The following is a 56,281-nucleotide window of genomic DNA, read 5'->3' as shown; positions in this document are numbered from 1 at the left end:
TCTCAAGGACACTCATCGTACCCATGCTCCGCGTGGGTATGCCGTTCCGGACGCTCTGCGTCCTATCCTGAACAGACGGTGCGACTCAGACCTGTGACGCTCTGCGTCACCCATCCATGCGTTATGCTCAAGACCTTACACAGCGTGTTCAGCACTGCATTCCAAGCTGGAGGATGAGGAGCGTGATGCGAATGGAGTGTTGATTTATGACACTTTTATTTCAATGAAATCCGCGCTGTGCGATGCTGGCGCCAAGGCCCATGGCCGACTAAAAGCTTAGTAGAGCGTTTCACCCATCCCCGCTCGCTACACGCTGCATCTTTCAATTCATCGCCTGTATGGGCAAACCTCAGGGGGCTTTTCGCATGCTGACCCTGCTCGATTTGCTGTCTGCCGTCGCCCTGCTGATCTGGGGCACGCATATCGTGCGCACTGGCATCCTTCGTGTTTACGGTACACAACTTCGTCGTGTGCTCAGCCAAAACATGTCCAAACGACCGCTTGCGTTCATCGCTGGAATTCTGGTGACGGCGCTGGTGCAGAGCAGCAATGCCACCGCCATGCTGGTGACGTCGTTTGTCGGCCAGGGGTTGATGACGCTGACGCCTGCGCTGGTGATCATGCTCGGCGCCGATGTCGGCACTGCCCTGATGTCCCGCGTACTGACCTTCGATCTGTCATGGCTATCGCCGTTGCTGATTTTCCTCGGCGTGGTGTTCTTCCTGTCGCGCAAGCAGACCCGTGCCGGTCAACTGGGGCGGGTCGGTATAGGCCTGGGCCTGATCGTGCTGGCCTTGCAGCTGATCGTCGAGGCCGCCGCACCGATCACCCAGGCTGCAGGGGTCAAGGTGCTGTTCGCGTCGCTGACCGGCGACCTGCTGCTGGATGCGCTGGTGGGCGCCATGTTCGCGCTGATCTCCTATTCCAGCCTCGCGGCAGTGCTGCTGACGGCGACATTGGCGGGTACTGAAGTCATTGGCTTGCCGGTGGCGATCGGCCTGGTGATCGGCGCCAACATCGGCAGCGGTCTGCTGGCCTTTCTCAGTACCAGCATGCAGAACGTTGCCGGGCGGCAGGTGGCGCTGGGCAGTCTGCTGTACAAACTGCTCGGCCTGCTGCTGATCTTTCCGGTGCTCGATCCGTTGGTTGCGTGGATCGACACGCTGGGCTTTCGCCCACAGGAACTGGTCATCGGCTTTCACCTGCTCTACAACACGGTGCGCTGCCTGATCATGCTGCCAACCGTGGCCCCGATGGCGCGGTTGTGCTCGTATCTGCTGCCGCAACAGAACGAAGTCGGCGGCCTGGCCAAACCGCGTCACCTGGACCTGACCGCCCTGTCCACGCCCAGCCTTGCGCTGGCCAATGCGGTGCGTGAAACCCTGCGCATGGGCGATCTGATCGAGAGCATGCTCGCCTCGATGCTGGCGGTGCTGCGCGGGACACAGACCGCGGTGACCCAGGAAGTGCGGCGTCTCAACGACGACGTCGAAGCGCTGTACAGCGCGATCAAGCTGTACCTGGCGCAGATGCCGCGTGAGGACCTCGGCGAGCACGATAACCGGCGCTGGGCCGAGATCATCGAGCTGACCATCAACCTGGAACTGGCCAGCGGCCTGATCGAGCGCATGCTGCGCAAGATCCAGCAGCAGAAGACGGCGCATCGCCGGTCGTTCTCTGAAGTCGGTCTTGAAGAGCTTGCCGATCTGCAGATCCAGTTGCAGTCGAACCTGCGTCTGGGCCTTTCGGTGTTCCTCAGCGGCGATCACGAAAGCGCGCGTCAGTTATTGCGCGAGAAGCGCCAGTTCAGGGCAGAGGAGCGACGCCTGGCGCACGCCCACGTCAGCCGTCTGCGCAACAAGGTGGTCCAGAGCATCGAAACCAGTTCGCTGCACCTGGAACTGATTGCCGACATGAAGCGTCTGAACTCGCTGTTTTGCAGCAGCGCCTACGTGGTACTGGAAACCGCCGACACCGGCGCCTTGTCGAGCGAGGCCGAGGGCGACAGATCACTATGAACGTAAGGGCGGAGGTGAAGTCTGTTAAACATACCGGCCCGCCAGGAAAGCTGTTTTATGCGTTGCCTGCTGTTCGCTTGTCTGCTCCTCGGTTCACTCCCCTCATTCGCCCTTGACCGCCTTCAGGTCGAGGGCTACCTGCTGCCCAATGGTTTGCAAGTCATCCTGAAACCCGGTTACGACAGGGGCCACGTCGCCATCCGCCTGGTGGTGGGTATCGGCTTCGATGATTTCCCGTGCCAGGACAAGGAACTGCCGCACCTGCTGGAACACCTGCTGTTCAGCGGCGTGGATGACAGCGGTGAAGGCGGTCTGGAAGAGCGCATGCAGGCACTTGGCGGCGAGTGGAACGCCTTCACCAGCAACGCCGACACCACCTTCGTGATCGAAGCACCTGCACGAAACCAGCGCAAAGTGCTCGACCTGCTGCTGGAAATCATGACCAAAACCGAGCTGAGCCAGGCGCGGCTGGACGGTGTCAAACGCGTGGTCGAGCGTGAAGATGGAGGGCACTTCTCACACTTGCAGCGCTTGCTTGACCGGCGTGATTCCGGGCGCAGCGCCAGCAGTCAACTGGCTGTGGAGCTGGGCCTCAAATGCGCCGAACGTCCCGAGGTGGACGGCATCAAGCTGGAGCACATCGAAGACATCTTCGCCAACTGGTACGCCCCCAACAACATGACGCTGATTGTGGTGGGTGATCTGGACAAGCTGTTGCCAGCCTATCTGGAGCGCACCTACGGCAAGCTCGCACCCACCGACCCGATCGACCACCCGCCACTGGCGCAGGGCACCGGCTCGGCCGAACCGCGACGCGAGCTTGAACGCGGCGGGCTGGGCGAGAGCGCCAAGCTGCACTTGATCTACCCCGAGCCGCAGCTCGACGACCAGCACGACGAAACCTGGGAGCTGGTCAAAGCCTATCTGGACTGGACGCTCTACACTGAGCTGCGCCTGAAACACAGTTTGTCCTACGGCCCCTCTGCAGAGCGCGAAGTGTTCGGCGATGTCGGGTTTCTGAGCCTGAATGCCGATGTCGAGCGTGACGATGCCGAAGAAGCCGAACGCGACATTCGCGGGCTGGTCGAGCGTCTGCAAAAAGAAGGCATGCAGCCCGCTACGTTTGCGCGCCTGCAACAGCTCGCCATTGACCGGCAATCATGGGCCACACAAGGCAATAGCGCGCTGGCCGACTACTATTGGAGCGCGCTCAACGATTATGAAAACGGGCGCTTCGAGGATCCGGCCAAACGCATCAAGGCGGTGAAGCTGGAAACGGCCAATCAGGCGATGCGCCAATTGCTTGCCCAGCCGGGTTACCTGCGCATTGAAAAGCCGCTGTTCAGTTATGACGGTCTGTATTGGCTGATTGGCGGGGTACTGGGTTTCATCGCACTGCTGGCCTTGTGGCGCTGGCGTGCACGCAGCAAATAGAATCCTGACGCCGAACTGCACCCAGGGTGCAGGCTCCGCGCCGCGTTTGTTACGCAGCGCGTTTTTTGTATGAACAGAACCGAGTGACCCCTCCGATGCTTGACGTGAATCGCTATGTGACACCCGTGCTCAACTTGATGCAGCGCTATCCGGGGCTCATTGCAGCGTTTGGTTTCGTTTCCGGTATCGCCAGTTTCATTCTGGTCGATCGCCAGGCGGGGCTGGCAACCTGGATCGCGGTGGTGATGCTGATCAGCTGGCTGTGGCTGATGGTCGAAAACACCATGGTCGGGTTGCTCAACAAGGCCCTGGGCCGCGAGATTCCGCAGGGTTTGCTGCGCTACGGCACGCAGATGATCCATCAGGAAAGCCTGTTCTTCGTGCTGCCGTTCTTTTTCATCACCACCACCTGGAACAGTGGTCAGGCAGTGTTCACTGCGGTGCTCGGGGCCGCCGGGTTGATCTCGATCATCGATCCCCTCTACTACAAATGGCTGGCGCCCAGGCGCTGGCTGTTCATGACGCTGCACACCCTGACGCTGTTCGCGGCACTGCTGACCGCGCTGCCGATCATCCTGCACCTGACCACCGCCGAGAGTTACAAACTGGCCCTGGGCGTGGCGATGCTGCTATCGGCGCCCAGCCTGATGTCGAATTTCCCGCTCAACACCTGGCGCAGTGCGCTGGCCGTGATCAGCATCATTCTGGCCATCGGCGCGGCGGGCTGGTTGCTGCGCTCCTGGGTGCCGCCTGCGACGCTGTGGTTGACCGAAGTGGCGGTCAGCCCGGACTTTGATAACAAGAACCGTACGCCGGGCGACAGTATTTCGCTGATCAGCGCCAAACAGCTGCGCAACGGCGGGCTGTATGCGTACACCGCCATCAATGCGCCGCGCGGGCTGGATGAGCGTATCTACCATGTGTGGTGGCATGAAGGCGAAGAGATGGACCGCATCGCGCTGGATATCCACGGCGGCCGCAAGGAAGGCTATCGCGCCTGGACGCGCAAACAGAACTTCCCGGAGGACGTGACGGGGCGCTGGCAGGTGAGGGTGCTGACCGAAGACGGCCAGATGATCGGCGTGCTGCGTTTTGTCGTCACTGACGACGACCAGCCGGCAGTCAAGCGACCTACCGGGCGGATAATCAAACTCAAGCCGGGCGGTGACTCGGCCGAAGAGGCCACGCCTGAATCCGCGCCCGCAGATGAGGCGAAGCAGGAAAAGCAGGAAGCTGCGCCTGCCGAGCCGGCACCTGCAGAGCCAGCACCCGCAGAGTCTGCGCCTCAGGCTCCGGCGCAGTAATGTTTCAGGAGGCGGTCGCGCCGAAGAACCAGTAGCAGACGAAGATCGCGGCCACGACACCGGAAAACTCGGCCAGCAGCGCGCAGCCCACAGCGTGGCGGGCGCGCTGAATGCCCACAGCGCCGAAGTAAACGGCAAGTACGTAGAACGTGGTCTCGGTGCTGCCCTGAATCGTGGCGGCGGCCAACGCAGCGAAGCTGTCCACACCCTGGGTCTGCATGGTTTCGATCAACAGGGCACGGGCGGCGCTGCCCGAGAAGGGTTTGACCATCGCGGTCGGCAACGCGTCGACGAAGCGCGTGTCCAGCCCCAGCCATTGCACCAGATGCCGAATCCCTTCCAGACCGAAGTCCAGCGCGCCGGATGCGCGCAGCACGCCCACCGCGCAGAGCATGGCGACCAGATAAGGCAGCAGGCTCTTGGCGACGTCGAAGCCTTCTTTCGCACCTTCGACGAAGGCCTCGTAGACCAGCACCTTGCGTAACGTGCCGATGAGCAGAAACATCATGATCAGGCCGAACAGCGTGAGGTTGCCCAGAATCGACGACAAACCCGCCAGCGCAGCCGCCGACAGCGTGCCGAGAAAGGCCATGAACGTGCCGAGCAGCAGGGCACCGGGGATGAGGTAGGCGAGCACCACCGGATCCCACAGACGCAGACGCTGCATGAACGCGACCGACAGCAGGCCGACGATGGTCGAGACACTGGTGGCCAGCAGAATCGGCAGAAATACCAGAGTCGGGTCAGGCGCACCCTGCTGGGCGCGGTACATGAAGATCGTCACCGGCAGCAGGGTCAGGGATGAGGCGTTGAGCACCAGAAACAGGATCTGCGCGTTACTGGCGGCGGTCTTGCTGGGGTTGAGTTCCTGCAGCGAGCGCATGGCCTTCAGGCCGATAGGTGTAGCAGCGTTGTCGAGCCCCAGCGCATTGGCGGCGAAGTTGAGGGTGATCAGCCCCAGCGCAGGGTGGCCGGGCGGTACCTCCGGCATCAGGCGCAGAAACAGCGGCCCGAGGACCTTGGCCAGCCAGTCGACGATGCCGGCCTTCTCCGCGATGCGCAAAAAACCCAGCCACAGGGTCAGGGTGCCGAACAGCAACACCATGACCTCGACCGACAGCTTGGCCATGGCAAAGATACTTTCGACCATCGCCGCAAAAATGCCGGCGTTGCCGCCCACCAGCCACTGCACGAGCGCGGAAATCGTCGCCACGACAAAAAAACCAAGCCACAGGCCATTGAGCATCGGATAAGTCCCCCACAAGAAGCGGGGATGATAGCGGCGGGGTGCGCCGGAGGGAAATCGGCAGGTGCTGAAAGAGTCGTAGGAACCATAGGCACTCGAGAGAATACCGTCGTTTCGTGACGCTCTGCGGCGCACCTTCAGGATAGGACGCAGAGCGTCCAGAACAGCATTCCCACGCGGAGCATGGGAACGATGAAACCTTGAGATCACTATCGTGCCAATGCTCCGCGTTGGCATGCAGGTCGTGACGCTCCGCGTCACATATCCGTGGCGCTACGCACGCTCAGGATAGGACGCAGAGCGTCCAGAAGCGCATTCCCACGCGGAGCATGGGAACGATGAAACCTTGAGATGCCTATCGTGCCAATGCTCTGCGTTGGCATGCAGGTCGTGACGCTCCGCGTCACATATCCGTGGCGCTACGCACGCTCAGGATAGGACGCAGAGCGTCCAGAAGCGCATTCCCACGCGGAGCATGGGAACATGAAAACCTTGAGATGACTATCGTGCCAACGCTCTGCGCTGGCATGCAGGTCGTGACGCTCCGCGTCACACATCTGTGCCGCGATGCACCTTCAGGAGCGGACGCAGAGCGTCCAGAACGGCATTCCCACGCGGAGCGTGGGAACGATGATCAGGGCCGGGCCGATCATCGTGCCAATGCTCCAGCGTGGGTGCAGACAGGCTCAACGCGTGGCCAGCAGTTCCTGGCCGCGAACCACAGCGGCGCGAACCTGTTCGGGGGCGGTGCCGCCGATGTGGTTACGGGCATTCACCGAGCCTTCCAGAGTCAGCACGGCGAAGACGTCCTGTTCGATCTGGTTGCTGAACTGACGCAGCTCTTCCAGGCTCATCTCTGCCAGGTCCTTGCCGGTTTCGACACCGTATTTCACCGCGTGACCGACGATTTCGTGACAGTCACGGAACGGCAGGCCACGGCGTACCAGATAGTCGGCCAGATCGGTGGCGGTCGAGAAGCCGCGCAGCGCCGCTTCACGCATCATCGCGTGTTTAGGCTTGATCGCAGGGATCATGTCGGCGAACGCACGCAACGAATCACGCAGGGTGTCGGCGGCGTCGAACAGCGGTTCCTTGTCTTCCTGGTTGTCCTTGTTGTAAGCCAGAGGCTGGCCTTTCATCAGGGTCAGCAGGCCCATCAGGGCACCGAACACACGGCCGCTCTTGCCGCGAACCAGCTCAGGGACATCAGGGTTTTTCTTTTGCGGCATGATCGAGCTGCCGGTGCAGAAGCGGTCCGGCAGGTCGATGAACTGGAACTGCGCGCTGGTCCAGAGCACCAGCTCTTCCGAAAAGCGCGACAGGTGCATCATCGCGATGGACGCAGCCGAGCAGAATTCGATGGCGAAGTCGCGATCCGATACGCCGTCCAGCGAGTTGCCGCCTACCACGTCGAAGCCCAGCAGTTTGCAGGTCAGCTCGCGGTCGATCGGGTAGGTGGTGCCCGCCAGCGCCGCGCTGCCCAGCGGCATGCGGTTGAGACGCTTGCGGCAGTCGACCAGACGCTCGTAGTCGCGGCTGAGCATTTCGAACCAGGCCAGCATATGGTGACCGAATGTTACCGGCTGGGCAGTCTGCAAATGGGTGAAACCGGGCATGATGGTTTCAGCTTCACGCTCGGCCTGGCCCAGCAGGCCTTGCTGCAGACGTGTGATTTCGCTGAGGATCAGATCGATTTCGTCGCGCAGCCACAGACGGATATCAGTAGCCACCTGATCGTTGCGGCTGCGACCGGTGTGCAGCTTCTTCCCGGTGATGCCGATGCGGTCGGTCAGGCGTGCTTCAATGTTCATGTGCACGTCTTCCAGATCGACGCGCCATTCGAATTGGCCCGCCTCGATCTCGGCCTGGATGTTATTCAGGCCGTCAACGATGGTATCGCGCTCGGCGTCGGTCAGTACGCCCACCTTGGCCAACATCGTAGCGTGAGCGATGGAGCCCATGATGTCGTGGCGATACAGGCGTTGATCGAAGGTGACGGAGGCAGTGAAACGCGCGACAAACGCGTCGACGGGTTCACTGAAGCGGCCGCCCCAGGACTGGTTGGTCTTGTCGGTGCTCATGGATTCGCTCGTTGCTGACTGAAAGTGACGTGCCCGATACCTGGCACAAGAACGAACGCGATGATAACAGGGTTAATGCATTTTTATCCCCGGACAGCTTGCCGCTGACGAGGCCAGGGCAGAGACTGGAGCCATGCGAATCGAACCTGTGAAACACGCTGCCCGGCCCGCGCCCGGCAAAGACTTTTTCCTCCCTGAACTGTGCCTGCCGCAGGCATTGCTGGTGCTCGTCGTGCTGGCAGAGCTGCTGGTGCTGGTTCTGGTGCTGGTAGAACCGATGCGCAGCGGCTTCGACTGGGTACACCTGGCGTTGATGTCGCTGTTCGTGCAATGGATCGTGCTACTGTCCGCAGCGCTGCTGTGCGGGCTGCGGCCCTGGCTGGCGCGATTGACGCCGGGGCTGGCGGGCCTGCTCAGTTGCCTGCTGGTGGTCGGCCTGACGCTGTTGTGCACAGCCGTCACCGATGTTTGTCAGCTCACCGGGCGAATTTCGGTCAGCGGCATGGTCGAGCGTTATCTGCGCTACTCGACGATTGCCCTGATCATGTCCGCCCTGATGCTGCGCTACTTCTATCTGCAGAGTCAGTGGCGCAAGCAGCAACAGGGCGAACTGCGCGCCAGGATCGAATCTCTGCAAGCGCGCATCCGCCCGCATTTCCTCTTCAATACACTCAACAGTATCGCCAGTCTGGTGGCCAGCAATCCGCTCAAGGCCGAGCAGGCGGTGCTGGATCTTTCGGATCTTTTTCGCGCCAGTCTGGCCAAGCCGGGCAGCCTGGTGACATGGGGTGAAGAGCTGGCATTGGCAAAACGATATTTATCGATTGAGCAATATCGTCTTGGCGAGCGTCTACAGTTGGACTGGAGGGTGAGTGCAATTCCCGATGACTTGCCGATCCCCCAGCTAACCTTGCAGCCATTACTTGAAAACGCTTTGATTTATGGCATTGCTCCGCGGGTCGAAGGGGGCGTTGTAACGGTCGAAGCGAACTATGAAGGGGGAGAGTTCATATTGAGCGTCAGCAATCCCTATGAAGAAGTTGCCAATCGGCAGACTTCCAACGGTACTCAGCAGGCTCTGACGAATATAGGCGCACGAATTGCGGCACTTTTTGGCCCGCACGCCAGTCTGAGCGTGGAGCGCCGTGACGGTCGTCACTACACCTGTCTACGCTATCCTTGTGCGAGACTCACGCAGGAAGCCAGAGCTATATGAATGTCCTGATCGTTGATGACGAACCCCTGGCCCGCGAGCGATTGAGCCGCATGGTCAATGAAATCGAGGGTTATCGAGTACTGGAACCCAGCGCGTCCAATGGCGAAGAAGCCTTGGCGCTGATCGAAGCCCACAAACCGGACGTAGTGCTGCTCGATATCCGCATGCCGGGTCTCGATGGCCTCCAGGTTGCAGCTCGCCTGTGCGAGCGGGAAGCACCGCCTGCTGTGGTCTTTTGCACCGCTCATGATGAATTTGCCCTGGAAGCTTTCCAGGTCAGTGCGGTGGGCTATCTGGTCAAGCCTGTGCGTTCCGAACACCTTGTCGAAGCGTTGCGAAAAGCCGAGCGGCCGAACCGCGTGCAACTGGCGGCGTTGACCCGCCCGGCTGCCGAAAGCGGATCAGGGCCACGCAGCCACATCAGCGCGCGTACCCGTAAAGGCATCGAGCTGATTCCCCTGGATCAGGTGATCTACTTTATTGCCGATCACAAGTACGTGACCTTGCGCCACGAGGGCGGCGAAGTGCTGCTCGACGAACCGCTGAAGGCACTGGAAGACGAGTTCGGTGACCGTTTCGTGCGCATTCACCGCAATGCACTGGTGGCCCGCGAGCGAATAGAACGGTTGCAGCGCACTCCGCTGGGGCATTTCCAGCTGTTCCTCAGAGGGCTTAACGGCGATGCGTTGATCGTCAGCCGCCGCCACGTCGCCGGTGTCCGCAAAATGATGCAGCAGCTCTAGCGCCTAGTCGCTCTGGAGCCCCTGCGCCCAGGCCGATGCATGGAACGGGGAAGACGTCCGGATCCATGTGTTTTTCGGCTTGCCCGCGCGCAGCCTTTCCCGTGCGCTGCTCAGGCACTGCCGATTGATCGATCGGCTCAGTGTCTGAAGCAAATTCCAATCAGCGCCGAAGCCGCCCCGACCGGTATTGAGCTGTTATTATCCGTCGCATTCACTCAGTACGGATTGTTCAATGTCCTCTCGCGAAATCCGCATCGCCACTCGCAAAAGCGCGCTGGCACTCTGGCAGGCAGAATACGTCAAGGCCCGCCTGGAACAGGCCCATCCCGGCCTGCTGGTGACGCTGGTGCCCATGGTCAGCCGTGGCGACAAACTGCTCGACTCCCCGCTGTCGAAAATCGGTGGCAAAGGCCTGTTCGTCAAGGAGCTGGAAACCGCGCTCCTGGAAAACAACGCCGACATCGCCGTGCATTCGATGAAAGACGTGCCGATGGATTTTCCACAAGGCCTGGGCCTGTTCTGCATCTGCGAGCGTGAAGACCCGCGCGATGCGTTCGTTTCCAACACCTTTGCCAGCCTCGACCAACTGCCGGCGGGCAGCATTGTCGGCACCTCCAGCCTGCGCCGTCAGGCGCAATTGCTGGCACGTCGACCCGATCTGCAGATCCGTTTCCTGCGCGGCAACGTCAATACCCGTCTGGCCAAGCTGGATGCCGGTGAATACGACGCCATCATCCTCGCTGCGGCTGGCCTGATCCGCCTGGGTTTCGAGGACCGCATCACTTCGGCGATCAGCGTCGACGACAGCCTGCCAGCGGGTGGCCAGGGCGCAGTGGGTATCGAATGCCGCAGCGTCGATGCCGAAATTCATGCGCTGCTTGCGCCTCTGCACCACGAAGACACTGCTGTGCGCGTAATTGCCGAGCGCTCCCTGAACAAGCACCTCAACGGTGGCTGTCAGGTACCGATCGCCTGCTATGCCGTACTGGAAGGCGATGACGTCTGGTTGCGCGGTCTGGTGGGCGATCCGTCCGGCAGCGTGTTGCTGCACGCGGATGCCCGGGCACCCCAGACATCCGCCCAGGCACTGGGCGTGCAGGTAGCCGAAGCACTGCTGGAGCAGGGCGCCGCCGACATTCTGAAAGCGGTCTACGGCGAGGCCAATAACGAATGAGTGGCTGGCGTCTGCTGCTGACCCGTCCGGCCGAAGAGTCGGCAGCACTGGCCAGGGTGCTGGCCGAGGACGGTATCTTCAGCAGCAGTCTGCCTCTGCTTGAAACCGAGCCTTTGCCCTTGACGCCTGCACAGCGTTCGATCATTTTCGAGCTGCTCAATTATTGTGCAGTGATCGTGGTCAGCAAACCTGCCGCGCGACTGGCCATCGAATTGATCGACGAAGTATGGCCGCAACCGCCTCTGCAACCCTGGTTCAGTGTGGGTTCAGCAACCGGGCAGATACTGATCGATTACGGGCTCGATGCGAGCTGGCCGGAGCAGGGCGACGACAGCGAAGCGTTGCTTGAACTGCCGCGCCTCAAACAGGCGATTGCCGTACCGGGAAGCCGTGTGCTGATCATGCGCGGTGACGAGGGACGCGAACTATTGGCCGAGCAGCTGCGCGGGCTGGGGGTGGGCGTTGATTACCTGCCGCTGTATCGTCGCTATCTGCCGCAGCATGCGCCCGGTGCCCTGCCGCAACGTGTCGCGGTGGAACGCTTGAACGGGCTGGTGGTCAGCAGTGGGCAGGGTTTTGAACATTTGCTTCAGTTGGCGGGGGACTCATGGCCGGACCTGGCCGGTCTGCCGCTGTTTGTACCGAGCCCCCGCGTTGCCAGCATTGCGCGAGCAGCCGGAGCAAGGACCGTTATTGATTGTCGTGGCGCCAGCGCCGCGGCATTGCTGGCAGCGTTGCGGGAACAACCTCAGCCTGCCGTCAAGGCGTAATGATCGACACCTGTCGTTTACGCTATTACGCCAAAATGCAAAGGATGGGATACGTGAGCGAAACAGCCTTGCCTAAAGACGAAGAATCGGTGTTGAAAACGCCTGCATCCAAGCCTGAGCCAGTACGCACCGAGCGCACCGGCAGCCGCAACAGTGGCCTGGTGTTCCTGGCCTTGCTGCTGGCAATTGCCGGTATTGCCGTCGCCGGCTGGGGAGTCTGGCAACTGCGCATGTTGCAGGCGGGGCACCAGCAGCAACGCGGACAGGTCGAAGACATCGCCGAACAGACCCTGGTGCTGGCGCAGAATGACCAGCAACTGAGCGCACGCATTGCGCAATTCCCGCCAGCCAATCAGTTGGAAGACAGTCGACGTCTGGTCGCGCAATTGCAAGGCGATCAGCAGCGTCTCAGCCAGCGACTCGAAACCGTGCTGGGGGCGAGCCGCAAGGACTGGCGTCTGGCCGAGGCCGAGCATCTGTTGCGTCTGGCCAGCCTGCGCCTTTCAGCGCTGCAGGACATCAACAGCGCGCAGGCGCTGGTTCAGGGTGCCGATGAAATTCTGCGTGAACAGGACGATCCGGGTTCTTTCGCTGCCCGCGAGCAACTGGCCAAGAGCCTTGCCGCCCTGCGCAGCGTCGAGCAGCCGGACCGCACCGGGCTGTTCCTGCAACTGGCCGCTCTGCGTGAGCAGGCTGTACAGCTCAACAAGCTGGCTCCGGAATACGAAGACAAGGGCGAGTCGCTTATGGGGCTGACCGCTGACAAGACCGAAACCAGCCGATGGTCGCAGTGGTGGGACGAGATCTCCCATTACTTCCGTATCGATTTCAACGCCGACAAGGACATCCGCCCGGTACTCGCCGGCCAAAGCCTTTCGCAGGTGCGCTTGGCCCTGAGTCTGGCGTTGGAGCAGGCGCAGTGGGCAGCGCTTAACGGCGAGCCAGAGGTTTATTCCAAGGCCATCACCGAAGCGCAAAGCGTTCTGAAAGCCAACTTCGATCAGGACGACCCACAGGGCAAGGTGCTTGGCCAGGGGCTTGATGCTGTCGCCAGCCAGCCGGTATCGGTGAAGACACCTGACCTGGCGCCGACCCTGAGCGCCGTGCAGGCCTACCTTGAACGCCGTCACGCTGCCGGCCAGCCAGCCGAGGCGCAACAGGGGACCAGCCGATGAAGCGCTTCTATGTGCTGTTATTCATCGCGATCGCCGCTGCAGCGCTGATTGGTGTCGCCATCGCCGAGCATTCCGGCTATGTCCTGATTGCCTATCAGAACTTCCGCTATGAATCGAGCCTCTGGGCGACCCTGGCGCTGCTGGTCGTTGTGTTGCTGGTGATCGCGCTGCTGAGGCTGCTGATCACCCTGCTGACGACCTCAGGCCGTGTGGTCAACCCATGGTCGCGCCGCAACCGCCGTCGTCGCGTGCAAATAGCTATCGAGCAGGGTCAGATGGACCTCGCCGAGGGCCGCTGGTCCAGCGCCCAACGTCACCTGCAACGCGCGGCCGAAGCGGATACTCATCCGCTGCTGTACTACATTGGCGCCGCACGTGCTGCCAACGAGCAGGGCCGTTACGAAGATTGCGACGCCTTGCTGGAGCGTGCGCTCGAACGTCAGCCACAAGCCGAGCTGGCGATTGCGCTTAATCACGCTCAATTGCAGCAGGACCGTGGTGATACCGACGGTGCGCTTACCACGCTGCTGGCCATGAAAGAGCGTCATCCGCACAACCCTCAGGTGCTTCGTCAACTGCAACGCCTTTATCAGCAGCGTGGTGACTGGTCCGACGTCGTCCGCCTGATGCCGGAGCTGCGCAAGGACAAGGTCCTGCCACCCAAGGAGCTGGCCGAGCTGGAACGCCGCGCCTGGGGCGAGAACCTGAGCCTGGCGGCCTACCGCGAAGGCATCGAGGGCGCACCGACCGGGCTGCCTTCACTGGAAAGCGCCTGGCAGGGACTGGGTTCTGCGCAACGCCAGGAGCCGCAACTGGTGCTGGCGTATGCCGATCAATTGCGCCGTCTGGGTGCCGAAGCTCAGGCTGAAGAGGTGCTTCGCAGCGCCCTCAAGCGCGAGTACAACAGCCATCTGGCGCGTCTGTATGGCCTGGTTCGCGGCAGCGACCCGTTAAAGCAGCTGCAAACGGCGGAGGGCTGGCTCAAGCAGCATCCTGCTGATCCAAGCCTGTTGCTGAGCCTGGGACGTATCTGCCTGCAAGGCCGACTGTGGGGCAAGGCGCGGGATTATCTGGAGAGCAGCCTGCGTCTGGAACGCAATCCCGAGACCTGTGCAGAGCTGGCGCGTCTGCTGGGCCAGCTGGGTGAGACGGATCGCAGCAATCAGCTGTTTCAGGAGGGCCTGGGCCTGCTCGACGAGCGCCTCCTGTCACGTCCCCTGCCGGTACTGACCAAGGCATGAATCCGCCGGAGGGCCCTGCGTAAGGGCTCTCCGTGTTGCCTCGCCAGCGTGCAAAGATCGGCGTGTGAGAATCCTCCTACATCTACGGGTAAAAGAACCACGCGGCGGTGTGTTCTTTTTCCTCGGTAAACAGCGACGCATCCGTACGCCGCCACCTTGAATGCGCCGCACCCCTCCTCTACCGTAATCGTCTCGTTCTTTGTTACGGATTTGCCATGTACCTGGCTCGCACACGCTTCCTGTTTTCCCTGGCATCGCTGGCCTGTGCATTAATCATTGGCGCCGCCTTTTACCTTCAGCAAACCGTCGATCTCGGCCCTTGCGCTCTTTGCCAGGTACAACGGACTGCGCTCATCGTCTGCGGTGTACTGGCACTGTTTGCTACCTGCCACGCGCCAGGCCCGCAAGGTATGCGTCGCTACAGCCTGGGATTTCTGCTGTTCGCCCTCGCAGGGCTCACAACGGCGGGCACTCAGGTGTGGCTGCAAACCGCTTCGGCAGAACAATTGATACCTTTTATTGCCAGGCTGGAGCATCTGTTTGGCCTGCTTTCCCTGGATAAATGTATCGACGGGCTGCGAAGCGATGCGATGTTTTGCGCCGAAATTACCTGGACGCTGTTCGGTATAAGCCTACCGGAGTGGAGTCTGCTGGCATTTACCGGTCTGGCGCTGTTGCCGCTGTATCCTCTTTTCAGTGAGTTCAGCCACTGGCTGACAACCAGAGATCGGGGCAGCTATTAAACGCTTGTATGAACTTTATCTCCTGCGTACCTTGATGGCCTTGTCGGGCGGGCATAATCTGGGCCGCACGCGTCACTGGAAATATGCTGTCCTGACGCATCTATCAGGCCAGGTCCCGGCCAATCATCGGGACCGGCACAGGACTGCATGCCCCTGAAGGGAAGAGAGAAGACCATGCTGGAAAGTTGTCAGAATGCTCAGGAACGCTGGGGCGGAGTGAACAAGCTGATCGATCGCTGGCTTCAAAGCCGTCTCGAACTGGTCGAAGCCTACGATGCGCTGGGCGACACGCCCGAAGCGCTGGCAGCCGACCGCGAAGGCTTGCAGAACTTCTGCGGCGTTCTTGTGGATTACGTCTCCGCCGGGCACTTCGAGGTCTACGAACAACTGGGCGATGAAGCCCGGGCGTTCAACGACGAACGTGGGCTCGAACTGGCAGACACGATCTATCCGCGTCTCGACGTCATCACCAAGTTTGCGCTGACGTTCAACGATCGCTGCGACAAGGGCGATTGCTCGGATGCGGCGGTGGTGGCCCGGGAATTCAACCAGCTGGGGCAATTGCTGCACGAGCGTTTCGAGCTGGAAGACTGCCTGATCGAAGTGCTGCACAACTCGCACAAGGAACAGGTCGCCGCTCAGGTGTGACCGTGTCGGTGCAAGCGCTACACGCCAAGGGTGCTCATTGCACCCTTTCGCATTTCTGAATTCCGGTTTTACGTTCGCTTACTGTGAAACCGCAACCAGCTCGATTTCAAATACCAGCGGTGTAAACGGATCGATCAGATCGCCAGCGCCCTCGGCGCCATAGGCTTGATCAGAGGGGATCACCAGCCGCCACTTCGCGCCGGTAGGCATGTTCTGCAGTGCACTGGTCCAGCCGCTGATCACACTGTCGAGCCTGAACCACTGGGGCTGGGTGCTCTGATCGAAGATCGTACCGTCCGGCAAACGACCCACGTAACGCACTTCAACCCGGCCATTGGCATCAGGCTTGGGGCCGGTGCCCGCGGTCAGTTCGGTCATGAGAATCCCGTCAGCCAGCACCTTCACCCCCGGTTTGGCCTTCTCGCTGTCCATGAACGTGCGCTCGGCCTTGAGGGCCGCCTCGGTCGGCGCATCCGTACCGGCGGTCTCGGCCTGAGCGATAGCGGCGTCATGCTCGCGCAGAATCTGGTCGATGCGGTCCTGCTTGAGCGCCAGAGGCTTGCCCTGATAAGCCTGCTGCAAGCCTTCTACCAGTGCCTTGAGGTCCAGGTCAGGAACTTCCTGATGCAACCGCTCGCCAAGGCTTGCACCCAGGCTGTAAGCGAGATCGTGGCCGTCATTGGACACAGACGGCGCCTCGGCGGCCTGAGCCAGGGGTAGCAAGAGGAACAACGACGTTAACAGGTAGCGCGACATTAATGCTCTCCGGCCTGGGAAGGCAGCGATTATGCCAGCGCCAGCGCGAGTAGTGACGAGTCTTGTGACGTGAATTTCACAATGCCTTTGCATCGTGCCGAGCAATCATTTCCGTCAGTATGCAACAGCGCCCCAAGGATGCTGTCAAGATGCCCTAGCGGCGATGCGCGCAGAAGCCTAGTATGAGCCGCAATTTCGTCACCCAGGAGGTAAGTCATGTCGGCCAAAAAGAAGCCAGTAAATACTCCGTTGCATTTGCTCCAACAATTATCGGGCAGCTTGCTTGAACATCTGGAAGACGCCTGCTCCCAAGCCTTGGCTGATGCCGAGAAACTGCTCGCCAAGCTTGAGAAACAACGCGGCAAGGCGCAGGAAAAACTGCATAACTCCCGCATCAAACTGCAGGATGCTGCCACCGCCGGAAAATCCAAGGCGCAGGCCAAGGCCAAAGGTGCTGTGTCCGAGCTGGAAGAGTTGCTGGACGCTCTCAAGGATCGCCAGACCGAAACTCGCACTTACATCCTGCACCTCAAGCGTGATGCCCAGGAAAGCCTGAAACTGGCCCAGGGTATCGGTCGCGTGAAAGAGGCAGTCGGCAAGATCCTGACCACTCGCGATGCCAAGCCTGCCGCGCCTAAAGCCGTCGCCAAGGCACCTGCTGGCAAGACACCTGCTGCCAAAGCTCCTGCAAAAACCGCAGCAAAAGCGCCGGTTAAAGCAGCCGCAGCCAAGCCTTCCGCGGTTGCCAAGCCAGCCGTCAAAACTGCTGTTGCCAAGGCCCCGGTGAAAGCCGCCGCCAAACCTGCCGCCCGTGCGACTGCAGCAGCCAAACCTGTCGCAGCCAAGACAACTGCTGCCAAACCGGCTTCGGCCAAGCCTGCCGCCACCAAGGCGCCGGCTGCCAAGACCACCGCCAGCAGTGCTGCCAAACCTGCAGCAGCAAAAGCAGCGGCCGCCAAACCTGCGGCGAAAGCGCCTGTGAAAGCGCCCGTCAAGGCACCGGCCAAAGCGCCTGCCAAGGCACCTGTGAAAGCAGCGGCCAAGCCAGTCGCCAAACCTGCAGCGAAGCCAGTCGCGAAGCCGGCCGCCGCAAAACCGGCCACGCCAGCGCCTGCTGCCGCAGCCAAGCCGACGACGCCTGCACCTGCTGCACCAGCCGCCGCACCGGCAACACCTGCCAACGGCGCAACGCCAACCAGCGCTTCCTAAGTCTGGTCGACGGCAAGTCCAACCGCGATGCGCAGCACATCCAGCGCATCGCGGTTTTTTTCTGCGTCTCCTTCGGCAAGCTCGAGCAGCCACTCCTCTGCATTCCGCGCCTCACCCGCCGGCCAGTCCCCGGTGAGTGCCTCGAGTTTCAGCACCAGGCCTTGTTCGGCCTCCAGTTCCAGCGCCTTGACCTTCATCCGTAATGGGGTCAGCAACGCATCTTCAAGCGCCGCATTGCGCCACTGGTTACGCAAATCCCGCAGCGGACGCACCACATCGTCATGCCAGGGTGTCGCCAACTGCTTTATTTGCGCCACTCGCTGAGCGTCGCACGCCACGTCGCGCGTGCCCAGCCACACCCCGCAAAGCACCATGCACACGTTGGCCCCGTTGGCTTGCAGCGTCAGACAAGCCTGTTCCACACCCGGACGGGCGTAGAAATCGAGGGTGAAACTCCAGAGCGCTGAAGGCATAGTGATCCACCTGTTCAGGACGAAGCTGGTAGACTCCGCCGCCATTATGATTCGACTTCAAAGCCTTACCTTACAGCGTGGTCCGCAACGTCTGCTAGAAGACGCCGAGCTGACTCTGCACGCCGGCCATAAAGCCGGTCTGATCGGTGCCAATGGCGCCGGTAAATCCAGCCTGTTTGCCCTGCTGCGTGGAGAGCTGACGCCGGATGCCGGCGACTGCCTGCTGCCCGCCGACTGGCGTATCGCGCACATGCGCCAGGAGGTCGACACGCTCGAACGCCTGGCCGTGGATTACGTGCTCGATGGCGACGAGCGCCTGCGGGAAGTACAGCACTCGCTGGCCGAGGCCGAAGCGGCGCAGGACGGTGCCGCCCAGGCACGTCTGCATTCGGAGCTCGACAGCGCCGACGGTTATACCGCCGACGCACGCGCTCGCAAGCTGCTGGCCGGGCTTGGCTTCACCAACGAGCAGATGGAGCGTCAGGTCGGCAGTTTCTCCGGTGGCTGGCGTATGCGCCTGAACCTGGCGCAGGCATTGATGTGCCCCTCGGACCTGCTGCTGCTCGACGAACCGACCAACCACTTGGACCTCGACGCCATTCTGTGGCTTGAAGACTGGCTCAAGAGTTACCCCGGCACCTTGCTGCTGATTTCCCACGACCGGGATTTTCTGGATGCCGTGGTCGATCACATCGCCCACGTCGAGCAACGCAAGATCACCCTCTATCGCGGCGGCTACAGCGCCTTCGAGCGGGCCCGTGCCGAACGTCTGGCCCAGCAGCAACAGGCCTACGAGAAGCAGCAGGCGCAACGTGCGCACATGGAAAAGTACATCGCGCGCTTCAAGGCCCAGGCCACCAAGGCCCGTCAGGCACAGAGCCGGATCAAGGCGCTGGAGCGCATGGAAGAGCTGTCGGCCGCGCACGTCGACTCTCCGTTCAATTTCGTTTTCCGTGAATCCGACAAGATCTCCAGCCCATTGCTGGACCTGTCCGACGCGCGCCTGGGTTACGGCGACAAGACCATCCTCGAGAAGGTCAAGCTGCAACTCACGCCGGGCGCACGCATCGGCCTGCTGGGTCCGAACGGCGCAGGCAAGTCGACGCTGATCAAAAACCTCGCCGGCGAGCTTGAGCCGCAAAGCGGTCGGCTGGTGCGTGGCGAAAACCTCACCGTGGGCTACTTTGCCCAGCATCAGCTCGACTCACTGGACGCCAAGGCGACACCGTTGCTGCACTTGCAGCGCCTGGCACCGACCGAGCGTGAACAGACACTGCGCGATTTCCTTGGTGGCTTCGACTTCCGTGGCGCGCGTCTGGATGAACCGGTACTGAATTTTTCCGGTGGCGAGAAAGCCCGTCTGGCGCTGGCACTGATCGCCTGGGAAAAGCCCAACCTGTTGCTGCTCGATGAACCGACCAACCACCTGGATCTGGAAATGCGCCTGGCGCTGACCATGGCCTTGCAGGAGTTCGGTGGCGCGGTTCTGGTGGTGTCTCACGATCGGCACTTGCTCAAAAGCACGACCGATGACTTCCTGCTGGTGGCCGACGGCCGCGTACAGGAGTTCGATGGCGATCTGGATGACTACACGCGCTGGCTGGCTGACTACCGGCTGCGCAACGCGCCGGTCAGCAACACGCCCGTCAACGCCGACAAGACCGACAAGAAAGCCCAGCGCCAGCAGGCGGCGGCCTTGCGTCAGCAACTGGCGCCGCACAAGCGTGAAGCCGACAAGCTGGAGCGTGATCTCGGGCTGGTGAATGAAAAACTCGCCAAGGTCGAAGAAGCGCTGGCCGACAGCACCAACTACGAGGCTGCCAACAAGGACAAGCTGCGCGATCTGCTGGCCGACCAGGCGAAGCTGAAAGTGCGTGAGTCCGAGCTGGAAGACGCCTGGATGCAAGCTTTGGAACTGCTGGAGTCAATGCAGGCCGAACTGGAAGCATTGTCGTGATCGAGGCAGGCAAGTGATGGACATGTTGGGCTTGCCGGTATCCGCGTACTGGCTTGAACCGCTGCTGGTAGGGGCGCAGATTCTGCTGATCCTGCTGGCCGGTTACGTACTGCAACGCATCGTGGGTGGTTTTCTGACCGGTCTGGGCGAGCGTTATCCGTTGCCGCCAGAATTGCTGGTGCCGGTTCGCGGCGGCTTGCGCTGGTTCATCATGGGCAGCGCCTTTGTCCTCGTGCTGGGCCGACTCGGGGTTTCGGCCACAGTGCTGTGGACCGCTCTGTCCGGCTTCGTCGCCGTCGCGGCGGTGGCGTTCTTCGCAATGTGGAGCGTGCTGTCGAACCTGCTCTGCGCCATTCTGATCTTCACCATCGGCCCGTTCCGCATCGGTGACATGGTCGAGCTGGTCGATACGCTGGACAAGCCGGGCGTGAAGGGGCGGGTGGTCGCCATCAACCTGATGTTCACCACCCTGATCGAGACCCCGGAAGCCGGTGGCGCGCTGGTCCAGGTGCCCAACAGCCAGTTTTTCCAGAAGTCAGTACGCCGCTGGCGTGGCAGCGATCTGTTTCCGCAGATGGTGGTCGCAAAGCAGCCGGATGAGCAGGATTAGGGTCTGTACGAAAAGTGGCTGCGCCGGTGATGCTGCGTTAAAAACAGGCTCGGATGCGAGTCCAATCGGAATGCTCATTTACAACACGTAGAGTCGAACGCGACCCCGGCCGTTCCTCGCCTGTTTTTGCCTTGCCTGACCTTCGCTCGCCGACGTTTCGTAAAGACCCTAGAAATCGTTAGCTTTGCAAAGCATTAAGCCCTAATTTATTGCGCATTCGACTTTCCATGAGGTGCACGATGGCGCTTGAAACGTGGCTGGGCTTTTTTGCGGCCTGCTGGATCATCAGTCTTTCCCCCGGCGCAGGCGCCATCGCCTCGATGTCCTGCGGCCTGCAATACGGCTTCTTGCGTGGCTACTGGAATGCGCTGGGCTTGCAGATTGCGTTGGTGGCACAGATCGCGATTGTCGCGGCAGGTCTTGGTGCCGTGCTCGCAGCCTCCGATATGGCGTTCACGCTGATCAAGTGGTTCGGCGTGGCGTATCTGGTCTATCTGGGCATCAAGCAATGGCGCGCCTTGCCAGCCGACCTGGCCGACGAATCTGCCGTGCGCCCTGTGGGCAAACCGATGACGCTGGTATTGCGTGGTTTTCTGGTGAATATCAGCAACCCCAAGGCGCTGATCTTCATTCTGGCGATCCTGCCACAGTTCATCGACCCGACCGCTCCGCTGCTCATCCAGTACGCGATCATCGCGGCGACCATGGTGGTGGTCGATCTGATCGTGATGGCAGGCTACACCGGGCTGGCATCCAAGGTGCTGCGCCTGCTCAAGACGCCTCGCCAGCAGCGTCGCATGAACCGCACCTTCGCCAGCCTGTTTGTGGGCGCAGCAGGTTTCCTCGCGACGTTGCATCGCGGTACGGCCTGAATCGTCCAGGTCTAGAGCCCTGAGCAGATATCCCTTTTGCTCAGGGCGACTGATGGTTGAATGTAAGATTCTGTAACAAAAATGGACCTCGACTATTGAGTAGTGCCGTTGCGGCGTTAACAATGCAACGCTTCGCATTCCCGTCGAGATTCTGTAATGCCCGTCCATTCTCGTTTTCTTGCCTGGTTACTGTTGCCGCTCATGGCGCTGGGCAGCTGCATTGCACTGGCTGACCCTGTCGAGGGTGCAGCACAGGCGGTGCATCTGCTGGATTACCTGGGGGCCGATTACCCGGCGACCGTGGCGGATGGCAAGGTTGTGGACACCGCCAAGTATCAGCAGCAGGTCGATAACCTGGCTGCGTTGCAGGGCCTCGTTGTCGCCTTGCCGCAGCGCGCCGAGCGTGATGCTCTGGAGCAGGCGGTAACCCAGCTGAAAAGCGCTGTGGCGGGTCGACAGGACGCTGCGCAAGTCACTCGTCAGGCGCGGCAGTTGAGTGCGAAGCTCGCGCTTGCCTACGAGGTCAGTCAGGCACCGGCCATTACGCCGGACCCCGCCCGTGGCGCGCCCTTGTACGCCCAGCATTGCTCGGTGTGCCATGGCGACAGCGGTGCAGGGGATGGACCGGCAGGTATCGGCCTGGAACCGCCACCCTCGAACCTGCGGGATACCGCGCGGCTGGATCGCCTGAGTCTCTACGACCTCTACAACGCGACCGGGCTCGGTATTGCCGGCACCGATATGCCCGCGTTCGCCGACCAGCTGGACGATCGCCAGCGCTGGGACATCGCGACCTATATCGCCAGCTTCAGCGCGCAACCTGTCGCCCAGCCAGCCAAGACCTTCAACCTCGCCGATCTGGCTCGCCAGACACCGGCCGAAATCCAGGCTGCCGAAGGTCCGGACGCTACCGCCACCTTCCGGGCCCAGCGTGCGCAGCCACCTCAGGTGCAGCGCGGCCCGGCGCAACTGCTGGATTACACCAGTGTAACGCTGGACAAGAGCCTGGCGGCCTACAAGGCCGGTGACCGTGAGCAGGCCTATGATTTGTCGGTCGCGGCGTATCTGGAGGGTTTCGAACTGGTCGAAAGCTCGCTGGATAACGTCGACGCCAATGTGCGCAAGGACACGGAAAAGAGCCTGATGGCTTACCGGCAGTCCTTGCAGGACAGCATGCCGTTACCTCAGGTTGCGCAGAAGCTGGAAGCAGCCAAAGGCAAGCTCAAAGAGTCGGCGGAGCTGTTGGGCAGCGACGGCCTGAGCCTGTCGCTGAGCTATATTTCGGGCCTGCTGATCCTGCTGCGTGAAGGGCTGGAAGCGATTCTGGTACTGGCGGCGATTCTGGCGTTTCTGCGCAACACCGGCCAGCAGTCTGCCGTGCGTAGCGTCAATATTGGCTGGGGTCTGGCGCTGCTGGCCGGGTTGGCCACCTGGGCGCTCGCTGCGTATGTCATCGACGTCAGCGGCGCACAGCGTGAACTGCTGGAAGGCGCCACCGCGTTGTTCGCCAGTGTGATGGTACTCTGGCTCGGGGTGTGGATGCACGACCGTCGTCACGCCGCTGCCTGGCAGGACTATGTGAAAAGCAGTCTGGTCGGCGGCGGCGGTCGTTTCGGCTTCGCAGTGCTGGCGTTCTTCTCGGTCTATCGCGAGCTGTTCGAAGTCATTCTGTTCTACGAAACCCTATGGCTGCAGGCAGGACCTGCCGGACACGATGCCGTGCTGGCGGGTGGCGCCACGGCGCTGGTGCTGCTCGTGGGCCTGGCGTGGGTCATCCTGCGCGGTTCGGCGAAGCTGCCGCTGTCGCTGTTCTTCGGCATCAACGCTGCACTGCTCTGCGCACTGTCAGTGGTGTTTGCCGGTCACGGCGTCAAGGCGCTGCAGGAGGCGGGCATATTCGGCACAAGGCCGGTGCCGTTCTTCGAGTTCGACTGGCTGGGCATTCATGCCGACCTGTACTCGCTCAGCGCACAGGCCATCGCCCTGATCGCCATTGCTGTGCTGTACGGCAGAAGTCGTCTGGCCGAGAAGCGCAGGCTGCAAACGGCAGACTGACGTTTTGCCAGCCAGGGACAAGTGCTGTTCACCACTTGTCCCTGCTTCCCTCACAGCGTTGCTACGACTCGCCGTCTTATGTCTCCGCCCTGTACAAAAAACCACCTGTTACTTCTGCCAGTAGACGCCCTTTTTCTTCAGGCCTAGTGTAGCGAAACGCCAACTCGGCTATCGGGTACTGGCGCATTTACCTGACAACGGGGTGGGTGATGGCCAAATATGAGATTCGGTTGTGGGCTGAAGACATTGAGGAACATGACCACCCTGAGATAGCCATTGAATTTTATGAAAACGATGACCTGCAAGAACACGCCTGGGTCAGGCTGCACCCGCAGGGGAACCACAAGATTCGCGGCGAACTGGGCAGGGATGAGGAAGTGCTGACGGTGCTGGCGCTGGCCTTCAGGAAGAAAGTGTCTGAGCTGGCCGACTGGTAATTCTGCCGTTGATGGCCTGAGGCACGGCGGACAATAAAAAAGGTTCGCTCAAACGAGCGAACCTTTCATGTTCAGCACCGGCCGATCACGTCACTCCAGATCAACCGGCTTCTTCAACTTCGGGTTCGGAAAGAACTGCACACCCTGTACTTTCGGGTCTGCCGGCTTGACCGCCACCTTGTTGACCCGCGTACCCAGCTCCTTCGGTATCGAAATACCCTGCTCGTTGAGCGTGTCGCTGTAGCCGCAACTCACGCACTCGCGATGCGGCACGTCGTTTTCGTTCCACATCATCAGTTTGTCAGGCTCGCTGCACGCCGGGCAAACCGCCCCGGCGATGAAGCGTTTCTTGGTAATGATTACCGGTGTATCGGTCATGCTGCCGCGTCCTCACTCAAGCCACTGTGGCGCAAGAGTGCGTCAATCGAAGGCTCGCGTCCGCGGAAGTCGACGAACAGCACCATCGGTGCCTGCGAACCGCCACGCGCCAGAATGGCTTCGCGGAAGGCGCGTCCGGTTTCAGCGTTGAGCACACCGTCTTCCTCGAATTTCGAGAACGCATCGGCAGACAGCACCTCGGCCCACTTGTAGCTGTAATAACCGGCTGCGTAACCGCCTGCGAAGATGTGCGCGAAGCTGTTCGGGAAGCGGTTATAGGCGGGTGGACGCATCACTGACACTTCGTCGCGAATACCTTCCAGCACGTCCAGCACGCTGCGGCCGTCGCCATGCGTGGCATGCAGTTCGAAATCGAACAGCGAGAACTCCAGCTGACGCACCATCATCAGGCCGGACTGGAAGTTCTTGGCAGCAAGCATCTTCTCCAGCAGGTCCTGCGGCAGTGGCTCGCCGGTTTCGTAATGACCGGAGATCAGCGCCAGGCCTTCAGGCTCCCAGCACCAGTTTTCCATGAACTGGCTTGGCAACTCGACGGCGTCCCAGGCCACGCCATTGATACCGGATACACCGGCATGCTCGACGCGGGTCAGCAGGTGATGCAGGCCATGGCCGAATTCGTGGAACAGCGTGGTGACTTCGTCGTGGGTCAGCAGCGCAGGCTTGCCCGCGACAGCGGGTGTGAAGTTGCACACCAGATTGGCCACCGGGCTTTGCAAGGTGCCTTGCGCCGTACGGCGACGATCGCGCGCGCCGTCCATCCAGGCACCACCACGCTTGTTGGCGCGGGCATACAGGTCGAAGAAGAAACGCCCGACGTGCTGGCCGTTTTCCTTGATCTCGAACAGACGAACGTCGGGGTGCCAGGTGTCGAAGCCTTTCTGCTCGGCAATCTCGATGCCGTACAGGCGCTGAACGATGGTGAACAGGCCGCCGAGCACCTTATCGACAGGGAAGTAGGCACGCAGGATTTCCTGGGAAACGCTGTAGCGCTGCTCGCGCAACTTCTCGCCGTAGAAACCGCTGTCCCAGCTTTGCAGATCCGGGCAGCCCTGTTCAGCGGCATAAGCCTTGAGCTGCTCCAGGTCCTGGGCAGCAAAAGGCTTGCTGCGTTTGGCCAGGTCACGCAGGAAGCTCAGCACCTGATCGCTGGACTCGGCCATCTTGGTCGCCAGGCTCAACTCAGCGTAGTTTGCATAGCCGAGCAGTTGCGCGAGTTCCTGACGCAGGTCGAGGATCTGCTCCATGACCGGCGTGTTGTCGTTCTTGCCCGCGTTCGGGCCTTGATTCGACGCGCGGGTGGCGTATGCCGCATAGACTTCCTCGCGCAGTGCACGGTCTTCGGCGTAAGTCATCACCGCGTAGTAGCTAGGGAATTCCAGCGTGATCAGATAGCCTTCCAGATCCTTGGCCTTGGCGGCGGCGGCCATCTGCTGTTTGGCAGAATCGGTCAGGCCGGCGAGGGCGGACTCATCGGCGACCAGCTTGGTCCAGGCCTGAGTGGCATCGAGCAACTGATTGGAAAACTGGCTGCCCAGCTCCGACAGTTTGCTCTGCACTTCGGCGTAACGCTTCTGCTGCTCTGGCGGCAGATCGATACCTGACAGACGGAAGTCGCGCAGCGACTGCTCCAGAATGGTCTTCTGGCCAACGTCGAAGCTGGCAGCTTCCGGGCCATTGGCCAAGGCTTCATAGGCCTGGAACAGCGCACGGTTCTGGCCCATCTCGGTGGAGTAGGCGCTCAAGGCCGGCAGGCATGATTCATACGCTTCGCGCAGCTCGGCGCTGTTGCACACGGCATTGAGGTGGCTGACGGGGCTCCAGGCAGCGCCCAGGCGGTCGTTCAGCTCGTCCATGGTCAGTACCAGCCCGGCCCAGGTCGGTGTCGAACCCTGTTTGGCGAGGATGTCGGCAATCGCGGCACGGTTATCCGCCAGGATCTGTTCGATAGCAGGTTTGACATGCTCGGCACGAATCGCCGAAAAGGGTGGCAGGTCGTACGATTGCAGAAGAGGGTTGTTCGCGCTCACGGTTTTGCACCTTGCCTTGAAGAAACACTCGGCCATCTTAATTACAATCGACGCCGACCGCAGCAACCAAACCCGCTCTACACGCCTATCACTGCCAAAGAAGGAGCCTATCGTGGCCATTCGCAAGTTTCAGGAGCACACCCCGGCCCTCGGCGAACGGGCCTTTGTCGATCATTCAGCGGTGGTTATCGGTGACGTCGAAATCGGCGCCGACAGCTCCGTCTGGCCGCTGACCGTGGTACGCGGCGACATGCACCGCATCCGCATCGGCGCCCGCACCAGCGTGCAGGACGGCAGCGTGCTGCACATCACCCACGCCGGTCCCTTCAACCCGGACGGTTTTCCACTGCTGATCGGCGATGAAGTGACCATCGGACACAAGGCCATGCTGCACGGCTGCACAATCGGCAACCGCATCCTGATCGGCATGGGCACGACCATCATGGATGGCGCGGTTGTCGAAGACGAAGTCATCATCGGCGCAGGCAGTCTGGTGCCGCCAGGCAAAGTGCTGGAAAGCGGCTTTCTGTACGTCGGTCGCCCGGTTAAACAGGTGCGCGCCCTCACCGAAAAGGAAATCGCCTTCTTCCCGTACAGCGCGACCAATTACGTGAAGCTCAAGGATCAGCACCTGGCGGAGGGGTTTGATAAGGCCTGAGGCCCGCTCTCATTCCTGCGCTCTACACTCAATCGGCCTTCGATTCTGATTGAAGGCCGGAGGAGCGAACCGGGCGACGCTTCGCTTGTTCGCGAAGACCGCGGTTCAAACGCCCTTTATGTGGGCGCTGTACCGACCTCTTCGCGAGCAAGCTCGCTCCCACAGGGCTTCACGGCATCAACGCCCGCAGCGCCGCCTTGCGCGACTCGGCGGGCATGGCGCCCAACTTTTCCACAGCTCGATAAAAAGCCTGCCAGTCGCCATTTACCTGCCTGAATAAAGCCTCGAACGCTGGCACCCACTGATCGTAAAGACCAAAAGGCAGCAGTTTGGCGTTGTTCATCGGGCTGTTGATCCAGGCATCGAAACGCTTGTCGCCGGCCCACTGTTCATCCCGCAACGCGCGGTAGTCACGGCGCATCCGCTCGAACGCTTCAGCCTTGCGTGTGCGCATCTCCTCGGCCGACAGCGGCTGACGATAAAGCGCCTTGAGTCGCTCCCGGGTATCGAGTACCAACCGGGTAAACTGATCACGCCGCGCAGACTGCGAAACACTCTCCGGCGGTAATCCCCGCGCTGCACGCCATTGCCGCGTACCTTCCTGCTCGACGAAACTGGCGTAGGACTCGTTGAACTCCGTGTCGTCCTTCACATAAAAACGCTGATGCGCCAACTCATGGAAAATCAGCGTCGCCAGACGCTCGTCACCCCAACCCATCATCGAACTGAGAATCGGATCATTGAACCAACCCAGCGTCGAATAGGCTTCCACGCCACTCACATACACATCCTTGCCCGCCTGGCGCTGCAACGCCGCCTCGCCACGCGCCCCGCCAGGGCTGTAATAACCGCGATACGCCACACACCCGGCAATCGGAAAACAATGCGTGACCGGCTCCAGCGAGAACTCATCCGTCGCGAACACATTCCACACCACATAAGGGCGGCCCAGGTCCGCATACAGGCGGTAACTCTTGTTGTCCGGCAGATGCAAATGCTCGCTGGCAAACGCCCGCGCCAACTGCGACCGGGCTAGATGCTCGCGCAAACCTGCATCCCGGGTCGGGTCAGCCACGATCTTCTCCACCGGCTCGCGCGCCTGCAGCAACTGCCACTGGCCCTGCGCGAGCTGGCCGTAGTAGGAAACGCTGGAGCAGCCGGCGAGCAGCATGACGGCCGTCAGCGCCAGCAGATGCAGGTAGCGAAGGCGTGGCAGGTAGAATGTGGCCATGAAGGGAAGGGCTTTGTTGGCTTGGGTACGGTGATGTTATGCAGGAGGGGAGTGGGGATGTGCAACTGTTATGAGGATTGAAGGGTATAGAGACTCAACCACGGACGAGCTGGAACGTATCAAGCTGTGCGCCCGTGTAAAAAGCTATTTCCATTAGACACAAACAGAAAACCCACCGTGCAGGTGGGCTTTAGGTATTGCTATATCATCTGTCCGTGGGGGGAGGCATAAGCCAGCTAGGCCCTCGGCAAGTGGGCAGACTATAGGGAGATTTGCAGTTGTCGTCAATGTCAGCTTTAGAGGTCGCAAAGGCAATCAGATTATCCATTTCCTCTGCCCGGATTTCGACGTATGAAAACGCAGCGCGCGCTGTGGGCCGGGGTCTTGATGAGGCCATCACTTTGTATGCCTGGAACGCCCTCGTCTCTGCAGCGTTCCTTACACCGCTACACCTGTGCGAGGTGATTGTTCGTAACGGTGTTGCAGAAGCAATCGCTTCGGTTTACGGTCCCGAGTGGCCTTGGAGTCCCGGCTTCGAGCAGAGCTTGCCCAATGTTACAGGCCCGGTTTTCAAGCCAAAACAAGAGCTTGCAAGAGCCAGACAGAAATGTGGCACAACCGGCGCCGTTATCGCGGAGTTGAAATTCGTCTTTTGGGAAAAGATGTTCACAAAACGGTTTGAAGGCCGTATCTGGGCTCCTTATCTATACCGCTTTTTTCCAAACCTTGAAAAGTGCTTCACTGTATCTGCCCACCGAGCAAAGATCGCGGCTGATCTCGAACAAATCCGATTGCTTCGAAATCGAATTGCTCATCATGAGCCAATCTTTTCACGAAACCTGAGAAGCGATTTTGCCGTTATCCAACGCTTGACCGAAACACGCTGCGCAGTTTCTGCAGACTGGATGAATGGCCAACAGCAGGTCATGTCAACGGTTGCCACTAAACCTTTTTAAACAGAGGTACACCTCGGTGCCAAACCGTCTTCTGATACTGATAACGACATTCACTCTAGCCACCCTCACCGGATGCGCCGGCCCCTTGCCCGCCGTCAACCCGGACATGGCGTGGGTCGACATGCGTACCATCACCGGTCAGTTAATCATGGGCGACAAGCTCGATGGCAAGAACACTTACGACGGGCGCTACTTTCAGGTCACGCCGGGCAGCCATGAGTTGCAGGTGCGTTACGACTACGAGTACCGATCGGGCGGTATGGGGATGATCGGCGACGAGTACACCGAGATCACTTGTTACGTCAGTGTTCGTTACGACCACTTCGCCGCAGGGCAGCGTTATGTGCTGGAGGTACGCTCACTGGCGAACAGTGTCGACGCCTGGCTTTACGATGCACAGCGCAAGGTAGTGGCCGAGGAGGAAGAAGAGGGCGGGGTGCACTGCATCTGATCAGCGGCCGTTGAGCTGATAGATGATCTTTTTCGTACCGTTGTCGCAACTGCCGACGATCATGCTCGGATCGGTGGCTTCTTCGTTGCTCACGATTTCCAGCGTGTAGGACGTGACGTTATTGGCCTGGATCTTGGCTTCGATTTCAGCCTTGAGTTCTTCGCAGGATTTAGGTGCCGCCAGGGCGCTGGTGGCCAGCAGGGTGCAGGTCGCTGCCAGAATAAAACGTTTCATGCTCGACTCCTGATCATAATCAAACCATGCGTCAACCAACGCATGACCGATGAAGCAAGCCAGCTTTATACAGCAGATACAGGAGCGCACAAGGCGCCCCCGCAAGGCTGGCTGTGAATCAGCTCAGCAATGTAGCGTCCAGGGTGATCTTGGCGTTCAGTACCTTGGAAACCGGGCAGCCTTCTTTGGCCTGCTTGGTCAACTCGTCGAACTTCTCTTGGGTCGCGCCTGGCACTTTGGCCTTGAGGGTCAAATGCACAGCGCTGATCGCGAAACCGCCTTCTACCTGATCCAGAGACACCTCAGCCTGAGTATCGATGCTTTCAGCAGTCAGGCCTGCACCGCCCAGAATCATGGACAGTGCCATCGAGAAACAGCCTGCATGGGCTGCGCCGATCAATTCTTCAGGGTTGGTGCCCTTGCCGCCCTCAAAACGGGCCTTGAAGCCGTAAGGTGCTTCGCGCAACACGCCGGTTTCCGTGGAGATGCTGCCGATACCGCTTTTCAGATCACCTTCCCAGTGGGCGGATGCTTTCTTGACGATGCTCATGGTGGCTCCTTTTGGAATGAATTTGGATCGTTGCTGTTACAGCATTCTGAGGATAGACGGCTCTGGAAAGTTCAACCGTCGGAAAGACCTACCATTTCAGTAGGTTTTTCTACACTGCCCCATTGAAAAGCCGGACTTGCGCCCGCACTGCTGTTTCATCGTGGGCAGCTCCAGCAGCCGGCCCATCACAATTCGAGGAGCTACCCCGGCCTATGAAACGTCTGGCAGATGTAAAAATTTCCACCCTTGATCTGGTGCCGGTGCGCCACGACAAAGGGCCCGCCGAATCCCTGCGCAACTCGCTGAACCTTGCCCAGCATGTCGAAAAGCTGGGTTACAACCGCTTCTGGGTGGCCGAACACCACAACATGGACGGCATCGCCAGTTCAGCGACCTCGGTGCTGCTCGCGTACCTGGCAGGCGGTACGTCGACCATTCGTATCGGGTCGGGCGGGATCATGCTGCCCAACCACGCGCCGCTGGTGATTGCCGAGCAGTTCGGCACGCTGGCCAGCCTGTATCCCGGTCGCATCGACCTGGGGCTGGGCCGCGCACCGGGTTCCGACCAGATGACTGCGCGAGCCTTGCGCCGCGAGCGCTCCGGCAGCGCCGATGACTTTCCGGATGATGTCACCGAACTGATGGAATACCTGGGCCCGCGCACGCCTGATCAAAAAGTGATCGCCGTACCCGGTTCAAACACCAACGTGCCGATCTGGCTGCTGGGTTCGAGCCTGTTCAGCGCCCAGCTGGCAGGCATGCGCGGCTTGCCGTATGCCTTCGCATCGCACTTTGCACCGCGTTACATGCACGAGGCGATTCGCGTGTATCGCAATCACTTCCAGCCTTCCGAGGTGCTCGACAAGCCTTACGTGATGCTTGGCGTGCCCCTGTCGGCGGCAGACACGGACGAACATGCCGAATACCTGGCGACCTCGGTCTACCAGCGCATTCTGGCGCTGATGCGTGGGCACAGCCTGATGCAGCGCCCGCCTGTCGAATCAATGGACGGCCTGTGGCTGCCACACGAGCGTGAGGCGGTAGCAAGCTTCCTGGGGCTGGCGATGGTGGGTGGCCCGGACAAGATCCGCGCCAAACTGGATGTGCTGCTTGAGCAGACCGACGCTGATGAGTTGATCTTCACCTGTGACATGTACGAGCACGAGGATCGACTGCGCTCATACGAGATCCTCGCGCAGGTCGCACACGGCTAAGCGATTTTCCGAATCGGAAAAAACCAGCCACAAACAAAATCGCCCCGGACTGGATGACAGTCCGGGGCGATTCTGTTCGTGAACCTGCAAACGGGATTAACCGGGCAAACCGGCCTGAGCCGGGCCCGGTTGGCAATCAACCGCGCTTGTAAACGATTTCCTTGGTACCACCTTCGCAGGTGCCGACGACTTGCTTGTCGGCCGCGCTGCCTTTCTCGACCACTTCCAGCGTGTAGGAATTTACGCCCTTCGCCTGGAGTCTGGCATCGAGTTCACTTTTCAACTCTTCACACGGCTTGCCTGCCGCGAGGGCAGTGCCTGCAATGCTCAGCAAGCCTACAGCCAACAAAAACTTCTTCATGGGTAATCCCTCTCGTCCGGCCAAATGAAGACGCCATTGGAACAGGCGCCCATTGAAATCCCCACGCTCACAAAGCGAACGCGTGGCCACATCTGCGTGTAGCGCAAGTTATGGCAATCGGCCAGCCGAAAGGTTCAGATCACCCTCAGCTGTTGGTGATGCGGAAGCCCACTTTCAACGTTACCTGGAAGTGCGCGACTTTGCCGTTTTCGATATGGCCGCGGGTTTCGGTCACTTCAAACCATTCCATCAGGTCGAGGCTTTTGCTGGCTTCGGCCAGGGCATTGTTGATGGCGTCTTCGATGGTGGTCGTGGAAGAGCCGACGATTTCAACTTTCTTGTACGTGTGATGATCCGACATGACAGTTCTCCTGAGGTCTGAAAAAGACGCGATATAGAGCGCGCTCCCTGCTTCTGTCAGGAGAAGGCGCGCAAAAGTTCAGACCTTTGCAAAAATCCCATCGCACTTTCCAAAAAGCCCGGAGTCCGAAACAACACGCTCACTCATCATTGCAGGAGAAACACCATGGCTACTACGTCACTTCGCAAAGCCTCGTTGCAGAGTATGGAAGCTGAAATCGAGAGCCTCCTGAAGTCCCTCGAGGGCCTGAAAGCCGACGCTACCGACGAGTCGCGCAAGACACTGAAGAATCTGAAAGCCAACGCTGAAAGCGCGCTGAGCCACTCGCGCAGCCTGCTCAGCGATGTCTACGAAGACGTCAAAGAGAAAACCCGCGAAAACGCACTGGCAACCCGTGACTACGCTCAGGAACACCCTTGGACCACCGCCGGCGTTGCGGTAGGTGCCATTGGCCTGATCGCTGCCTACATGCTGTTCAAGCGCGGTAACTGATCAGTTTCTGATCGGTTCCCCGGACCGCTTCAGCTCATTTTTCAACCACTGAGCAAGCTGCTGCGCCCGTCCATCGGCCGCACGTCCGGGTACCCAAAGCGCCAGCTGCGCCGGGGTTTCACTGAATCCCCAAGGCGCAGCCAGGCGACCGGCTTTCAGGTCATCGATGACCAGAGGTTCCGGCGCAATCGCGATGCCAAGGCCCGCCACGGCCGCCTCCAGCAAATAATACAAATGCTCGAAACCCTGCCCGTAACGCAATGACTGCGGGTCGATGCCGTTCTGTTGCGCCCAGCTTGGCCACGCCTGCGGACGCGATGTGGTTTGCAGCAATGATTCTTCCAGCAACGCCTCGACAGGCGCATCGAACAAACGCTCGAATCGCGCGAAGCGTGGGCTCAATACCGGTCCGATTCGCTCGCTTGCCAGTTCGAATACCTGCATGTCTGCCGGCCATGGCGGCTCGGCAAATATCAGCAGGGCATCAAGGCCCGGCCGACGCGGGTCAAGATCACCTTCGCCTGCCGACAAGTGCAGACGCAGGTCCGGCAGCTCGGCATTCAGGCGGCTCAAGCGCGGGATGAACCAGCGCGCCAGCAGGCTGCCCGAGCAACCCAATACGAACGGCGCGTCTGCGCTGCCCTTGCTCAGCTCTGCACACACGACGCGCAGCCGGTCGAACGCGTCGCCACTGACATCGCGTAGACGAATACCTGCATCTGTGAGTTTCAAGCCTCGTCCATCCTTGCTGAACAGGCTTACGCCCAAGTGTTCTTCAAGCACTTTCAATTGGCGACTGACCGCGCCATGCGTCACGTTCAGCTGTTCGGCCGCCTGACTGACACTACCAAACCGGGCAGTGCTTTCGAAGGCGCGCAACGCATTGAGGGGAGGAAGGTCGCGGCTCATGATCTGTGAGTTTTCCTGACAGGTTGCAGCGATCTTATCGGTTTTCATCCGGCCTTGCGCTGGTTAAAGTGGACCCATTGCCAATACGGCTCAACTCATTCGCCCAATACTGCAACTGGAGCACTTCATGACCCAGACCAATTTCCGCAGCGGCCCCGACGCCAACGGCCTGTTCGGCTCATTCGGCGGCCGCTACGTGGCTGAAACTCTGATGCCGCTGGTGCTCGACCTCAACCGCGAGTACGAAGCCGCCAAGATCGATCCGGAATTCATCAAAGAGATGGCCTATTTCCAGCGCGATTACGTGGGCCGTCCAAACCCGCTGTACTTCGCCGAGCGCCTGACCGAGTTCTGCGGCGGCGCGAAGATCTACTTCAAGCGTGAAGAGCTCAATCACACCGGCGCACACAAGATCAACAACTGCATCGGCCAGGTGCTGCTGGCCAAACGCATGGGCAAAAAACGCCTGATCGCGGAAACCGGTGCCGGTATGCACGGCGTTGCGACTGCCACCGTTGCTGCACGTTTCGGCCTGCCTTGCGTGATCTACATGGGCGCCACCGACATCGAGCGCCAACAGGCGAACGTGTTCCGCATGAGGCTGCTGGGCGCTGAAATCGTCCCGGTCACTTCCGGCACCGGCACCCTGAAAGATGCGATGAACGAAGCGCTGCGTGACTGGGTAACCAACGTCGACGACACTTTCTACCTGATCGGTACCGTTGCAGGTCCGCACCCTTACCCGGCGATGGTCCGTGATTTCCAGGCCATCATCGGCAAGGAAACCAAAGAGCAGATGCTGGAGAAGGAAGGTCGTCTGCCAGACAGCCTGGTCGCCTGTGTCGGCGGCGGTTCCAACGCCATGGGCCTGTTCCATCCGTTCCTGGATGACGCCAGCGTGGAAATCATCGGCGTTGAAGCGGGCGGTCATGGCGTCAGCACCGACAAGCACGCGGCCAGCCTGAACGGCGGCGTACCGGGCGTGCTGCACGGCAACCGTACCTACCTGCTGCAGGACGGCGACGGACAGATCACCGATGCACACTCGATCTCTGCCGGCCTGGACTACCCGGGCATCGGCCCGGAGCACGCATTCCTGCACGAAGTGAAGCGCGTCGAGTACGTCAGCATCACCGATGACGAAGCGCTGGACGCTTTCCATCAGTGCTGCCTGCTCGAAGGCATCATCCCGGCGCTGGAAACCGCTCACGCCCTGGCCGAAGCCATGAAGCGCGCGAGCAACCTGCGCGACGATCACCTGATGGTCGTGTGCCTGTCCGGGCGCGGTGACAAAGACATGCAAACCGTCATGAACCACATGGCCGCCGCCGAACACACTCAGGAGCAGCTGGTATGAGCCGTCTAGAACATCGTTTCGCCCAGCTTAAAACCGAAGGTCGTGCGGCGCTGGTCACCTTCATCACCGCCGGTGACCCTGGCTACGACACTTCGCTGAAAGTCCTGAAGGGCCTGCCTGCTGCGGGTGCCGATGTAATCGAGCTGGGCATGCCGTTCACCGATCCGATGGCTGACGGCGTGGCGATTCAGCTGGCGACCCTGCGTGCTCTGGACGCTGGCCAGACCTTGCAGAAAACCCTGCAGATGGTCAGCGAATTCCGTGTCGACGATCAGACCACGCCGATCGTGCTGATGGGTTACTACAACCCGATCCACCGCTTTGGTGTCGAAGCCTTCGTGGCGCAGGCAAAAGAAGCAGGCGTTGATGGTTTGATCATCGTTGACTTGCCACCCGAGCACGACGCCGAGCTGGCAACCCCTGCGCAGGCGTCCGGCATCGACTTCATCCGTCTGACCACGCCGACCACCGACGATGCGCGTCTGCCGCGTGTGCTGGAGCGCAGTTCCGGGTTCGTCTACTACGTGTCGGTTGCCGGTGTGACCGGTGCTGGCTCGGCCACCACCGAGCACGTCACTGAAGCCATCGCTCGCTTGCGCCGCCACACCGATCTGCCGATCAGCGTCGGTTTCGGTATCCGCACACCCGAGCAGGCCGCAGCGATTGCGCGTCTGGCTGACGGCGTGGTTGTGGGCTCGGCGTTCGTCGACAAGATCGCCAGCGCCGAGTCGCCGGAGCAGGCCGTCGACGGCGTGCTAACGCTGTGCGCGGCACTGGCCGAGGGCGTACGTAGCGCTCGCCGCTGAGGGTAAAGTTTCTGATACAGAGGAATCAAAGCCTGAACGGCGGTTCTATGTAGCAAGACACAAGGGGTTCATGACCAACGTCATGAGCCCCTTTTTGCTGCATCGCGTGAAGCCGAGGAAGCACCATGAAACTGCCAAACCGTTTTATCACCGGACTGGGTATCTTGATGATCAGCGCCAGTCCGCTGCTGCAAGCTGCACCACCTGATCAACGCGGTGGTGGCCCGGACGACAACCGTGGTGCCCAGCAGCCGGGTCCGCAGAACGACGGCGGGAATAACCAACGCGGCAATGACCGTGGGCCGGGCAACGACAATGGCAGGGGTCCGGACAAAGGTCCGGCCAACCCGCCCGGCAGACAGGCCCATCAGGACAACCGCCCACCGCAGGATTTCGGCCCGGTACGCGAGACCTTCCAGCAACACCGCGACGTCATCGGCCGGGGCCAGCCACTGCCACCGGGCGTACACATCGCCAAGGGCCGTCCGTTGCCACCTGGTTACGGCAAACGCCTGGACAGCCGCTCGCTGCAATACCTGCCACATTATGACGGCTACGAATGGCGCCGCCTGGGCACCGACGTCGTGCTGATCGCCGTGGGTTCAGGGATTGTGTATGCGATTCTGGACGGTGTGTTGAATTGATGGGTGCTGCGATGCGGAGCGTCACGCAAGGCATCCAACGCTGGAGCGTGAGGAACGATAATCTCGACTATCGTGCGACGCTCCGCGTCGCATGCCGTTCTGGACGCTCCGCGTCCGATCTTGAGGGCCCAGCTCAGATCAACCCTGCTTCTGATTGACCCGCGCCAGAAACGCCATCAGCGCACCCGAAACAAACGCCGGGTTTTCCAGATTGGCGATATGCCCGGCCTCAGGCACCAGCACGTAAGGGCAGCCGATCAGGTTCGCCATCTCACGGGTTTCCTCGGGAGGTCTGGGGATATCCGCGTCGCCACACATCACCAGCGTGGTGTCGGCATTCAGTTGCTCGATCAACCCGAGGCGGTCATCACGACCAAAAATCATCCTTCCCAGTGATACGACGGACTGACGCAACTGCTCGGCATTCATGCCGGCAAGCGCTGCACGAAACGACGTGTACACAGGCGACTGCGGATCAATCCCGGGACGGAAGAAGATTGGTACAACGATATCCAGCAGCGGCTCAGGAAAGCTCCCGGCTTCTTCCAGCTTGTCGAGCAACGAGAAATAGTAGGCTTTCTTGGCCTCGCTCTCTTTGCCCAGATACGTGTCCATCAGCACCAGCCCGGTGATGCGCTCTGGCGCGAGCAGCGCAGCGATTGCGCCCCACATACCGCCGACCGACAGCCCGACGATGCTGCAACGCTCGATATTCAAATGATCCAGCAGCGCCAGCGCATGCCGCGCCAGGTCATCGAGATTGCGCGTGCCCTCAGGAAACCCGCTGGAATCGCCATGGCCCCACAGATCCGGCACGAGCACCCGATACTGGCTGGCCAGAGTATCAACCTGTGCACTCCACATCGCCTTGTCCCAGAGATAGCTGTGACCGAGCAATACCACCGGGCCCGTGCCCTGATCGGAATAGTGAAGTGTCTTACCGTCGATGAGCAGATCCGGCATTTCTGATGATCCTCTGTTCTGGTCTTTCAGCATTCGATTCAAGCAGCCTGGGGCAGGCCACTGATGATGTTCAAGCCTGCGCATGACCATTTTGTTGATGTGTGCGCTGCGATGGACCGAGCGGTCACTTTTCAGCGCGGCGATGTTACACCGCAATCGATGGCAATGGCCTGCCCGCCAGCGAAACCCCGCTCAATGCCTGCTCGCTGGCCAGCCAGTCCACGAACTGCTGAACGATCTGCACGCGGCGTTTGCGCTGGGGCAGGACCACGTAATAACCCTGGCCGGAAATCGCAGCGCCGGCGATGGGGCGGCAGAGCAGGCCCTGATCGAGCAGGTCGTCGACCAGGTGACGCCAGCCGATGGCGATGCCTTGTCCGCCGATGGCAGCCTGGATCAGCAGGGTGTAGTTGTCGAAGCGCAACTGACCAGGCGCGGGGGCTTGCGGGATGTCGAGCGCGCGAAATACGCCCGCCCAGTCAAACCAGTGGTTGATGCTTTCGCCACGCAGATGCAGGAGCGGAAAGTCGCGCAGTGCGTCGTTGGGCAGCGGTGTCTGGCGACCGGCGAGCAATTGCGGACTGCACACCGGAAAGACCTCTTCGCTGAACAGCCAGTGGCTTTCGCCCTGTTTGAAGCGCCCGTCACCGAACAGCACGGCCACGTCGATATCGGCGCGTAACATGCTGTGGGTACGCTCGCTGGTGACCAGGCTGACATCCACGTCCGGGTTGACCTTGTGGAAGCGGTGCAGACGCGGCATCAGCCAGTAGGCGGCGAAGGCGAAGTCGGTCGCCACTTGCAGAACTTCATGCTGGTGTTGTTCGGTGATCGCTATCAATCCGCTGTCGATGGATTGCAGCCCGGCCTGCACATGGCTGAATAACACTTCACCGGCGTCGGTCAATTCGATGCCACGGTAGATGCGGTCAAACAGTCGGGTAGCGAGTTGCTCTTCGAGACGCTTGATCTGCTGGCTGACCGCAGGCTGAGTCGTGCCGAGTTCGAGAGCTGCCGCAGTGAAGCTGCGCAAGCGCGCCGCGACTTCAAATGCACGCAGCAGGTCGAGTGACACATCGCCGAAAGATTCAAACATTAGCTGGGCTTATCCTAGGCATTGCTGTGTATGGGCTTTACCCTGAAACGTATGGACTCCATCCTCATACCCGGCACTTTCGCATAACTTTTCACAATGGGATGCAGCGATTACATGAAGCGCAAAAATATTCTGTTCATCATGGCCGATCAAATGGCCGCGCCAATGTTGCCGTTTTACGCCCGGTCCCCGATTCTGATGCCGAACCTGAGCCGTCTCGCAACCGGCGGCGTAGTGTTCGATTCGGCGTATTGCAACAGCCCCCTGTGCGCGCCGTCGCGCTTCACCCTGGTCAGCGGCCAACTGCCAAGCAGGATCGGTGCGTACGACAATGCAGCCGACTTCCCGGCTGATATTCCGACCTATGCCCACTACCTGCGTACGCTGGGCTACAAGACCGCCCTGGCAGGCAAGATGCATTTCTGCGGACCGGACCAGTTGCATGGCTACGAAGAACGCCTGACCAGTGACATTTACCCTGCCGACTACGGCTGGTCGGTCAACTGGGACGAGCCGGACGTGCGGCCGAGCTGGTATCACAACATGTCATCGGTGTTGCAGGCCGGTCCGTGCATCCGCACCAACCAGCTGGACTTCGATGAAGAGGTGGTATTCAAGTCCCAGCAATACCTCTACGACCATGTGCGCCAGGACGGTGATGCGCCGTTCTGCCTGACTGTTTCCATGACTCACCCTCATGATCCGTACACCATTCCCAAGCCGTTCTGGGACCTGTACGCCGACGAAGATATTCCGATGCCCCCGCCGCACGCCAATCAGGCCGAGCTGGATCCGCATTCGCAACGGCTGCTCAAGGTCTACGACCTGTGGGACAAGCCCATGCCGACCGACAAGATTCGTGATGCACGCCGCGCCTATTTCGGCGCATGCAGCTACATTGACTTCAACGTCGGCAAACTGATGCAGACGCTCGATGAAGTCGGGCTGGCGGAAGACACCATCGTGGTGTTCTCCGGCGATCACGGCGACATGCTCGGCGAGAAGGGCCTCTGGTACAAAATGCACTGGTTCGAAATGGCCGCCCGTGTGCCGCTGGTGGTGTACGCGCCGGGGCAATTCAAGCCGGGACGGGTCAGTGCTTCGGTATCGACTGCCGACCTGCTGCCGACCTTTGTCGAAATGGCCAATGGCACGCTGGACAGCGGAATGCCGCTGGACGGACGTTCGCTGATGCCGCATCTGGAATGCAAAGGCGGGCACGATGAGGTCTTCGGTGAGTACATGGCTGAAGGCACGACCAGCCCGCTGATGATGATCCGTCGTGGCGCGTACAAATTCATCTATTCGGAACAGGACCCGTGCCTGCTGTTCGATGTGCAGAAGGACCCGAAAGAGCAGAAGGACCTCAGCCAGTCACCCACCCATGAAAAGCTGTTCAATGATTTCCTGGCCGAAGCTCGGGCCAAGTGGGACATCCCGGCGATACACCAACAGGTGCTCGCCAGCCAGCGCAGAAGGCGCTTCGTCGCCAAATCGCTGGCAACCGGCAAGCTGAAGAGTTGGGATCACCAGCCACTGGTCGACGCCAGTCAGCAGTACATGCGCAACCACATTGATCTGGACGATCTGGAGCGTAAGGCACGTTATCCGCAACCTTGACCCTGCCCACACCAAAAAATCAAAAGGGGTACATCAATGAAAAAGTTATCCACAACCGTTGCGGTCGCGGTCATGGCCCTCGGCAGCCTTGCAGCGCAGGCAGAGGATGCCAGTTGCAGCACCGTGAAGATGGCGGATCCCGGCTGGAGCGACATTGCGGCCACCAACGCCATGACCAGCGTGGTACTCGAAGGTCTGGGCTACAAACCCAAGGTCGATACCCTGGCGGTGCCGATTGCCTATGGCGGCTTGAAAGACGGCAAGCTGGATGTGTTTCTGGGTAACTGGATGCCGGCGCAGCAGGGCTTCTACGACAAGTTCGTGGCCACCGGCGATGTGACACAACTGACGAAAAACCTTGAGGGCACCGAATTCACCCTGGCCGTGCCGGATTACGTCTGGGATGCCGGTGTGCATGACTTTGCCGATCTGAACAAATTCGCTGACAAGTTCGGCAAGAAGATCTACGGCATCGGTTCCGGCGCACCTGCCAATCTGTCGCTGCAGGAGATCATCAAGAAGAACGAATTCGACCTGGGCAAATGGAAGCTGGTGGAATCCAGCGAGACCTCGATGCTCGCCGAGGTCAATCGCAACGTGAAGAAAAAAGCCTTTGTGGTGTTCCTCGGCTGGACGCCGCACCCGATGAATGTGCAGATCAAGGGCATGCACTACCTCAAGGGCGGCGAGAAATATTTCGGCGACACCGGCTCGGTCTTCACCCTGACCCGCAAGGGTTATGCGCAAGCCTGCCCGAACGTCGGCAAGCTGCTGACCAATCTGAGCTTCACCCTGGACATGGAAAACAGCATCATGGCCGAGGTGGTCAACAAGAAGGTCAGCAACAGCGAAGCGGCAACGGCCTGGATCAAGGCCAACCCGGCGGTGCTGGACAAGTGGCTGGAGGGCGTACAGACCGTTGATGGCAAGGACGGGCTGGCGGCGGTGAAGGCCAATTTGTAGGCGTAAAGCCTTGGGTGCGCTGTGTGGCGAAGGTCTGTGACGCGCAGCGTCACACAAGGCATGCCCACGCTGGAGCGTGAGGAACGATAGGCGTCCGACTATCGTGCCCATGCTCCGCGTGGGCATGCCGTTCTGGACGCGCTGCGTCCTCTACGTTCAATTCACCCGAGGGACCGATGCGCTGGCTCAATCGCCATAAATTTCTACCCTTTCTCGCCTGGCTGCCGCAGCAGAATCGCGTCAGCGTCGGGCGTGATGCACTGGTGGGCCTGAGTGGCGCCATTCTGGCTCTGCCGCAATCCATCGCTTACGCACTGATCGCCGGGCTGCCGCCTGAATACGGTCTGTACGCTGCGATTGTTCCAGTCCTCGTGGCCTGCCTGTGGGGATCGTCGTGGCACCTGATCTGTGGGCCGACTGCGGCTATTTCCATCGTGCTTTACGCCAGTGTCAGCCCGCTCGCCGCCCCGGCCAGTCAGGACTACATCATGTTGATCCTGCTGCTGACCTTCATCGCCGGCGTATTTCAGTTGTTGCTGGGGATGATGCGCTTCGGTGCATTGGTGAATTTCGTTTCGCATTCGGTGGTGCTGGGTTTCACCCTGGGCGCTGCGGTGGTGATTGCACTGGGGCAGATGCCCAATCTGCTGGGCATCGATCTGCCGAGTCAGACCACCGCGCTCAAAAGCCTGACTGCCGTGCTCGAGCATTGGCGTGAAGTCGATCTGTCTTCGCTGATGCTCGGTCTGTTGACCCTGGCGCTGGGTATCGGACTCAAGCTCCTGGTGCCTCGCTGGCCGACGCTGTTGATCGCACTGGTGTCGAGCAGCCTGCTGGTGTGGCTGTGGCCGGCGATGTTCGGCCATGTCCGTGTGGTCAGCGCCTTCGTCGGCCATCTGCCACCCTTCAGCCCGTTGCCGCTGGACCTCGAACTGATCCTCAAGCTGCTGCCGACCGCCGTGGCAGTGGGCATGCTCGGGCTGGTCAACAGCCTGTCGATTGCCCGCTCGCTGTCGGCTCGTTCGCAACAGATGCTCAATGCCAATCAGGAAGTGCGTGCCCAGGGGCTGTCGAATATGGTCGGCTCGCTGTTCTCCGGCTACCTGTCAGCCGGATCTTTCACCCGTGCGGCATTGAGTTACGAAGCGGGTGCGCGCTCACCGTTGGCGGGGGTATTTTCCGCGCTATGGGTGGCATTGTTCGCAGTCGCCGGTGCCTCGTTGATATCGCACATTCCGATCCCGGCCATGGCCGCCTCAATTCTGCTGATCTGTTGGGGGCTGGTGGATCGCCGAGGCATTCGTGCGTTGTTCCGCGTCAGCCGCGCCGAATTTTTCGTGATGGCGCTGACCTGTCTGGCCACTCTGCTTCTGGAGCTGCAAACCGCGATCTACGCCGGTGTACTGGCCTCGCTGTTCTTCTACCTCAAGCGCACCTCGCAACCCCGCGTCCAGCAATGGCGCGAGGGCGACGAGGAGGTCCTGCGGGTCGGCGGATCGATCTTCTTCGGCGCCAGCCACTACCTGCAAACCCGCCTGCAACGTACAGAAGGGCTGCGTGTGGTGATCGATGCGCAACAGATCAACTTCATTGATTACTCAGGCGTGGAGATGCTCCATCAGGAAGCCAGACGTCTGGGCCGCCAGGGCAGAGTGCTGGTCCTGCGCAATGCCAGGCCGCAAGTGATCGAGGAACTGCACAAGCTGGAAGGGGCGGAGAAATGCCCGATTCTGTTTGAGGATTGAGTTGTAACTCATCGCCGCGACGCTCTGCGTTCTACAAAGGTCCCGATAAGCCCGTAGATTTGGCTTCTGCCCGGAGGGCGTGGGAGCGAACTTGTTCGCGAAAGGGCAGGTATAATCGCCGAAAATACATCATCTGAAATACCGCCTTCGCGAACAAGTTCGCTCCCACGGCCTTCGGCCAGAATCAAAAGCGGACTTGTGTATAACTCGGAGCATTGGCACGATAGTCCGCAGATAGCCGATCAACCCGCAGCCAGCAATCTGCGCAACTCCGCCAATACAGGCGCTGAATCCGGACGCACACCGCGCCACAGCAGAAAGGCTTCTGCGGCCTGCTCGACCAGCATGCCCAGACCATCCACCGCCTGCGCCGCGCCGTGCTCGGTGGCCCAACGGCAAAAAGCAGTGGGCTCGTTGCTGTACATCATGTCGTAGCAGAAGGTCGCTCCCGGCTGAATGAGGCTGGGCGCAATCGGTGGCAGCTCTCCGGCCAGGCTGGCAGAGGTAGCATTGATGATCACGTCCACCGACTCTTCAAGCCAGTCGAAGCTGCTGGCGAATACCGGCCCGAGGTCGGCAAACTCCTGCGCCAGTCGCTCGGCTTTCTCGACCGTACGATTGGCTATCACCAACGCAGCGGGCTGTTGCGCAAGCAAGGGCTCCAGCGCGCCACGCACCGCACCGCCTGCGCCCAGCAACAGAATGCGCTGACCACGCAGGCTGCGCCCGCAATTGACCGTCAGATCGCGTACCAGCCCCGCACCGTCAGTGTTATCGCCCAGCAGAGTACCGTCGTCGAGCTTGCTCAGGGTGTTGACCGCCCCGGCGCGCTGCGCTCGTTGGGTCAGGCTGTCGGCGAGGCGCCAGGCTTGTTCCTTGAACGGCACAGTGACATTGGCACCACGCCCGGCCTGGAAAAACGCTTGGGCAAACGCGGTGAAATCGTCCAGCGGTGCCAGCGAGGTCTGGTAATCCAGCGTTTGCCCGGTTTGCTCGGCAAACAGGCGATGAATCAACGGCGACTTGCTGTGGCCGATGGGATTACCGAAGACGACGTACTGGTCCATGTGTGTTCCTGATCTGTTTGCGTGTGCAGCGCCTTGCGGCGGTGAATCGGCTCAGTTTTCGGCCAGCCAGTCCCGGTCTGTGAGGAAGTATTCAGTCAGACGCGCTTCTTCGCTGCCCGGCGCGGCTTTCCAGTCATAACCCCAGCGCACTTGCGGCGGCAGCGACATGAGGATCGATTCGGTACGCCCCCCCGATTGCAGACCGAACAACGTGCCGCGGTCATACACCAGGTTGAACTCGACGTAGCGACCACGTCGGAATTCCTGAAACTCACGTTGCTGCACGGTATAGGCCGCAGCCTTGCGACGCCGCACGATCGGCAGATAGGCATTGATGAACGCATCACCGATGGCACGAATGAAGGCGAAGCTGGTGTCGAAATCCCACTGGTTCACGTCATCGAAAAACAGACCACCGATGCCGCGCGGTTCATCGCGGTGCTTGAGGTGGAAGTAACTGTCGCACCAGGCCTTGTAGCGCGGGTAGACATCCTCACCGAAGGGCGCACAGGCGCGCTCAGCGACCCGGTGCCAGTGCACACAGTCTTCCTCGACGCCGTAATAGGGCGTCAGATCGAAACCGCCACCGAACCACCACACGGCCTCTTCACCCTCTTTCTCGGCTATGAAGAAGCGCACGTTGGCGTGGGACGTCGGCACATGCGGGTTGTGCGGATGAATCACCAGCGACACACCCAGCGCCTCGAAACCACGACCGGCCAGTTCAGGCCGGTGGGCGCTGGCAGACGGCGGCAGATTGCTGCCGAAAACATGGGAAAAATTGACCCCGCCTTTCTCGATGACCGTGCCATTCTCGATCACCCGCGTGCGACCACCGCCGCCCGCCGGACGCGTCCAGGCATCTTCCATGAAGTGTGCGCTGCCATCTTCCTGTTCAAGCGCAGTGCAGATACGGTCTTGCAGGTCGAGCAGGTAGGCTTTTACGGCCTCGGTACGGGTACTCATGAGGATCCCTTACGGCTGACGTCAAACGGCTGAGCCCCCGCAGCAAAAGAGGCGCAGGCAAATTGGCGCGTAGCATACCATCGGCGACGCGGGCTGGCAGTTGACGAAGGTTCGGGGAAGGAGTCCGATGGGGGCTTTCGCAGCTTGTTTTAACCATCAAGGAGAGAGCACATGGCAAAGCGTATCCAGTTCAGCGCTGTCGGAGGACCCGAGGTTCTTGAATATGTCGATTTCGAGCCGGAGGCTCCGGGGCCGCAGGCGGTGGTTGTGCGTAACAAGGCCATTGGCCTGAATTTCATCGATACCTATTACCGCAGCGGGCTGTATCCGGCGCCGCTGCCTTCCGGCCTCGGTGCCGAAGGGGCGGGGGTGGTCGAGGCGGTGGGTGCCGAGGTGACGCGCTTCAAGGTCGGGGATCGTGTCGCTTACGGCACCGGGCCGCTGGGGGCTTACAGTGAAGTGCACGTACTGCCTGAAGCGAATCTGGTGAAGCTGGCTGACTCGATCAGTTTCGAGCAGGCCGCAGCCCTGATGCTCAAGGGCCTGACGGTGCAGTATCTGCTGCGTCAGACGTATCAGGTGAAGCCGGGCGAGATCATTCTGTTTCATGCCGCTGCGGGGGGTGTGGGCTCGCTGGCCTGCCAATGGGTCAAGGCGCTGGGCGCCAAAATGATCGGCACGGTCAGTTCGCCGGAGAAGGCCGCGCACGCCAAGGCGCTCGGTGCCTGGGAAACCATCGATTACAGCCATGAAGACGTAGCCAGGCGCGTGCTGGAACTGACCGAAGGCAAGAAATGCCCGGTGGTCTACGACGGGGTGGGTCAGGACACCTGGCTGACGTCGCTCGACTGCGTGGCACCACGTGGGCTGGTGGTGAGCTTCGGCAATGCGTCCGGGCCGGTCTCGGGCGTGAATCTCGGGATTCTGGCGCAAAAGGGGTCGGTGTACGTCACCCGTCCGACCCTGGGCTCTTACGCCAACAATGCGCAGAACCTGCAAACCATGGCTGACGAGCTGTTCGACATGCTCGCCAGTGGCAAACTCAAGGTCGACGGCATTCAGCAGTATGCCCTGAAGGACGCCGCCAAGGCGCAGGCCGAGCTGTCGGCACGGCGCACCACTGGCTCGACCATTTTGATCCCTTGATTGCCTGCCCCTGAATGCGCTCTGTGTGCGCCAGCGTCAGCCGGCGCGCACGATCTGAGCGGTCGCGATGTCACGTATCACGCTGGGGTTTCGACGCCCGCCCAGGCTGCCGCCGAGAACGCCGTCGATCTGCCCGCGGAAATACTGCTCGACGCGCAATCTCGAACGCGCAGCAGGGCGACCCGCCGGGTTGGCTGAGGTGGAGATCAACGGACCGACCAGCGCGCACAGTTCACGTACGGTCGGGTGATCGGTAACACGCAGCGCCACGGTTTCGTGAATGCCGGTGATCCACTCGGGCAGCAGGTTCTGGTGCGGTACCAGCCAGGTGTTGGGACCCGGCCAGGTGCTGGCCATGCGGTCGAGCCACAATTCGGGGAAGTCTTCGAACAGGAAATCGAACTGGCGAATGTTGTCGGCAATCAGGATCAGGCCTTTTTCCACCGGCCGTGACTTGATCGCCAGCAGACGATAGACCGCTTCTTCATCCCATGGATCGCACCCAAGCCCCCAGACTGCCTCGGTCGGGTAGGCAATCACCGCACCGGCTCGAATATCCTGAGCGGCTTGTTGCACTCGCCAACTGCTGACCATTGTTTGTCTCTCCACTGGATCCTGGCGGCAGTTTAACCTCAGGTCGCTCTGGCGAACCATCGTCCTGCTTCACAGCTTATGCGTCCGTCCAGCTCCAGCTCGGTCAGGCCCGCTAATACCTTGGGCAATGGCCAGCCACATGACACCGACAGCCCCTCGCTGGTGTGCGGTGCGGCGTGCAGCAGCGCCAACAGCGGATGATCGCAAAGGGCAGGCTTCGCAGGCGTGACAGGATCGATGTCGGGCGCAACACGCTTCCAGTGCTGCAAGCCTTCAAGAATGTGCTCGACGGTCTCGACCAGTGTCGCGCCGTCACGTATCAACTGATGACAGCCCTTGGCGCCAGGGTGATGAATCGAGCCGGGTATCGCGTAAACCTCCCGTCCATGCTCGGCGGCCAGCCGCGCGGTAATCAACGAACCGCTGGCGACACTGGCCTCGACCACCACTATGCCAAGCGACAGGCCGCTGATGATTCGGTTACGTCGCGGGAAGTTGCTGGCCTGCGGTCCGGCGTCCAGCGGGAACTCGGAAATCACTGCGCCGCCTTGGGCCGCCATCTGCGCGGCAAGGGCGCGATGCTGCTGTGGATAAAGTTTTTCGAGCCCGGTGCCAAGCACGCCGATTGTAAGCCCCCCGACATCCAATGCGCCCTGATGCGCGGCGCCGTCGATACCCCGCGCCAAGCCACTGGTGATCACAAAACCGGCAGCCGCCAGGCTGCGCGCAAAAGCGCTGGCGGTGTCCAGCCCGGGTCGGGAGGCGCGACGACTGCCGACCATTCCCAACTGCGGACGCTCAAGGATCGCAGGGTCGCCGGCAATGAAGATCAGCGGCGGTGGATCGGCGATCTGTGCCAGCAGTGCGGGGTAACCAGGGTCGTCCCACATCAGCAAATGCTGGGCCGGACGCTCCAGCCAGGCCAGTGCGGCACTGGCACCATCACGTACGGAAGGGTCACGGCGCGCCTCGGCACAGGCACCGGGAATGCCCAGTGCACGCCATGCGCTGGCCGGTGCACTGAACGCCGACGATGCCGAACCGAAGGCTTCGATCAGTCTGGAAAAGCGCTTTGGCCCTATCTCGGGCAAGCGATGCATACGCAAACGCGCTTCCAGCTCTGCGGGCGAAGAGGGGGCATTTTCGAACAATGGCATGAGATCGTCCCTGATCCATCGTGCATCCCGAGTGATGCACAAACCTGTGGATAACTCTGTTGACAACAATTTGATAAGTGTCTGGTTCGTCACACAATTCCGTGTCAGATCTGAAACATGCGTCTACGGGTTGCGAACCTTGTCCATGATGGCCAAAGATCGGTTGGCCTGCAGGACCAAGGCGTAACTAAGCTTGTCGTAGGTACGGAAAACCATCAGCAGGCCGGCCCGTTCGTCGGGGATTTTTACCTGTTCACCGGTGATTCGGTCGCGCACGGTCTCGCTGGTCTTGTAGATCGCCAGCACGTTGCCCTCGGTCAGGCCGTCGCGTTTGCCCTTGTCGAGCGTGACCACATCCAGCACGCTGACCTGGGTGACGCCGCGTGGCACATCAAGAATCAAACCGTCTATCGGAGCCTGCGGGGCGCTGGGCAGGAACGTCGAGTTGATGGCCCGCTCTTCGCTGCTGAACAAACGGTCGCCCAGGCGCACTTCCTGTGTGGAGCGCTGCAGAATCAGGGTCGAGACGTCACCCTCGGTGGCAACCACCTCGGCGCTGCCGACGTCATCGGCGTTGATGCCCAGCACTTCCTGGGTCTTGGGATCGACGTAGGTCTTGCCCTGACGGAAGATGCCATAGACGCTCTGCGCCGGGTCCAGCGCGCCCCGTGCGTAGGCCCGATCACCGTTGCCACTGAGAACGCGCTCGGCATTGCCTGCAACGATGTAGGGAGCTTTGTCGAACTGCTCGGCGCTGTCGACAATCCGATTGCTGATCAGGAATGCGTTGATCGCGCCCAGCGGAATGCTCGGAATGGCCTCGACCATCGGCGTACTGCGCACGCGCGGTGACAATTTGATGGTGCCGCGCGACTCGCCGCGATTGAGCGTCACACGCGGCTGACCATCGACCCAGGTCAGCGCGAGGGTGTCACCGGGGTAGATCAGGTCGGGATCATGGACTTGCGGATTGGCCCGCCAGATCTCGCGCCATTTCCACGGTTCACGCAAGAACTTGCCGGAAATGTCCCAGAGTGTGTCCCCGGCGACAACGGTGTAGCTCTGTGGATAGCCTTCCCTGAGTTGCACTTGCGCCTGCGCAAGACCGCTGGCGGTCAGCAGCAGCAGGGCGAGTAGTGATTTCCTCATGCGGTGAATCCCTTTATCATGTTGCCTCACGCGAACCCTAGAGTCCTGTCCTGGGCTGCCTGCCTTGAACTCCCGGGCCCGGCACCCAACATTGACTTTACCTTAACAGTGCAGCTCTTACGTATATGGCCATTCTAAACATCCTCGAATTTCCCGATTCGCGCCTGCGCACCATCGCCAAACCTGTGGCGATGGTAGACGACGGCATTCGCCAGTTGGTCGACGACATGTTTGAAACCATGTACGAAGCGCCAGGTATTGGCCTGGCCGCGACTCAGGTCAACGTCCACAAGCGCGTGGTTGTCATGGACCTCAGTGAAGACCGCAGCGAACCGATGGTCTTCATCAATCCTGAAATCGAAAAACTGACCGATGAAATGGATCAGTATCAGGAGGGCTGCCTGTCGGTACCGGGCTTCTACGAGAACGTCGACCGTCCGCAAAAGGTCCGCGTCAAAGCCCTGGACCGCGATGGCAAGCCTTACGAACTGGTGGCCGAAGGGCTGCTCGCGACCTGTATTCAACACGAATGCGATCACCTGAACGGCAAGCTGTTCGTCGATTACCTTTCCAACCTCAAGCGTGACCGGATCAAGAAGAAGCTCGAAAAGCAGCACAAGCTCAACGCCTGATCCGTCGTTACCCCAAAAGGCCTGAACAGGCCTTTTTTTATAATGAGAACTCCATGACTGAGCCACTGCGCATCGTCTTCGCCGGCACCCCGGAATTTGCCGCCGAACACCTCAAGGCCCTGCTCGACAGCCCTCACCAGATCGTCGCCGTGTACACCCAGCCCGATCGCCCGGCCGGTCGTGGACAAAAGCTGATGCCCAGCCCGGTCAAGCAACTGGCGCTGCAACATGACGTACCGGTCATGCAGCCGCCAACACTGCGCGATCCTGCCGCCCAGGCTGAACTGGCAGCGCTGCAACCCGATTTGATGTTGGTAGTCGCCTACGGCCTGATCCTGCCGCAAGTGGTGCTGGATATTCCGCGCCTGGGTTGCATCAACAGCCATGCGTCGCTGCTGCCACGCTGGCGCGGTGCGGCGCCGATTCAGCGCGCGGTGCAGGCCGGTGATGCCGAGAGCGGCGTGACCGTGATGCGCATGGAAGCGGGCCTGGACACCGGGCCGATGCTGCTCAAGGCCGTCACCCCGATTACCGCGCAGGATACTGGCGGCACGCTACATGATCGTCTGGCCGAACTCGGTCCGCCTGCTGTGTTGCAGGCCATTGCCGGTCTGGCGGATGGTTCGCTGGTCGGCGAGGTTCAGGATGACAGCCTGGCCAACTATGCCCACAAACTGAACAAGGACGAGGCGCGCCTGGACTGGACACGTCCGGCCGATGAGCTTGAGCGTCTGGTCCGCGCCTTCAACCCCTGGCCGATCTGCCACAGCACGCTGAACCAGGAAACCCTGAAAGTCCTGGCCGCCGATCTGGCCGAAGGGCAGGGCGCGCCGGGGACGATTCTCGGCGCCAGCAAGGATGGCCTGATCGTCGCGTGCGGGCAGAACGCGCTGCGCCTGACCCGTCTGCAATTGCCGGGCGGCAAGCCGCTGAACTTCACCGACCTGTTCAACAGCCGCCGCGAGAAATTTGCCATCGGCACGGTGCTGGGCCAATGAACCCGCGTCTGGCCGCCGCCAAGGCACTGGCTGCCGTGCTCAGCGGCAAGGCTTCGCTGAACAGCTCGTTGCCGACTCAACTGGACAAGGTCGAGGTGCGAGATCGTGGCCTGACTCAGGACCTGGCGTTCGGTACCGCGCGCTGGCAGCCACGCCTGTCGGCACTGGCGGCCAAACTGCTGCAAAAGCCATTCAAGGCCGCCGACGCCGACGTTGAAGCGTTGTTGCTGGTCGGCCTCTATCAGCTGTTCTACAGCCGCATTCCGGCCCACGCTGCCATCGGCGAAACCGTAGGCTGCGCCGACAAATTGAAAAAGCCCTGGGCCAAAGGCTTGCTCAACGCCGTGCTGCGCAATGCGCAGCGTGACGGCGAGGCACTGCTGATCGAGCTGGAACACGACCCGGTGGTGCGTACGGCCCACCCGCGCTGGCTGCAGAAAGCCTTGAAAGCGGCCTGGCCGGAACAGTGGGAAGCCATCTGCGCGGCCAACAATGCGCACCCGCCGATGATTTTGCGCGTCAACCGACGCCATCACCGTCGCGATCAATACCTCGAACTGCTCAACACTGCCGGCCTGCAAGCCAGCGCGTGCACCTTCAGTCAGGACGGCATCGTCCTCGCCGAGCCGTGCGATGTGCGCTCGCTGCCCGGTTTTGCCGAAGGCTGGATCAGCGTGCAGGACGAAGCCGCGCAACTGGCCGCCGACCTGCTGGAACTGGCCCCCGGGCAACGGGTACTCGATGCCTGCTGCGCGCCGGGTGGCAAAACCTGCCATTTGCTGGAAGTGCAGCCGCAACTGAGCGGCGTGGTGGCGGTGGATCTGGAAGCCAAGCGTCTGGTGCGCGTGCGTGAAAACCTTGATCGCCTGGGCCTGGGTGCCGAGCTGATCGCCGCCGACGCACGTGAGACGACGCAGTGGTGGGACGGCAAACCGTTCCAGCGCATCCTGCTCGATGCACCGTGCTCGGCGACCGGCGTGATTCGTCGCCATCCGGACATCAAACTGACTCGCCAGGCAGACGACATCGCTGCGCTGGCGGCCTTGCAGGGCGAGCTGCTCGACGCCTTGTGGCCTACGCTGCAAGTAGGCGGCATGCTGGTGTACGCGACCTGTTCGACACTGCCGACCGAAAACACCGACGTCATCGAGGCGTTTCTGGCGCGTACCTCCGGGGCCAGAGAGCTGGATATTGCCGGGCAGGCCGGACAGCCACCCGCGGGTATCAAGCAAAACCATGGTCGCCAGCTGCTGGCCCAGCAAGGTGGCCACGATGGTTTCTACTACGCCAAACTGATCAAGATCGCTGCGGCGCGGGAGTAAGCGCGTGAAAATCATCATTCTGGGTGCAGGGCAGGTGGGCGGTACGCTGGCCGAGCATCTGGCGGGCGAAGCCAACGATATCACCGTGGTCGACACTGACGGCGACCGGTTGCGCGATCTGGGCGACCGTCTGGACATCCGTACCGTGCAGGGCAAGGGCTCCTACCCGGCGGTATTGCGTCAGGCCGGCGCAGACGACGCCGACATGCTGGTTGCGGTGACCAGCAGCGACGAAGCCAACATGATTGCCTGTCAGGTGGCGCATACGCTGTTCCACACGCCAACCAAGATCGCGCGCATCCGTGAAGCGGCGTACCTGACGCGCGCAGGCCTGTTCGATAAAAGCGCGATCCCGGTCGATGTGCTGATCAGTCCGGAGCAGGTCGTCACCAACTACATCAAGCGTCTGATCGAGTACCCCGGCGCGCTGCAGGTGATCGACTTCGCCGAAGGCAAGGCGCAGTTGGTCGCGGTCAAAGCCTATTACGGCGGCGCGTTGGTGGGTCAGCCGCTGCGCCAGCTACGAGCGCACATGCCGAATGTCGACACACGCATCGCGGCGATCTATCGGCGCGACCGGGCGATACTGCCGCATGGCGACACAGTCATCGAGGCCGACGACGAGGTGTTCTTCATCGCCGCCAAGGCTGACATTCGCGCCGTGATGGGCGAGCTGCGGCGCTTGGACGAGAACTACAAACGTATTGTCATCGCCGGTGGCGGCAACATCGGCGAGCGTCTGGCTGAAGCCATTGAAAGCCGCTATCAGGTGAAGATCATCGAAGTGAGCCCGGCGCGCTGCCGCTATCTGTCGGAGCACCTGGACAGTACAGTGGTGCTACAGGGCAGCTCATCGGACCGCGACCTGCTGCTGGAAGAAAACATCGGCAACACCGACCTGTTCCTGGCGCTGACCAACGACGATGAAGCCAACATCATGTCGTCGCTGCTGGCCAAGCGTCTGGGTGCCCGCAAGGTGATGACGCTGATCAATAATCCGGCCTACGTCGACCTGGTGCAGGGTGGCGAAATCGACGTTGCGGTCAGCCCGCAGTTGGCAACCATTGGCACACTGCTGGCCCACGTGCGCCGCGGCGATATCGTCAGCGTGCATTCGCTGCGGCGCGGTGCAGCCGAAGCCATCGAGATCGTCGCTCACGGCGACTCGAAATCCAGCAAAGTCGTGGGCCGCGCCATCAAGGACATCAACCTGCCGACCGGCACGGCAATCGGTGCGGTTATCCGCGCCGAACAGGTGCTTATCGCTCACGACATCACCGTGATCGAATCCGGTGACCATGTGATCATGTTCCTTGTGGACAAGAAGTGCATCCGCGATGTGGAACGGCTGTTTCAGGTCGGCCTGAGCTTTTTCTGAACCGCTCCTGAACAGGGTGCGACCCTGACTGAACCTCTTGCCGACGCGCCCTGTCGGCAACGCTCGTCGACTCGGGCGAATTCTCTCTGGGCCCGTGTATCTCAGACACACGAGCTTCATGCCTTCACGGGCTTTATGAGAGAGAACACACCCCATGTCTGAATCGGAAAATTCCCGGGCCCCGCTCCAAGGATCACAGACCGACGGCACGCCGGCGGGTGGCTGGCCCGCGCTCAGTGCGGTCAACAAGCACCTGTTGCACCAGCATGTGCTGATCAAGGGTAACCGCACGCTGATGTCCATGAACAAGCCTGGCGGCTTCGACTGCCCCAGCTGCTCCTGGCCGGACCCGAAGAAACCGCACACCTTTGAATACTGCGAGAACGGTGCCAAGGCACTGGCCTGGGAATCGACCAAGAAACGCGTGACCCCTGAGTTCTTCGCCCGGCATACGGTCAGCGAACTGGCGACCTGGAGCGATCACCAGCTGGAAGCCGAAGGCCGTATCACCGAGCCGATGCGCTACGACGCCGCCAGTGACAAATACCTGCCCGTCACTTGGGACGAGGCGTTCGCCGAGATCGGCGAAGAGCTGCGCGGCCTGAGCGACCCGTGGAAGCTGGAGCTGTACACCTCCGGGCGCACGTCGAACGAAGCCGCATTTCTGTATCAGCTGTTCGGTCGCCTGTACGGCATGGCCAACTTCCCTGACTGCTCGAACATGTGCCATGAGACCACCACCGCAGCGCTGCCCGAGTCGATCGGGGTCGGCAAAGGCACCACGACGCTGGAAGATTTCGAGAACGCCGACGCGATTTTCATCATCGGCCAGAACCCCGGGACCAACAGCCCGCGGATGATGTCCGAGCTGCACGCCGCCGCGCGCCGGGGCGCGAGCATCATCTCGTTCAACCCGCTGCGGGAAAGGGCGCTGGTACGTTTTGCGGCGCCGCAGGATCCGCGCGACATGCTCAGTCTGCATGGGGTGGAAATCAGCTCCCAGTACCATCAAGTCAGGATCGGCGGCGACATGATCGCCCTGCAAGGTGTTTGCAAGGCCGTGATCGAAGCCGATGACGTGGCGCAGCGTGAAAACCTGCCGCGCGTCCTCGATGTGGCGTTCATTGAAGAACACACCCATGGCTTTGAGCAGTACGCCGATTATTGCCGACAGTTGCCTTGGGACATCATCGAGCGCCATTCGGGCCTGACGCGTCAGGCCATCGAAGAGGTGGCGACGGTCTACAAGCGTTCGAAAGGGGTCATCTGCTGCTGGGGGATGGGCATCACGCAGCACAAGCGTGGCGGCGACGCCATGCAGCAGATCATCAACCTGCTGCTGTTGCGCGGCAACATCGGCAAGCTGGGTGCGGGGGCTTGCCCGGTACGTGGACACTCCAACGTACAGGGCGACAGGACGATGGGCATCTATGAAAAGGCCGGCGAACCGTTTCTGGCCAGCATGAGCAAGGTGTTCGGTTTCGAGGCATCCAGAAAGAAAGGTCACGCCGTGGCCGAGACCTGCGAAGCCCTGTTGCGTGGTGAGGTGGAAGCGCTCATCTCAATGGGTGGCAATTTCTTCCGCGCCATTCCGGACACCGATGTGATCTGCCCGACCGTCAGCCGCCTGAAGATGACTGTGCTGGTCAATACCAAGCTCAACCGCAGCGCGACAGTTCATGGCCAGAAGGCCTTCCTGCTGCCGTGCGTGGCGCGTTCGGAACGCGACCTGCAGAGCGGTGTAGCGCAAACCATTACGGTGGAAGACTCGATGTCGATGGTGCACGGCTCGACCGGCATGCTCGAGCCTGCGTCAAAACATCTGATTTCCGAAATCGCCATCATCGCCGGTATCGCCAAAGCGACGCTTGCGCCCAATCCCAAGGTGGACTGGGACAGCTATGTGGGCGACTACGCCAGGATTCGCGACAAGATCGAAGAAGTGCTGCCCGAGCAGTTCTATGATTTCAATCAGCGCATCCTCGAACCCGGAGGTTTCCGTCTGCCTAACGCCGCCAGTGAGCGCAAATGGGACACCGAGTCGGGCAAGGCCAACTTTCTGTTTCCCGAAGGCATCTACGACGAAGACGACACGCCTCCGGGCGCCGAGCATTTGCAGTTGATGACGATCCGCAGCCATGACCAGTTCAACACCACGGTGTATTCCAACGATGACCGTTATCGGGACATCTTTGGCGATCGCATGGTGGTGATGCTCAACCCGCAGGACATCGAGCGCCTGGGGCTGAAGGCCGGGGACTACATCGAGTTTCAGACGGCGCTCGACCCGACCACGGCGCGGCGTGCGGCAGGCTTCAAGGTCATCCCCTACGACGTGCCGCAGGGTTGCTGCGCAGCGTATTACCCGGAAACCAACGGCCTGCTGCCACTGGCCAACCGGGATAAACACGGCAACACCCCTGCGGCCAAATCCATTCCGGTGAACCTGGTGCGGATGAGTTCGGAAGGGACTCAGGTGGCGCTGGAGCGACGCGGATTGATTGCGGCGGCCAGTTGAGGGGTTACGACTTGCCCCTTTCCTACCCGTGTCCAGTGTAAGGAAAACACTATCGTGCCCATGCTCCGCATCCTGTCCTGAGAACGGTGGCGCGGCGCAGATTTGTGACGCAGAGCGTCACGCACGGCATTCCCACGCTGGAGCGTGAGGAACGA

General features: G+C 60.8%; 53 protein-coding genes. 34 read left to right on the top strand and 19 right to left on the bottom strand.

Going from position 1 to position 56,281, the window contains the following annotated elements; translation table 11 throughout:
- Window positions 1–365 precede the first annotated feature (365 nt).
- The 3 genes from BLR20_RS23465 to BLR20_RS23455 all read left to right on the top strand — a co-directional run bounded on the left by BLR20_RS23465 (window position 366) and on the right by BLR20_RS23455 (window position 4,756).
- Window positions 366–2,018, top strand: a complete 1,653-nt coding sequence (locus BLR20_RS23465) for a Na/Pi cotransporter family protein (protein WP_010433858.1) — start codon at window positions 366–368, stop codon at window positions 2,016–2,018.
- Window positions 2,019–2,075: 57 nt separating this feature from the next.
- Entirely contained in the window at window positions 2,076–3,452 is a 1,377-nt protein-coding gene (locus tag BLR20_RS23460; RefSeq protein WP_010433856.1) for a M16 family metallopeptidase, read from the top strand.
- A gap of 95 nt (window positions 3,453–3,547) precedes the next feature.
- The gene (locus BLR20_RS23455) at window positions 3,548–4,756 is read left to right on the top strand and encodes a DUF5924 family protein (RefSeq protein ID WP_054993404.1); all 1,209 of its coding nucleotides are present in this window, start codon (window positions 3,548–3,550) and stop codon (window positions 4,754–4,756) included.
- 4 nt (window positions 4,757–4,760) lie between these two features.
- Here BLR20_RS23455 and BLR20_RS23450 read toward each other — a convergent pair whose 3' ends face one another.
- Window positions 4,761–6,002 carry a nucleoside recognition domain-containing protein gene (locus BLR20_RS23450; RefSeq protein ID WP_032611313.1) on the bottom strand — a complete coding sequence of 414 codons (1,242 nt, stop codon included), beginning with the start codon at window positions 6,000–6,002 and terminating at the stop codon, window positions 4,761–4,763.
- A gap of 686 nt (window positions 6,003–6,688) precedes the next feature.
- A complete protein-coding gene (argH, locus tag BLR20_RS23435) occupies window positions 6,689–8,083 on the bottom strand; it encodes an argininosuccinate lyase (protein ID WP_010433435.1) in 1,395 nt (464 codons plus the stop codon).
- 133 nt (window positions 8,084–8,216) lie between these two features.
- On the opposite strand from argH, the gene BLR20_RS23430 reads away from it, so the two are divergent.
- The 8 genes from BLR20_RS23430 to BLR20_RS23390 all read left to right on the top strand — a co-directional run bounded on the left by BLR20_RS23430 (window position 8,217) and on the right by BLR20_RS23390 (window position 15,793).
- Window positions 8,217–9,299, top strand: a complete 1,083-nt coding sequence (locus BLR20_RS23430) for a sensor histidine kinase (protein WP_054993403.1) — start codon at window positions 8,217–8,219, stop codon at window positions 9,297–9,299.
- The gene (locus tag BLR20_RS23425) at window positions 9,296–10,042 is read left to right on the top strand and encodes a LytR/AlgR family response regulator transcription factor (protein WP_003401565.1); all 747 of its coding nucleotides are present in this window, start codon (window positions 9,296–9,298) and stop codon (window positions 10,040–10,042) included. The genes BLR20_RS23430 and BLR20_RS23425 overlap by 4 nt, the downstream gene beginning before the upstream one ends.
- Window positions 10,043–10,274: 232 nt before the next feature.
- Window positions 10,275–11,216, top strand: a complete 942-nt coding sequence (gene hemC / locus BLR20_RS23420; protein WP_003318426.1) for a hydroxymethylbilane synthase — start codon at window positions 10,275–10,277, stop codon at window positions 11,214–11,216.
- Window positions 11,213–11,986: a uroporphyrinogen-III synthase gene (locus BLR20_RS23415; protein ID WP_054993402.1), complete on the top strand. Its 774-nt coding sequence runs from the start codon at window positions 11,213–11,215 to the stop codon at window positions 11,984–11,986. The genes hemC and BLR20_RS23415 overlap by 4 nt, the downstream gene beginning before the upstream one ends.
- A 53-nt stretch (window positions 11,987–12,039) precedes the next feature.
- Window positions 12,040–13,161: a uroporphyrinogen-III C-methyltransferase gene (locus BLR20_RS23410; RefSeq protein ID WP_010433442.1), complete on the top strand. Its 1,122-nt coding sequence runs from the start codon at window positions 12,040–12,042 to the stop codon at window positions 13,159–13,161.
- On the top strand, window positions 13,158–14,402 hold the full coding sequence (locus BLR20_RS23405) for a heme biosynthesis protein HemY (protein WP_010433445.1): 1,245 nt from the start codon (window positions 13,158–13,160) through the stop codon (window positions 14,400–14,402). The genes BLR20_RS23410 and BLR20_RS23405 overlap by 4 nt, the downstream gene beginning before the upstream one ends.
- Window positions 14,403–14,617: 215 nt before the next feature.
- Window positions 14,618–15,145, top strand: a complete 528-nt coding sequence (locus BLR20_RS23400; RefSeq protein WP_054993401.1) for a disulfide bond formation protein B — start codon at window positions 14,618–14,620, stop codon at window positions 15,143–15,145.
- Between the two features lie 174 nt (window positions 15,146–15,319).
- Window positions 15,320–15,793, top strand: coding sequence for an Rsd/AlgQ family anti-sigma factor (locus tag BLR20_RS23390; protein WP_010433450.1), 474 nt, complete (start codon window positions 15,320–15,322; stop codon window positions 15,791–15,793).
- Between the two features lie 78 nt (window positions 15,794–15,871).
- Here the strand turns inward: BLR20_RS23390 and BLR20_RS23385 are convergent, their stop codons facing one another.
- Window positions 15,872–16,549 (bottom strand): FKBP-type peptidyl-prolyl cis-trans isomerase, encoded by a 678-nt coding sequence (locus tag BLR20_RS23385; protein ID WP_010433453.1) that lies wholly within the window; start codon window positions 16,547–16,549, stop codon window positions 15,872–15,874.
- Between the two features lie 216 nt (window positions 16,550–16,765).
- Here BLR20_RS23385 and BLR20_RS23375 point away from each other — a divergent pair, with 216 nt between their 5' ends.
- Window positions 16,766–17,758, top strand: a complete 993-nt coding sequence (locus tag BLR20_RS23375) for an AlgP family protein (RefSeq protein WP_054993400.1) — start codon at window positions 16,766–16,768, stop codon at window positions 17,756–17,758.
- Here the strand turns inward: BLR20_RS23375 and BLR20_RS23370 are convergent.
- Window positions 17,755–18,231 carry a TIGR02444 family protein gene (locus tag BLR20_RS23370; protein WP_054993399.1) on the bottom strand — a complete coding sequence of 159 codons (477 nt, stop codon included), beginning with the start codon at window positions 18,229–18,231 and terminating at the stop codon, window positions 17,755–17,757. The two genes, BLR20_RS23375 and BLR20_RS23370, sit on opposite strands and share 4 nt — an antisense overlap.
- A gap of 46 nt (window positions 18,232–18,277) precedes the next feature.
- Here BLR20_RS23370 and BLR20_RS23365 point away from each other — a divergent pair, with 46 nt between their 5' ends.
- The 5 genes from BLR20_RS23365 (at window position 18,278) to BLR20_RS23345 (ending at window position 24,162) form a co-directional block, all read left to right on the top strand.
- Window positions 18,278–20,188, top strand: coding sequence for an ATP-binding cassette domain-containing protein (locus BLR20_RS23365; RefSeq protein ID WP_054993408.1), 1,911 nt, complete (start codon window positions 18,278–18,280; stop codon window positions 20,186–20,188).
- A 16-nt stretch (window positions 20,189–20,204) separates the two neighbouring features.
- On the top strand, window positions 20,205–20,798 hold the full coding sequence (locus tag BLR20_RS23360; RefSeq protein ID WP_003421571.1) for a mechanosensitive ion channel family protein: 594 nt from the start codon (window positions 20,205–20,207) through the stop codon (window positions 20,796–20,798).
- Window positions 20,799–21,037: 239 nt separating this feature from the next.
- On the top strand, window positions 21,038–21,670 hold the full coding sequence (locus BLR20_RS23355; protein ID WP_054993398.1) for a LysE family transporter: 633 nt from the start codon (window positions 21,038–21,040) through the stop codon (window positions 21,668–21,670).
- 156 nt (window positions 21,671–21,826) lie between these two features.
- Entirely contained in the window at window positions 21,827–23,725 is a 1,899-nt protein-coding gene (locus BLR20_RS23350) for a cytochrome c/FTR1 family iron permease (RefSeq protein WP_032611301.1), read from the top strand.
- A 209-nt stretch (window positions 23,726–23,934) separates the two neighbouring features.
- Complete coding sequence (locus BLR20_RS23345; RefSeq protein WP_010431381.1) at window positions 23,935–24,162, top strand: hypothetical protein; 228 nt, start codon at window positions 23,935–23,937, stop codon at window positions 24,160–24,162.
- A gap of 90 nt (window positions 24,163–24,252) precedes the next feature.
- Here BLR20_RS23345 and BLR20_RS23340 read toward each other — a convergent pair whose 3' ends face one another.
- Both BLR20_RS23340 and prlC read right to left on the bottom strand, forming a co-directional pair.
- Entirely contained in the window at window positions 24,253–24,540 is a 288-nt protein-coding gene (locus tag BLR20_RS23340; RefSeq protein WP_010431378.1) for a YheV family putative zinc ribbon protein, read from the bottom strand.
- Window positions 24,537–26,624 (bottom strand): oligopeptidase A, encoded by a 2,088-nt coding sequence (gene prlC, locus BLR20_RS23335; RefSeq protein ID WP_162235660.1) that lies wholly within the window; start codon window positions 26,622–26,624, stop codon window positions 24,537–24,539. The genes BLR20_RS23340 and prlC overlap by 4 nt, the downstream gene beginning before the upstream one ends.
- A gap of 76 nt (window positions 26,625–26,700) precedes the next feature.
- Here prlC and BLR20_RS23330 point away from each other — a divergent pair, with 76 nt between their 5' ends.
- Entirely contained in the window at window positions 26,701–27,246 is a 546-nt protein-coding gene (locus BLR20_RS23330) for a gamma carbonic anhydrase family protein (protein WP_032611298.1), read from the top strand.
- Between the two features lie 169 nt (window positions 27,247–27,415).
- Here BLR20_RS23330 and BLR20_RS23325 read toward each other — a convergent pair whose 3' ends face one another.
- Window positions 27,416–28,477, bottom strand: coding sequence for an aminopeptidase (locus BLR20_RS23325; RefSeq protein ID WP_054993397.1), 1,062 nt, complete (start codon window positions 28,475–28,477; stop codon window positions 27,416–27,418).
- Window positions 28,478–28,764: 287 nt separating this feature from the next.
- On the opposite strand from BLR20_RS23325, the gene BLR20_RS23320 reads away from it, so the two are divergent.
- Together BLR20_RS23320 and BLR20_RS23315 are read left to right on the top strand one after the other, a co-directional pair.
- Window positions 28,765–29,433, top strand: coding sequence for a hypothetical protein (locus tag BLR20_RS23320; protein WP_054993396.1), 669 nt, complete (start codon window positions 28,765–28,767; stop codon window positions 29,431–29,433).
- Between the two features lie 16 nt (window positions 29,434–29,449).
- Window positions 29,450–29,884, top strand: coding sequence for a PA0061/PA0062 family lipoprotein (locus tag BLR20_RS23315; RefSeq protein WP_074595054.1), 435 nt, complete (start codon window positions 29,450–29,452; stop codon window positions 29,882–29,884).
- Here BLR20_RS23315 and BLR20_RS23310 read toward each other — a convergent pair whose 3' ends face one another.
- A complete protein-coding gene (locus tag BLR20_RS23310) occupies window positions 29,885–30,118 on the bottom strand; it encodes a DUF1161 domain-containing protein (RefSeq protein WP_003318449.1) in 234 nt (77 codons plus the stop codon).
- 118 nt (window positions 30,119–30,236) lie between these two features.
- Window positions 30,237–30,668, bottom strand: coding sequence for an OsmC family protein (locus BLR20_RS23305; RefSeq protein WP_003340074.1), 432 nt, complete (start codon window positions 30,666–30,668; stop codon window positions 30,237–30,239).
- Window positions 30,669–30,880: 212 nt separating this feature from the next.
- Here BLR20_RS23305 and BLR20_RS23300 point away from each other — a divergent pair, with 212 nt between their 5' ends.
- Window positions 30,881–31,882, top strand: a complete 1,002-nt coding sequence (locus BLR20_RS23300) for an LLM class flavin-dependent oxidoreductase (RefSeq protein ID WP_010431363.1) — start codon at window positions 30,881–30,883, stop codon at window positions 31,880–31,882.
- Between the two features lie 136 nt (window positions 31,883–32,018).
- Here the strand turns inward: BLR20_RS23300 and BLR20_RS23295 are convergent, their stop codons facing one another.
- Together BLR20_RS23295 and BLR20_RS23290 are read right to left on the bottom strand one after the other, a co-directional pair.
- Window positions 32,019–32,243 carry a DUF1161 domain-containing protein gene (locus BLR20_RS23295; protein WP_010431361.1) on the bottom strand — a complete coding sequence of 75 codons (225 nt, stop codon included), beginning with the start codon at window positions 32,241–32,243 and terminating at the stop codon, window positions 32,019–32,021.
- A 145-nt stretch (window positions 32,244–32,388) separates the two neighbouring features.
- Window positions 32,389–32,604: a dodecin gene (locus BLR20_RS23290; RefSeq protein WP_003318455.1), complete on the bottom strand. Its 216-nt coding sequence runs from the start codon at window positions 32,602–32,604 to the stop codon at window positions 32,389–32,391.
- Window positions 32,605–32,769: 165 nt separating this feature from the next.
- Here BLR20_RS23290 and BLR20_RS23285 point away from each other — a divergent pair, with 165 nt between their 5' ends.
- Window positions 32,770–33,096 (top strand): ElaB/YgaM/YqjD family protein, encoded by a 327-nt coding sequence (locus BLR20_RS23285; RefSeq protein WP_003318456.1) that lies wholly within the window; start codon window positions 32,770–32,772, stop codon window positions 33,094–33,096.
- Here the strand turns inward: BLR20_RS23285 and BLR20_RS23280 are convergent, their stop codons facing one another.
- Window positions 33,097–34,053 (bottom strand): LysR family transcriptional regulator, encoded by a 957-nt coding sequence (locus tag BLR20_RS23280; protein ID WP_032611292.1) that lies wholly within the window; start codon window positions 34,051–34,053, stop codon window positions 33,097–33,099.
- Between the two features lie 79 nt (window positions 34,054–34,132).
- On the opposite strand from BLR20_RS23280, the gene trpB reads away from it, so the two are divergent.
- The 3 genes from trpB (at window position 34,133) to BLR20_RS23265 (ending at window position 36,812) form a co-directional block, all read left to right on the top strand.
- Window positions 34,133–35,362, top strand: coding sequence for a tryptophan synthase subunit beta (gene trpB / locus BLR20_RS23275; protein WP_032611291.1), 1,230 nt, complete (start codon window positions 34,133–34,135; stop codon window positions 35,360–35,362).
- Entirely contained in the window at window positions 35,359–36,168 is an 810-nt protein-coding gene (gene trpA / locus BLR20_RS23270) for a tryptophan synthase subunit alpha (protein WP_010431349.1), read from the top strand. The genes trpB and trpA overlap by 4 nt, the downstream gene beginning before the upstream one ends.
- 125 nt (window positions 36,169–36,293) lie before the next feature.
- A complete protein-coding gene (locus tag BLR20_RS23265) occupies window positions 36,294–36,812 on the top strand; it encodes an anti-virulence regulator CigR family protein (RefSeq protein ID WP_054993395.1) in 519 nt (172 codons plus the stop codon).
- A gap of 138 nt (window positions 36,813–36,950) precedes the next feature.
- On the opposite strand, the gene BLR20_RS23260 is transcribed toward BLR20_RS23265, so the two are convergent.
- Together BLR20_RS23260 and BLR20_RS23255 are read right to left on the bottom strand one after the other, a co-directional pair.
- Complete coding sequence (locus tag BLR20_RS23260) at window positions 36,951–37,775, bottom strand: alpha/beta fold hydrolase (RefSeq protein WP_054993394.1); 825 nt, start codon at window positions 37,773–37,775, stop codon at window positions 36,951–36,953.
- Window positions 37,776–37,920: 145 nt separating this feature from the next.
- Entirely contained in the window at window positions 37,921–38,871 is a 951-nt protein-coding gene (locus tag BLR20_RS23255) for a choline sulfate utilization transcriptional regulator (RefSeq protein WP_032611284.1), read from the bottom strand.
- A 114-nt stretch (window positions 38,872–38,985) separates the two neighbouring features.
- Here BLR20_RS23255 and betC point away from each other — a divergent pair, with 114 nt between their 5' ends.
- The 3 genes from betC (at window position 38,986) to BLR20_RS23240 (ending at window position 43,199) form a co-directional block, all read left to right on the top strand.
- Window positions 38,986–40,491, top strand: a complete 1,506-nt coding sequence (betC, locus tag BLR20_RS23250) for a choline-sulfatase (protein ID WP_032611281.1) — start codon at window positions 38,986–38,988, stop codon at window positions 40,489–40,491.
- Window positions 40,492–40,527: 36 nt separating this feature from the next.
- Window positions 40,528–41,454: a choline ABC transporter substrate-binding protein gene (locus BLR20_RS23245; protein WP_054993393.1), complete on the top strand. Its 927-nt coding sequence runs from the start codon at window positions 40,528–40,530 to the stop codon at window positions 41,452–41,454.
- 176 nt (window positions 41,455–41,630) lie between these two features.
- The gene (locus tag BLR20_RS23240; RefSeq protein WP_054993392.1) at window positions 41,631–43,199 is read left to right on the top strand and encodes a SulP family inorganic anion transporter; all 1,569 of its coding nucleotides are present in this window, start codon (window positions 41,631–41,633) and stop codon (window positions 43,197–43,199) included.
- A 242-nt stretch (window positions 43,200–43,441) separates the two neighbouring features.
- Here the strand turns inward: BLR20_RS23240 and aroE are convergent, their stop codons facing one another.
- Both aroE and hemF read right to left on the bottom strand, forming a co-directional pair.
- On the bottom strand, window positions 43,442–44,266 hold the full coding sequence (aroE, locus tag BLR20_RS23235; RefSeq protein WP_032611272.1) for a shikimate dehydrogenase: 825 nt from the start codon (window positions 44,264–44,266) through the stop codon (window positions 43,442–43,444).
- A 51-nt stretch (window positions 44,267–44,317) separates the two neighbouring features.
- Window positions 44,318–45,232 carry an oxygen-dependent coproporphyrinogen oxidase gene (hemF, locus tag BLR20_RS23230; RefSeq protein WP_003401477.1) on the bottom strand — a complete coding sequence of 305 codons (915 nt, stop codon included), beginning with the start codon at window positions 45,230–45,232 and terminating at the stop codon, window positions 44,318–44,320.
- Window positions 45,233–45,403: 171 nt separating this feature from the next.
- Between hemF and BLR20_RS23225 the strand changes: the two genes are divergently transcribed.
- Entirely contained in the window at window positions 45,404–46,378 is a 975-nt protein-coding gene (locus BLR20_RS23225) for an NADPH:quinone reductase (protein WP_054993391.1), read from the top strand.
- 36 nt (window positions 46,379–46,414) lie between these two features.
- Here the strand turns inward: BLR20_RS23225 and tsaC are convergent, their stop codons facing one another.
- From tsaC to BLR20_RS23210, 3 genes are all read right to left on the bottom strand, one after another.
- Entirely contained in the window at window positions 46,415–46,972 is a 558-nt protein-coding gene (gene tsaC / locus BLR20_RS23220; protein WP_003340101.1) for an L-threonylcarbamoyladenylate synthase type 1 TsaC, read from the bottom strand.
- 38 nt (window positions 46,973–47,010) lie between these two features.
- Complete coding sequence (gene dprA / locus BLR20_RS23215; RefSeq protein ID WP_032611267.1) at window positions 47,011–48,129, bottom strand: DNA-processing protein DprA; 1,119 nt, start codon at window positions 48,127–48,129, stop codon at window positions 47,011–47,013.
- Between the two features lie 123 nt (window positions 48,130–48,252).
- Window positions 48,253–49,278: a LysM peptidoglycan-binding domain-containing protein gene (locus tag BLR20_RS23210; protein ID WP_010430167.1), complete on the bottom strand. Its 1,026-nt coding sequence runs from the start codon at window positions 49,276–49,278 to the stop codon at window positions 48,253–48,255.
- Between the two features lie 125 nt (window positions 49,279–49,403).
- On the opposite strand from BLR20_RS23210, the gene def reads away from it, so the two are divergent.
- The 5 genes from def to BLR20_RS23185 all read left to right on the top strand — a co-directional run bounded on the left by def (window position 49,404) and on the right by BLR20_RS23185 (window position 56,126).
- Window positions 49,404–49,910 carry a peptide deformylase gene (def, locus tag BLR20_RS23205; protein ID WP_010430165.1) on the top strand — a complete coding sequence of 169 codons (507 nt, stop codon included), beginning with the start codon at window positions 49,404–49,406 and terminating at the stop codon, window positions 49,908–49,910.
- A gap of 53 nt (window positions 49,911–49,963) precedes the next feature.
- A complete protein-coding gene (gene fmt, locus BLR20_RS23200) occupies window positions 49,964–50,908 on the top strand; it encodes a methionyl-tRNA formyltransferase (RefSeq protein WP_054993390.1) in 945 nt (314 codons plus the stop codon).
- A complete protein-coding gene (gene rsmB, locus BLR20_RS23195) occupies window positions 50,905–52,230 on the top strand; it encodes a 16S rRNA (cytosine(967)-C(5))-methyltransferase RsmB (RefSeq protein WP_054993389.1) in 1,326 nt (441 codons plus the stop codon). Before fmt ends, rsmB begins: the two co-directional genes overlap by 4 nt.
- A 4-nt stretch (window positions 52,231–52,234) precedes the next feature.
- A complete protein-coding gene (gene trkA, locus BLR20_RS23190) occupies window positions 52,235–53,608 on the top strand; it encodes a Trk system potassium transporter TrkA (RefSeq protein WP_010430155.1) in 1,374 nt (457 codons plus the stop codon).
- A gap of 154 nt (window positions 53,609–53,762) precedes the next feature.
- On the top strand, window positions 53,763–56,126 hold the full coding sequence (locus BLR20_RS23185) for an FdhF/YdeP family oxidoreductase (protein WP_054993388.1): 2,364 nt from the start codon (window positions 53,763–53,765) through the stop codon (window positions 56,124–56,126).
- Window positions 56,127–56,281: the final 155 nt, after the last annotated feature.

The sequence above is a fragment of the Pseudomonas congelans genome, assembly GCF_900103225.1.
Classification (GTDB): domain Bacteria; phylum Pseudomonadota; class Gammaproteobacteria; order Pseudomonadales; family Pseudomonadaceae; genus Aquipseudomonas; species Aquipseudomonas congelans.
This window is presented reverse-complemented; position numbering and strand designations above follow the sequence as displayed.

Excerpts from the sequence above, each read along its gene's own strand:
- BLR20_RS23465 (WP_010433858.1), top strand. The coding sequence starts at position 366 with ATGCTGACCCTGCTCGATTTGCTGTCTGCCGTCGCCCTGCTGATCTGG.
- BLR20_RS23460 (WP_010433856.1), top strand. The coding sequence starts at position 2,076 with ATGCGTTGCCTGCTGTTCGCTTGTCTGCTCCTCGGTTCACTCCCCTCA.
- BLR20_RS23455 (WP_054993404.1), top strand. The coding sequence starts at position 3,548 with ATGCTTGACGTGAATCGCTATGTGACACCCGTGCTCAACTTGATGCAG.
- BLR20_RS23450 (WP_032611313.1), bottom strand. The coding sequence starts at position 6,002 with ATGCTCAATGGCCTGTGGCTTGGTTTTTTTGTCGTGGCGACGATTTCC.
- argH (WP_010433435.1), bottom strand. The coding sequence starts at position 8,083 with ATGAGCACCGACAAGACCAACCAGTCCTGGGGCGGCCGCTTCAGTGAA.
- BLR20_RS23430 (WP_054993403.1), top strand. The coding sequence starts at position 8,217 with ATGCGAATCGAACCTGTGAAACACGCTGCCCGGCCCGCGCCCGGCAAA.
- BLR20_RS23425 (WP_003401565.1), top strand. The coding sequence starts at position 9,296 with ATGAATGTCCTGATCGTTGATGACGAACCCCTGGCCCGCGAGCGATTG.
- hemC (WP_003318426.1), top strand. The coding sequence starts at position 10,275 with ATGTCCTCTCGCGAAATCCGCATCGCCACTCGCAAAAGCGCGCTGGCA.
- BLR20_RS23415 (WP_054993402.1), top strand. The coding sequence starts at position 11,213 with ATGAGTGGCTGGCGTCTGCTGCTGACCCGTCCGGCCGAAGAGTCGGCA.
- BLR20_RS23405 (WP_010433445.1), top strand. The coding sequence starts at position 13,158 with ATGAAGCGCTTCTATGTGCTGTTATTCATCGCGATCGCCGCTGCAGCG.
- BLR20_RS23400 (WP_054993401.1), top strand. The coding sequence starts at position 14,618 with ATGTACCTGGCTCGCACACGCTTCCTGTTTTCCCTGGCATCGCTGGCC.
- BLR20_RS23390 (WP_010433450.1), top strand. The coding sequence starts at position 15,320 with ATGCTGGAAAGTTGTCAGAATGCTCAGGAACGCTGGGGCGGAGTGAAC.
- BLR20_RS23385 (WP_010433453.1), bottom strand. The coding sequence starts at position 16,549 with ATGTCGCGCTACCTGTTAACGTCGTTGTTCCTCTTGCTACCCCTGGCT.
- BLR20_RS23375 (WP_054993400.1), top strand. The coding sequence starts at position 16,766 with ATGTCGGCCAAAAAGAAGCCAGTAAATACTCCGTTGCATTTGCTCCAA.
- BLR20_RS23370 (WP_054993399.1), bottom strand. The coding sequence starts at position 18,231 with ATGCCTTCAGCGCTCTGGAGTTTCACCCTCGATTTCTACGCCCGTCCG.
- BLR20_RS23365 (WP_054993408.1), top strand. The coding sequence starts at position 18,278 with ATGATTCGACTTCAAAGCCTTACCTTACAGCGTGGTCCGCAACGTCTG.
- BLR20_RS23360 (WP_003421571.1), top strand. The coding sequence starts at position 20,205 with ATGGACATGTTGGGCTTGCCGGTATCCGCGTACTGGCTTGAACCGCTG.
- BLR20_RS23355 (WP_054993398.1), top strand. The coding sequence starts at position 21,038 with ATGGCGCTTGAAACGTGGCTGGGCTTTTTTGCGGCCTGCTGGATCATC.
- BLR20_RS23350 (WP_032611301.1), top strand. The coding sequence starts at position 21,827 with ATGCCCGTCCATTCTCGTTTTCTTGCCTGGTTACTGTTGCCGCTCATG.
- BLR20_RS23345 (WP_010431381.1), top strand. The coding sequence starts at position 23,935 with ATGGCCAAATATGAGATTCGGTTGTGGGCTGAAGACATTGAGGAACAT.
- BLR20_RS23340 (WP_010431378.1), bottom strand. The coding sequence starts at position 24,540 with ATGACCGATACACCGGTAATCATTACCAAGAAACGCTTCATCGCCGGG.
- prlC (WP_162235660.1), bottom strand. The coding sequence starts at position 26,624 with ATGGCCGAGTGTTTCTTCAAGGCAAGGTGCAAAACCGTGAGCGCGAAC.
- BLR20_RS23325 (WP_054993397.1), bottom strand. The coding sequence starts at position 28,477 with ATGGCCACATTCTACCTGCCACGCCTTCGCTACCTGCATCTGCTGGCG.
- BLR20_RS23320 (WP_054993396.1), top strand. The coding sequence starts at position 28,765 with ATGTCAGCTTTAGAGGTCGCAAAGGCAATCAGATTATCCATTTCCTCT.
- BLR20_RS23310 (WP_003318449.1), bottom strand. The coding sequence starts at position 30,118 with ATGAAACGTTTTATTCTGGCAGCGACCTGCACCCTGCTGGCCACCAGC.
- BLR20_RS23305 (WP_003340074.1), bottom strand. The coding sequence starts at position 30,668 with ATGAGCATCGTCAAGAAAGCATCCGCCCACTGGGAAGGTGATCTGAAA.
- BLR20_RS23300 (WP_010431363.1), top strand. The coding sequence starts at position 30,881 with ATGAAACGTCTGGCAGATGTAAAAATTTCCACCCTTGATCTGGTGCCG.
- BLR20_RS23295 (WP_010431361.1), bottom strand. The coding sequence starts at position 32,243 with ATGAAGAAGTTTTTGTTGGCTGTAGGCTTGCTGAGCATTGCAGGCACT.
- BLR20_RS23290 (WP_003318455.1), bottom strand. The coding sequence starts at position 32,604 with ATGTCGGATCATCACACGTACAAGAAAGTTGAAATCGTCGGCTCTTCC.
- BLR20_RS23285 (WP_003318456.1), top strand. The coding sequence starts at position 32,770 with ATGGCTACTACGTCACTTCGCAAAGCCTCGTTGCAGAGTATGGAAGCT.
- BLR20_RS23280 (WP_032611292.1), bottom strand. The coding sequence starts at position 34,053 with ATGAAAACCGATAAGATCGCTGCAACCTGTCAGGAAAACTCACAGATC.
- trpB (WP_032611291.1), top strand. The coding sequence starts at position 34,133 with ATGACCCAGACCAATTTCCGCAGCGGCCCCGACGCCAACGGCCTGTTC.
- trpA (WP_010431349.1), top strand. The coding sequence starts at position 35,359 with ATGAGCCGTCTAGAACATCGTTTCGCCCAGCTTAAAACCGAAGGTCGT.
- BLR20_RS23265 (WP_054993395.1), top strand. The coding sequence starts at position 36,294 with ATGAAACTGCCAAACCGTTTTATCACCGGACTGGGTATCTTGATGATC.
- BLR20_RS23260 (WP_054993394.1), bottom strand. The coding sequence starts at position 37,775 with ATGCCGGATCTGCTCATCGACGGTAAGACACTTCACTATTCCGATCAG.
- BLR20_RS23255 (WP_032611284.1), bottom strand. The coding sequence starts at position 38,871 with ATGTTTGAATCTTTCGGCGATGTGTCACTCGACCTGCTGCGTGCATTT.
- betC (WP_032611281.1), top strand. The coding sequence starts at position 38,986 with ATGAAGCGCAAAAATATTCTGTTCATCATGGCCGATCAAATGGCCGCG.
- BLR20_RS23245 (WP_054993393.1), top strand. The coding sequence starts at position 40,528 with ATGAAAAAGTTATCCACAACCGTTGCGGTCGCGGTCATGGCCCTCGGC.
- BLR20_RS23240 (WP_054993392.1), top strand. The coding sequence starts at position 41,631 with ATGCGCTGGCTCAATCGCCATAAATTTCTACCCTTTCTCGCCTGGCTG.
- aroE (WP_032611272.1), bottom strand. The coding sequence starts at position 44,266 with ATGGACCAGTACGTCGTCTTCGGTAATCCCATCGGCCACAGCAAGTCG.
- hemF (WP_003401477.1), bottom strand. The coding sequence starts at position 45,232 with ATGAGTACCCGTACCGAGGCCGTAAAAGCCTACCTGCTCGACCTGCAA.
- BLR20_RS23225 (WP_054993391.1), top strand. The coding sequence starts at position 45,404 with ATGGCAAAGCGTATCCAGTTCAGCGCTGTCGGAGGACCCGAGGTTCTT.
- tsaC (WP_003340101.1), bottom strand. The coding sequence starts at position 46,972 with ATGGTCAGCAGTTGGCGAGTGCAACAAGCCGCTCAGGATATTCGAGCC.
- dprA (WP_032611267.1), bottom strand. The coding sequence starts at position 48,129 with ATGCCATTGTTCGAAAATGCCCCCTCTTCGCCCGCAGAGCTGGAAGCG.
- BLR20_RS23210 (WP_010430167.1), bottom strand. The coding sequence starts at position 49,278 with ATGAGGAAATCACTACTCGCCCTGCTGCTGCTGACCGCCAGCGGTCTT.
- def (WP_010430165.1), top strand. The coding sequence starts at position 49,404 with ATGGCCATTCTAAACATCCTCGAATTTCCCGATTCGCGCCTGCGCACC.
- fmt (WP_054993390.1), top strand. The coding sequence starts at position 49,964 with ATGACTGAGCCACTGCGCATCGTCTTCGCCGGCACCCCGGAATTTGCC.
- rsmB (WP_054993389.1), top strand. The coding sequence starts at position 50,905 with ATGAACCCGCGTCTGGCCGCCGCCAAGGCACTGGCTGCCGTGCTCAGC.
- BLR20_RS23185 (WP_054993388.1), top strand. The coding sequence starts at position 53,763 with ATGTCTGAATCGGAAAATTCCCGGGCCCCGCTCCAAGGATCACAGACC.